Annotated in this window: 45 protein-coding genes and 1 pseudogene; 41 read left to right on the forward strand and 5 right to left on the reverse strand. The window is 37.0% G+C overall.

Going from position 1 to position 50,615, the window contains the following annotated elements; translation table 11 throughout:
* The first annotated feature begins 87 nt into the window (after positions 1-87).
* The 11 genes and pseudogenes from BLP77_RS13375 (at position 88) to BLP77_RS13420 (ending at position 13,071) form a co-directional block, all read left to right on the forward strand.
* Positions 88-612, forward strand: coding sequence for a TVP38/TMEM64 family protein (locus tag BLP77_RS13375; protein ID WP_245686890.1), 525 nt, complete (start codon positions 88-90; stop codon positions 610-612).
* A gap of 32 nt (positions 613-644) precedes the next feature.
* Positions 645-2,342 carry an ABC-ATPase domain-containing protein gene (locus BLP77_RS13380; RefSeq protein ID WP_093857630.1) on the forward strand — a complete coding sequence of 566 codons (1,698 nt, stop codon included), beginning with the start codon at positions 645-647 and terminating at the stop codon, positions 2,340-2,342.
* 19 nt (positions 2,343-2,361) lie between these two features.
* Positions 2,362-3,501: a tRNA epoxyqueuosine(34) reductase QueG gene (queG, locus tag BLP77_RS13385; RefSeq protein WP_093857631.1), complete on the forward strand. Its 1,140-nt coding sequence runs from the start codon at positions 2,362-2,364 to the stop codon at positions 3,499-3,501.
* Entirely contained in the window at positions 3,458-3,637 is a 180-nt protein-coding gene (locus tag BLP77_RS15680) for a hypothetical protein (RefSeq protein WP_143001446.1), read from the forward strand. The genes queG and BLP77_RS15680 overlap by 44 nt, the downstream gene beginning before the upstream one ends.
* A complete protein-coding gene (locus BLP77_RS13390; protein ID WP_093857632.1) occupies positions 3,634-4,155 on the forward strand; it encodes a methylated-DNA--[protein]-cysteine S-methyltransferase in 522 nt (173 codons plus the stop codon). The genes BLP77_RS15680 and BLP77_RS13390 overlap by 4 nt, the downstream gene beginning before the upstream one ends.
* A 50-nt stretch (positions 4,156-4,205) precedes the next feature.
* On the forward strand, positions 4,206-4,679 hold the full coding sequence (trmL, locus tag BLP77_RS13395) for a tRNA (uridine(34)/cytosine(34)/5-carboxymethylaminomethyluridine(34)-2'-O)-methyltransferase TrmL (protein ID WP_093857633.1): 474 nt from the start codon (positions 4,206-4,208) through the stop codon (positions 4,677-4,679).
* A 281-nt stretch (positions 4,680-4,960) separates the two neighbouring features.
* Positions 4,961-6,628: a hypothetical protein gene (locus tag BLP77_RS13400; protein ID WP_093857634.1), complete on the forward strand. Its 1,668-nt coding sequence runs from the start codon at positions 4,961-4,963 to the stop codon at positions 6,626-6,628.
* Between the two features lie 218 nt (positions 6,629-6,846).
* Positions 6,847-9,703, forward strand: a pseudogene (locus BLP77_RS13405) (2-oxoglutarate dehydrogenase E1 component).
* On the forward strand, positions 9,681-10,937 hold the full coding sequence (gene odhB, locus BLP77_RS13410) for a 2-oxoglutarate dehydrogenase complex dihydrolipoyllysine-residue succinyltransferase (RefSeq protein ID WP_093857635.1): 1,257 nt from the start codon (positions 9,681-9,683) through the stop codon (positions 10,935-10,937). The pseudogene BLP77_RS13405 and the gene odhB overlap by 23 nt, the downstream one beginning before the upstream one ends.
* Before the next feature lie 120 nt (positions 10,938-11,057).
* Positions 11,058-11,696: a hypothetical protein gene (locus BLP77_RS13415; RefSeq protein ID WP_093857636.1), complete on the forward strand. Its 639-nt coding sequence runs from the start codon at positions 11,058-11,060 to the stop codon at positions 11,694-11,696.
* Between the two features lie 175 nt (positions 11,697-11,871).
* On the forward strand, positions 11,872-13,071 hold the full coding sequence (locus BLP77_RS13420) for a NupC/NupG family nucleoside CNT transporter (protein WP_093857674.1): 1,200 nt from the start codon (positions 11,872-11,874) through the stop codon (positions 13,069-13,071).
* Between the two features lie 89 nt (positions 13,072-13,160).
* On the opposite strand, the gene BLP77_RS13425 is transcribed toward BLP77_RS13420, so the two are convergent.
* The gene (locus tag BLP77_RS13425) at positions 13,161-14,540 is read right to left on the reverse strand and encodes an MATE family efflux transporter (protein WP_093857637.1); all 1,380 of its coding nucleotides are present in this window, start codon (positions 14,538-14,540) and stop codon (positions 13,161-13,163) included.
* Positions 14,541-14,637: 97 nt separating this feature from the next.
* Between BLP77_RS13425 and BLP77_RS13430 the strand changes: the two genes are divergently transcribed.
* Positions 14,638-15,711, forward strand: a complete 1,074-nt coding sequence (locus BLP77_RS13430; RefSeq protein ID WP_093857675.1) for an undecaprenyldiphospho-muramoylpentapeptide beta-N-acetylglucosaminyltransferase — start codon at positions 14,638-14,640, stop codon at positions 15,709-15,711.
* Positions 15,712-15,750: 39 nt separating this feature from the next.
* Here the strand turns inward: BLP77_RS13430 and BLP77_RS13435 are convergent, their stop codons facing one another.
* From BLP77_RS13435 to BLP77_RS13445, 3 genes are read right to left on the reverse strand one after another with little or no spacing between them, the layout of a single operon-like run.
* Positions 15,751-16,893, reverse strand: coding sequence for a Ger(x)C family spore germination protein (locus BLP77_RS13435; protein ID WP_093857638.1), 1,143 nt, complete (start codon positions 16,891-16,893; stop codon positions 15,751-15,753).
* Positions 16,880-17,989: a GerAB/ArcD/ProY family transporter gene (locus BLP77_RS13440; RefSeq protein WP_093857639.1), complete on the reverse strand. Its 1,110-nt coding sequence runs from the start codon at positions 17,987-17,989 to the stop codon at positions 16,880-16,882. Before BLP77_RS13440 ends, BLP77_RS13435 begins: the two co-directional genes overlap by 14 nt.
* Before the next feature lie 10 nt (positions 17,990-17,999).
* Positions 18,000-19,502, reverse strand: coding sequence for a spore germination protein (locus BLP77_RS13445; RefSeq protein WP_093857640.1), 1,503 nt, complete (start codon positions 19,500-19,502; stop codon positions 18,000-18,002).
* 100 nt (positions 19,503-19,602) lie between these two features.
* Between BLP77_RS13445 and BLP77_RS13450 the strand changes: the two genes are divergently transcribed.
* The 29 genes from BLP77_RS13450 (at position 19,603) to BLP77_RS13590 (ending at position 50,174) form a co-directional block, all read left to right on the forward strand.
* Positions 19,603-20,631 carry a TIGR00341 family protein gene (locus tag BLP77_RS13450; protein ID WP_093857641.1) on the forward strand — a complete coding sequence of 343 codons (1,029 nt, stop codon included), beginning with the start codon at positions 19,603-19,605 and terminating at the stop codon, positions 20,629-20,631.
* Positions 20,632-21,128: 497 nt separating this feature from the next.
* Positions 21,129-22,871, forward strand: a complete 1,743-nt coding sequence (locus BLP77_RS13455) for an ABC transporter ATP-binding protein (RefSeq protein ID WP_093857642.1) — start codon at positions 21,129-21,131, stop codon at positions 22,869-22,871.
* Between the two features lie 4 nt (positions 22,872-22,875).
* Positions 22,876-24,897, forward strand: a complete 2,022-nt coding sequence (locus tag BLP77_RS13460) for an ABC transporter ATP-binding protein (protein WP_093857643.1) — start codon at positions 22,876-22,878, stop codon at positions 24,895-24,897.
* Between the two features lie 17 nt (positions 24,898-24,914).
* Positions 24,915-25,724 carry a S1C family serine protease gene (locus tag BLP77_RS13465; RefSeq protein WP_093857644.1) on the forward strand — a complete coding sequence of 270 codons (810 nt, stop codon included), beginning with the start codon at positions 24,915-24,917 and terminating at the stop codon, positions 25,722-25,724.
* A gap of 76 nt (positions 25,725-25,800) precedes the next feature.
* A complete protein-coding gene (gene sigI, locus BLP77_RS13470; RefSeq protein WP_093857645.1) occupies positions 25,801-26,538 on the forward strand; it encodes an RNA polymerase sigma-I factor in 738 nt (245 codons plus the stop codon).
* A gap of 3 nt (positions 26,539-26,541) precedes the next feature.
* Complete coding sequence (locus BLP77_RS13475) at positions 26,542-27,843, forward strand: anti-sigma factor domain-containing protein (protein WP_093857646.1); 1,302 nt, start codon at positions 26,542-26,544, stop codon at positions 27,841-27,843.
* 772 nt (positions 27,844-28,615) lie between these two features.
* Entirely contained in the window at positions 28,616-30,037 is a 1,422-nt protein-coding gene (locus BLP77_RS13480; RefSeq protein WP_093857647.1) for a hypothetical protein, read from the forward strand.
* Positions 30,038-30,077: 40 nt separating this feature from the next.
* Positions 30,078-31,259, forward strand: a complete 1,182-nt coding sequence (locus BLP77_RS13485) for an ABC transporter permease (RefSeq protein ID WP_093857648.1) — start codon at positions 30,078-30,080, stop codon at positions 31,257-31,259.
* Entirely contained in the window at positions 31,253-32,263 is a 1,011-nt protein-coding gene (locus tag BLP77_RS13490) for an ABC transporter permease (RefSeq protein ID WP_093857649.1), read from the forward strand. The genes BLP77_RS13485 and BLP77_RS13490 overlap by 7 nt, the downstream gene beginning before the upstream one ends.
* A gap of 15 nt (positions 32,264-32,278) precedes the next feature.
* The gene (locus BLP77_RS13495; protein WP_176753085.1) at positions 32,279-32,971 is read left to right on the forward strand and encodes an ABC transporter ATP-binding protein; all 693 of its coding nucleotides are present in this window, start codon (positions 32,279-32,281) and stop codon (positions 32,969-32,971) included.
* 4 nt (positions 32,972-32,975) lie between these two features.
* Complete coding sequence (locus tag BLP77_RS13500; protein ID WP_176753086.1) at positions 32,976-34,415, forward strand: GAF domain-containing sensor histidine kinase; 1,440 nt, start codon at positions 32,976-32,978, stop codon at positions 34,413-34,415.
* A 6-nt stretch (positions 34,416-34,421) separates the two neighbouring features.
* Positions 34,422-35,069, forward strand: coding sequence for a response regulator transcription factor (locus tag BLP77_RS13505; protein ID WP_093857652.1), 648 nt, complete (start codon positions 34,422-34,424; stop codon positions 35,067-35,069).
* Positions 35,070-35,145: 76 nt separating this feature from the next.
* A complete protein-coding gene (locus BLP77_RS13510) occupies positions 35,146-35,841 on the forward strand; it encodes a YhcN/YlaJ family sporulation lipoprotein (RefSeq protein ID WP_093857653.1) in 696 nt (231 codons plus the stop codon).
* Between the two features lie 81 nt (positions 35,842-35,922).
* On the forward strand, positions 35,923-36,975 hold the full coding sequence (locus BLP77_RS13515; protein ID WP_176753087.1) for a SpoVR family protein: 1,053 nt from the start codon (positions 35,923-35,925) through the stop codon (positions 36,973-36,975).
* A 203-nt stretch (positions 36,976-37,178) separates the two neighbouring features.
* Positions 37,179-37,796: an NAD(P)H:quinone oxidoreductase type IV gene (gene wrbA / locus BLP77_RS13520; protein WP_093857655.1), complete on the forward strand. Its 618-nt coding sequence runs from the start codon at positions 37,179-37,181 to the stop codon at positions 37,794-37,796.
* Positions 37,797-38,195: 399 nt separating this feature from the next.
* Positions 38,196-38,501, forward strand: a complete 306-nt coding sequence (locus BLP77_RS13525; protein ID WP_093857656.1) for a PadR family transcriptional regulator — start codon at positions 38,196-38,198, stop codon at positions 38,499-38,501.
* A gap of 14 nt (positions 38,502-38,515) precedes the next feature.
* Positions 38,516-39,706, forward strand: coding sequence for a chromate efflux transporter (chrA, locus tag BLP77_RS13530; RefSeq protein WP_093857657.1), 1,191 nt, complete (start codon positions 38,516-38,518; stop codon positions 39,704-39,706).
* Positions 39,707-39,847: 141 nt separating this feature from the next.
* Positions 39,848-40,441 (forward strand): STAS domain-containing protein, encoded by a 594-nt coding sequence (locus tag BLP77_RS13535; protein WP_245686891.1) that lies wholly within the window; start codon positions 39,848-39,850, stop codon positions 40,439-40,441.
* Between the two features lie 152 nt (positions 40,442-40,593).
* Positions 40,594-42,351, forward strand: a complete 1,758-nt coding sequence (locus BLP77_RS13540; RefSeq protein WP_093857659.1) for a methyl-accepting chemotaxis protein — start codon at positions 40,594-40,596, stop codon at positions 42,349-42,351.
* A gap of 79 nt (positions 42,352-42,430) precedes the next feature.
* Complete coding sequence (locus BLP77_RS13545) at positions 42,431-43,225, forward strand: cobalamin-binding protein (protein ID WP_093857660.1); 795 nt, start codon at positions 42,431-42,433, stop codon at positions 43,223-43,225.
* 17 nt (positions 43,226-43,242) lie between these two features.
* Positions 43,243-43,989, forward strand: coding sequence for an AzlC family ABC transporter permease (locus tag BLP77_RS13550; RefSeq protein ID WP_093857661.1), 747 nt, complete (start codon positions 43,243-43,245; stop codon positions 43,987-43,989).
* The gene (locus BLP77_RS13555; protein ID WP_093857662.1) at positions 43,986-44,279 is read left to right on the forward strand and encodes an AzlD domain-containing protein; all 294 of its coding nucleotides are present in this window, start codon (positions 43,986-43,988) and stop codon (positions 44,277-44,279) included. The genes BLP77_RS13550 and BLP77_RS13555 overlap by 4 nt, the downstream gene beginning before the upstream one ends.
* Before the next feature lie 18 nt (positions 44,280-44,297).
* On the forward strand, positions 44,298-44,846 hold the full coding sequence (locus tag BLP77_RS13560; protein WP_093857663.1) for a GNAT family N-acetyltransferase: 549 nt from the start codon (positions 44,298-44,300) through the stop codon (positions 44,844-44,846).
* Positions 44,847-45,259: 413 nt separating this feature from the next.
* On the forward strand, positions 45,260-45,691 hold the full coding sequence (locus tag BLP77_RS13565; RefSeq protein ID WP_093857664.1) for a hypothetical protein: 432 nt from the start codon (positions 45,260-45,262) through the stop codon (positions 45,689-45,691).
* Positions 45,692-45,868: 177 nt separating this feature from the next.
* A complete protein-coding gene (locus tag BLP77_RS13570; protein WP_093857665.1) occupies positions 45,869-46,882 on the forward strand; it encodes a hypothetical protein in 1,014 nt (337 codons plus the stop codon).
* A gap of 179 nt (positions 46,883-47,061) precedes the next feature.
* Entirely contained in the window at positions 47,062-47,301 is a 240-nt protein-coding gene (locus BLP77_RS13575; protein ID WP_093857666.1) for an IDEAL domain-containing protein, read from the forward strand.
* Positions 47,302-47,452: 151 nt separating this feature from the next.
* Complete coding sequence (locus BLP77_RS13580) at positions 47,453-48,271, forward strand: M15 family metallopeptidase (protein ID WP_176753088.1); 819 nt, start codon at positions 47,453-47,455, stop codon at positions 48,269-48,271.
* A 228-nt stretch (positions 48,272-48,499) separates the two neighbouring features.
* Entirely contained in the window at positions 48,500-49,891 is a 1,392-nt protein-coding gene (gene fumC, locus BLP77_RS13585; protein ID WP_093857668.1) for a class II fumarate hydratase, read from the forward strand.
* Positions 49,892-49,967: 76 nt separating this feature from the next.
* Positions 49,968-50,174, forward strand: a complete 207-nt coding sequence (locus tag BLP77_RS13590; protein ID WP_093857669.1) for an alpha/beta-type small acid-soluble spore protein — start codon at positions 49,968-49,970, stop codon at positions 50,172-50,174.
* A 124-nt stretch (positions 50,175-50,298) separates the two neighbouring features.
* On the opposite strand, the gene BLP77_RS13595 is transcribed toward BLP77_RS13590, so the two are convergent.
* Positions 50,299-50,615 (reverse strand): IS3 family transposase (locus BLP77_RS13595; RefSeq protein WP_143001447.1); only part of this gene is annotated, 317 nt, incomplete at its 5' end.

A 50,615-nucleotide genomic window follows, 5' to 3' on the forward strand; every position in this document is an offset into this window, starting at 1 on the left:
AAAATTGTGAGCATCATCGCTTTTGTGATTGTCCTTTTTTCATTTCATCAGAGGTTATTTGATATTTCCCCGGAAGACATTCGAACATTGATTTATACAGCCGGTTGGTTTGCGCCGCTTTTTTATATCTTCTTATATTTGTTACGTCCACTAGTCCTTTTTCCAGCATCTATATTTTCAATTGTTGGCGGGTTAGCTTTTGGAGCTATAATGGGATCGGTTTTGGCGTTGATTGGGGCAACTGGTGGGGCAATAGTTGCCTTTTTAATATCTCGTCGTTTTGGGGAAGATAATTTTAAACATAAAAAGGTTCTAGAGTTGATGAACAAATTCGAAACGAAAGGATTTTATTACGTTTTACTCTTAAGGTTTTTACCCGTCGTGAACTTCGATTTAATCAGTTATGGTGCGGGGTTGTCAAAAGTAAGCCTCAAAGATTTTGTTAAAGCAACAGTAATTGGAATTATTCCGGGAACATTGATATATAACTTAATGGGTGCTAGTTTAGTAGAGAGTGATAAAAGTACTATGATATGGGTAGGTGTTTTATATTTAATTGTGGTCGTAGGACCAATAATTTGGAAATCAAATATTATGAAACGAATCGAATAAGTCGATACTGAAAATAACAACGGAGGGATAACATGAAAAAATTACAGCAACAATTACAGCAAATCGATCGTAAGGGTTATAAGGGATATAAAAGTTTACAAGGTAAATTTACTTTCCCGATTTTTGATTTATTCATGGATTATGTACAAGGTGACCCGTTTGCATCGCCTTCAAAGATTCGTTTAGTGATATATAAGCGTTCACAAGATATTGCTCCAGAATGGTTAACTACAAAGAGGCGCCAAACCTATATAGAAGATCACATTGCGCGCAGTGTGCACAAAGCCGTTTTAAACGAGAAAACTAAAATTGGTGGCAGCGGAAAAAGTGGTTTGATTGCCATTGATGCGCCTGATCAAGCGATATTAAAACGTTCTGCAGTTTCTGTGACTCATGAAAAGGTTACGATTTGTTTATCCATTGGTTTACCTGCCAATGGTCGTCGAATAAATGGGAAAGAAGCAGAGAAATTATTGATGCAAGCTCTTCCTTCAATATTAAAGAACTCCATTTTTTCTTTAAAAGTGGATCAATTAAAGCAAGTGTTGCATTTGGCAGACCAACATGATGCGATACGCCAAAAAATGAATGAGGAAAATTGGATTGCTTTTATTGCTAATGGGTCCATTTTGCCACGTCAGAGTGGTATAAGCACAAAGCCACTTTCTAATGCCATTCCTTTTCAGAGCCCTGAAGAAAATGAAGTGTCATTCGACATTCCACATCGCGATCAACCGATTACAGGGATGGCGATTAAGCAAGGTATTTCACTTATAGTTGGTGGTGGATTTCACGGAAAGAGTACGTTGCTTGAAGCTCTAGAACAAGGCGTTTATGAACATATTGCTGGAGATGGGCGGGAATATGTTTTAACTAATCCGTCTGCGGTAAAAGTTCGCGCTGAGGACGGACGAAGTATTGCAAAGGTTAATATTTCACCATTTATTAATGATCTTCCAAATGGATCTGATACGAATCAGTTTACAACGGAGAATGCTAGTGGCAGTACATCACAGGCAGCCAATGTTATGGAAGCGTTAGAAGCAGGTGCCACTACTTTATTGATTGACGAGGATACGAGTGCGACCAATTTTATGATACGTGATGAGCGGATGCAGCAGTTGGTCAAGAAGGAAAAAGAGCCAATCACTCCGTTTGTTCAGAAGGTTAAACAATTACGTGATGAATTTGATGTTTCAACGGTTCTAGTCATGGGTGGTTCTGGAGATTACTTTGACATTGCCGATCAGGTGATTATGATGGACCAATATGTGCCGATCAATGTCACCGATCGGGCTCGACAAATTGCACAAGGTAATCCGGTTGAATGGCCAGAGTCATCCACAAGCTTTGGGGAATGGACTAATCGTACAGTCATTCGTCAGTCTATCAAGCAAAAGCTAGGGCAAAAGGCGAAGGTTCAAGCAAAAGGTAGGCATTCAATTATGATTGGTCGTGATACCATTGACTTATCATTAGTTGAACAAATTGTCGATACTTCCCAAACAAGAATGATTGCAAATATGTTAAAATATATGGCGATGCATGCACCATTTAAGTATGATTTATCCATCACGGAATGGTTAAATCATTTTGAGAAAGAAATTGACGAAAATGGTTTAGGCTTTACTCAAAAAAATAATGAACAACATCCAGGTGATTTAGCGAAGCCACGTCGATATGAGGTGGCGGCAGCCATCAATCGCCTGCGTCAAATAAAAATAGACTAACTAGAAAGGAGGGGCGTGCATGAATGTCCAGCAACTAAAGGAAGAATTAATCGCATACAGCAAAGAAATCGGCATTCAAAAAATCGGTTTTGCATCAACAGATACATTTGAAACGTTAAAGCAACGTCTAGTTGTTCAACAGTCACTAAAGTTTCAATCTGGTTTTGAAAAGGGATCGATTGATGAACGCACGACCCCAACACAATTAATGCCTAAAGCACAGTCAATTATTTCGATTGCATTAGCCTATCCGTCACGAATGAAGGACGCGCCTAAAAGTAAAAAAAGTGACCGTCGAGGTATTTTTGCAAGGGCATCATGGGGTAAAGACTATCACGATGTTCTACGTGAAAAACTCAATTTGCTCGGTGAATTTTTACAAGAAAAGATGGATGGCGTAGCTTATAAAGCCATGGTTGATACGGGGGAATTGTCAGATCGAGCTGTTGCTGAACGTGCGGGTGTAGGTTTTGTCGGTAAAAACTGTGCATTAATCACAGAGGAGTATGGATCCTGGGTGTATCTAGGCGAGCTGGTCACGAACCTTCCATTCGAACCCGATGAGCCGATTGAAGAAGGTTGCGGTGATTGTAATATTTGTGTGGATGCCTGTCCTACAGGAGCCCTAGTTCAAGGTGGTCAGTTGAATGCTCAGCGCTGTATCGCCTATCAATCGATTACGAAAAGTTTTTTACCCGATGAATTCCGTACAAAATTAGGGAATCGACTATACGGCTGTGATACGTGTCAGCTCGTTTGTCCAAAAAATAAAGGAATGGACTTTCATTTACATCCTGAAATGGAACCAGATCCAGAGCTGGCTAAGCCTAAGCTCGTTCCGTTATTAACAATCTCTAACCGTGAATTTAAAGAGAGATTCGGATACATGGCGGGTTCGTGGCGCGGTAAGAAACCGATTCAACGCAATACGATTGTAGCATTAGCCCATTATAAAGATGAGACTGCCGTTGATACGTTAGCTGATTTGATGGTGAATGATCCTCGCACTGTCATTCGTGGAACAGCAGCTTGGGCCATCGGAAAAATCGGGCGAGAAGACGCTCACGAAATGATTGGGCAAGCAAAAGAACATGAAGAAGACGAAGATGTGCTGTATGAAATGGAAAAAGGGTTGGAGTTTCTCAGTCAGCATATATAGTGAACGAAAAGGCTTGATTGCCGAGCGAAAAATGGTGATTGGCGAGCGAATTCCGCAAGCTGCCGAGCGAAAAATGATGATTGCCGAGCGAATTATTCTGCCAATTATTAATTATTATAAGGAGAATATTTTATGAAACCTTTAATGTTAACGAGCTATAACTCCCCAATAGGTGACATCATGATAGGCGGACAGGATGAAAAGGTATTTTTTATTAAATTTGGTTCACGGGATGAGTGGGTAGAAAAGTGGATGTCTAAACACAAAATAGATAAGACAGTTCATGACCCGAGTGCCTTTCAACAAGCAAAGGATGAGCTTCAAGCTTATTTTAATGATGAGTTATCACAATTCTCGTTTCAAACTGAGCTGTTAGGAACAGATTTTCAAAAGCGTGTTTGGCAGGAGTTAATCAACATACCATATGGTGAAACATGGACATATAAAGATATTGCTGAAGCGATCAAACAACCGAAAGCGATTCGTGCTGTTGGTGGTGCCATTAACAAAAACCCGATTTCAATCGCAATCCCTTGTCACCGTGTAATAGGTAGTGACGGTACTTTAACAGGCTATGCAAGCGGACTCAATAATAAACGCTTTTTACTCCATCATGAAACAAAATCCAAGGATTGGTTACACTTAACGAGCTGATTTGTGATATAATACATCTCGTTTATTAACGTCTTAAAGAGGTGTAGAAATTGGGTATACATGTTGTGTTATATCAACCAGAAATCCCAGCGAATACCGGGAATATTGCCCGTACCGTTTTAGGAACTAATACGACGTTACATTTAATTCGTCCATTAGGATTTTCAACGGATGATAAAATGTTACGTCGCGCTGGCTTAGATTATTGGCATAATGTCAATATTATATATTATGATTCAATTCAAGAACTGTACGATAAATACCCAGGCGGCAGTTTTTATTATATTGAAAACTTCGGTACTAAGTATTATACCGATTATGATTATAGTAATCGTAACGAAGATATTTTCTTTGTTTTTGGTCGGGAAACAGATGGAATACCGGAGGAGCTATTAAAGGGAAAAGAAGATCGTTGTTTACGGATTCATATGACAGATCAGATCAGGTCCTTAAATTTATCGAATACAGCGGCAATTGTTGTGTATGAAGCCCTGAGGCAACAAGGCTTTCCAAACGTAAAATAAAAAGTGGCAGGTAAATGAGAACCTGCCACTTTTTTTAATCGTTATTTTTTAGGTTGTCCTGGTTTCACATCGTAGCCAGCTGTAAACATGGATACTAAAAATGTTACACATACGCCTAAAATAATAGCTAATTTCATGTCAATCCACCCCTATTCACAGTCATTAGTTTATATTATAACCAAAAATTCCATTCATGTGAACTCATGTCATAATCTGTTCAAAGAAAATTTAACTCAATGTTGTCATAAATATGAATACACATAAGAGCAGGGGGCCTGCTCATGAAACAAAGAATGTCGTTAGAGGAATATGTTAATGCGATTAAAACGGGTGAATTTTATCCCTTATCTGCTCATAAGCGAATGTATCATGCCATTTTATATGCAAAAAAACAAAACCTTTTGGATCATTTGATTGATCAACAGACTATGACCAAACTCATACACCAATATTTTTTACCAGCTAGCCAAGGATATGACATCAAAAAACGAATGTTAATTTTAGTCGGACCGCCAGGAAGTGGGAAGTCAAGTATTGTACGTTCTTTAAAGTTGGCATTAGAAGCATATTCTAAGACTGATCAAGGTGCTATATATCGCATTCAATCTTGTCCGATGCAAGAGGACCCACTTTTAGCTCTGCCCAATAATGAACGGTCTAAATTATCGTTTGAAATTGAAGGTGAACTATCGCCTTTAAATCGATTAAGATTAGAACAGGAATGGAATCATGATTGGCGCCAAATACCGGTTGAACGTATTTATATGTCTGAAGCTAAACGAACTGGTATCGGGAGTTTTTTTCCATCAGATCCATATTCACAGGATATTTCTGATTTAATTGGCACCGTGGATTATGCGAAGATTACGACTTATGGTACTCAAGCTGACCCAAGAGCTTATCGCTACGATGGGGAACTTCAAGCTGCCAACCGCGGGCTTCTTGAACTACAGGAAGTGTTTAAGTGTGATCGACGCCTGCTACTCCCATTTTTATCTTTGGCTGAGGAAAAGGTTTATAAAGTGTCACGGCAAGCTCTAATATCGGCAGATGAGGTTATCATTGGCCATACAAATGAAGAGGATTTACAGAACGTCATTCAATCTAAGAACCAACAAGCTTTGTTAAATCGAATGGTGTTTATTCGAACGCCTTACAATTTAGACTTGAATCGTGAAGTCTCGATGTATCATCAAAAAATTTTAGATAAAGATAAGGAGCGTCTCGGCTATCAAACTTTAGAAACCTTAGCTGCAGCTATGATTCTTACTCGATTAAAACGCTCTAATCAGTCCATCACCCTATTGGAAAAACTTGAATGCTATCAAGAGGAAAAACGTCAACGTGAGTTTTTAGATGAAGGGATGTTTGGGTTAGATCCGAGATATGCGTTTCAAGTTTTATCGATTGTCTGTGCTGAACCTTTGAAATCAATCGAAGCAGATGATTTAATAGACGAGTTGGACCAATTAATAAACGAGGATTTTAGACTGATTCGTCCTCAAATCGATCAATATAGACACGCCATACAACTAGCAAGAAGCAAGTATCAAAAACAATGGATGAAACAGATTAGAGCCATTTTAAAAGATACCCAAATACATCAACTTAATCAATGGGTAGAACGATACGAAAAAGGCACTGATTCAACGCTTTCAAACCAAGTACATCATTTACTAGGGATTGATGAAACCAATATTGATCATTATCAAAACATGCGGAACTTACTGCTTAAAAAGGAAGAAAGTATTTCATTTTCTGAGTTACCTGAAAGATATCAAGATGCATTTATCGATTTATTTTTTTTAAAACATCAAGATCATTTAGAAAGCTGGTTTATAACAGATGTTAAACCAGTGCTGTTAAAGCAAAACTATGTTATAACAGAAAGGCTTAAACAAAGGGTTTTGGGTATCATACAAAACTATTTAGAGACTATAATGCTTTAATCCGACAATTTTTGTTGTGTTTGCCTTTTCTATATGCATTTTTTCATATATACTAATTTTGAAGATGAATCGAGTGTTTCAGTTTATTTTTTTTGAGTTGTTTGAGAATACTTTATAGAGGGTAAAAACAACTTGGTAGAAATTACTCGAATAACTGTTATACACTAATAGCATAAGATGAACTTATGTGATAATTGATGGGGGTAGTAAAAGTGGCAATGAAAGGGTCTAACGACAATGTTTGGGATGCTTTTCATGGTCCGAACATGGGCTACATTGAAGAGCAGTATGAATTATATCTAGATGACCCTGATGCAGTTGACGAATCACTGCGTCATATGTTTGAGGAGCACGGAGCACCGACATGGATGTCGACGACTGGCGAAACTGATTCCAGTCAAGGAACAGCATCCACAGCAGATTTACAAAAAATAACGTCTGCGATGAAATTAGTCGATGCCATCCGTCGACACGGACATTTAGAAGCGGATATTTTTCCGGTTGGAGAACAGGACGAACGGTATTCACCGTCAGTCGATCCGAAAAAATATGGTTTATCAGAAGGTGATTTAAAACAACTTGATGCAACGTTATTAACACCTGATGTACCGAAAAATGTACGAAATGCTTGGGAGTTCGTACAGCATCTAAAACAGAAATATTCAGGGAGTATTTCATTTGAATTCAATCACATTCCCGACGATGACGAACGCGAGTGGCTCTACAGTAAAGTAGAAACTGGCGCTTTTGATGTTTCATTAAATAATGAAGATAAAAAGAAAGTCTTGAAACGTTTGGCGGATGTAGAAGGCTTTGAACAGTTTTTAGCTAAAACCTTCGTTGCACAAAAACGTTTTTCAATAGAAGGTCTTGATGTGATGGTTCCAATGCTTGATCACATGGTTACAAATGCGCATCAGGACGAGGTTGAGCATATCATGATGGGCATGGCTCACCGTGGTCGATTAAATGTATTGGCACACGTACTAGGTAAACCATACGATTTAATTTTCTCTGAGTTTGCTCATGCACCTGATAAAACGCTAGTTCCTTCAGAGGGATCAACAGGCATTAATTACGGTTGGACAGGTGATGTTAAATATCACTTTGGTGCAGATCATGAATTTACAACCGATAAAAGTAAAACTAAGATTACGTTAGCACATAACCCTTCGCATCTTGAATTTGTTAACCCAATTGTTGAAGGTTATACACGTGCCGTTCAAGATAATCGAAATGAAAAAGGTTATGCCGAAAATGATGTGAGTAAGGCATTTAATATTCAAATCCATGGTGATGCAGCGTTTATCGGAGAAGGAATCATTGCCGAGACCTTAAACTTATCACAATTACGTGGATATGAAACAGGTGGTGCTGTTCATATCATTGCGAATAACCTTGTAGGTTTTACAACAAATCATGAAGACGGACGTTCGACACAATATGCAAGTGACTTAGCCAAAGGATTTGAAATACCAGTCATTCACGTCAATGCTGATGATCCAATAGCTTGCTTAACAGCTGTTGAGTTTGCATACCAATACCGCAAGCAATTCAAAAAAGATGTGTTAATCGACCTGGTTGGCTACAGAAGATATGGACACAATGAAATGGATGAACCTCGTGGAACGCAGCCAATCTTGTATCAAGATATCGATAATCATGGGACAGCATACGACGTCTTTGCCGACCGTTTAGTTTCTGAAAATGCGGTAACAGAAGAAGAAGCTAAAGAGTGGAAAGACGATGTGAAGAAAAATCTTCGTGACATATACGACAATATGAAAGAAAGCGAAACAAAAGACCCTTCAGTACCGGACTTACCTAAGGAAGTCGTGAATGGTCTGGATAAAATTGAAACAGCTGTTGCAGAGGAAACTTTACAGAAGCTTAATGAGGATATGCTTAAACGGCCAGAGGGATTTACCGGATTTAAAAAGCTTGAAAAAATCCTAAAACGTCGTGAGAAAGCCTTTGATGAGGGCGAAAAAATTGATTGGGCTTTAGGTGAAGCACTAGCCTTTGCCTCAATCTTAAAAGATGGTACACCAATCCGTATGTCTGGTCAGGATACGGAACGTGGTACATTTGCACACCGCCATGCGGTATTACATGATGTCAACGAACCAGGGTCATATAGCCCTTTCCATGGTATAGAAGGTGTTGAGTCATCATTTAGTATTTATAATAGTCCTTTATCTGAAGCTGGCGTATTAGGTTTTGAATATGGTTATAGTGTTCAATCGACTGATACGTTGGTACTATGGGAAGCACAGTATGGTGATTTTGCCAATACAGCACAAGTGATTTTCGATCAGTTTATTGCTGCTGGTCGTGCAAAATGGGGGCAAATCGCTAGTATGGTTATGCTTTTACCTCATGGTTATGAAGGCCAAGGACCGGAGCATTCAAGTGCACGTCTAGAACGTTTCTTACAGCTATCGGCTGAAAACAACTGGACAGTAGCTAATGTAACAACAGCTGGTCAGTACTTCCATTTATTAAGACGCCAAGCAGCTATTGTTGGTACAGTTGCCGCTCGTCCATTAGTTCTTATGACACCGAAGAGCTTAATCCGTAACCAACACGTCGCGGTCGATCATAAACAATTATCTACTGGTAAGTTTAACACGGTGTTAGAACAAGAAGGATTAGGGGAAAATCCTGACAGTGTTAAACGTTTAGTTATCGGAAGCGGTAAAGTAATGGTCGATATTGAAGAGGAACTAGAGGACCGCGAGCCGAATGATAACGTTCATGTGGTCCGTTTAGAACAGATATACCCATTCCCTGAAAAAGAGCTACAACGCATCTTGAAAAAATATAAAAATATTGAAGAGATTGTTTGGGTACAAGAAGAGCCTAAGAACATGGGTAGTTGGGACTTTGTAAAAGAACGAATTCAGTCTATTAAGAAGGTTAAACAAAAACTTAACTATGTTGGACGCCCTTATCGTTCATCACCTGCTGTTGGTGATCCTAACATTCATAAATCAGAGCAAAATCGTATTGTCAATGAAGCATTAACGCTTGATTAAAGGAGGAAATCAAAGTGAAGGAAATCGTAGTTCCTGAATTGGCCGAATCCATTACAGAAGGTACGGTCGCTGAATGGTTAGTACAAAAAGGAGACAAAGTCGAAAAAGGTGATCCAGTCGTCGAATTAGAAACAGATAAAGTTAACGTTGAGGTTAACTCAGACTTCTCGGGTGTTATCGCTGAAATCTTAGTCGGAGAAGAAGACGACGTAGAAGTAGGTGATGTCATTGCTAAGGTAGATGAAAGTGGAGAAGCAGCAGGATCAGCTGACTCAGGTGATGCAGCACCTAAAGAAGAACCAAAAGAAGAGCCTAAACAAGAAGAAAAACCAGAGGCTAAGGAAGAGCAACCACAAACACAGGATGACAATAAAGCCGATCAGCCAGTTGCTTCACCAGCTACGCGCAAACGTGCACGTGAACTTGGTATTGATTTAAACGAAATTAAACCTAAAGATCCAGTTGGTCGTATTTCTAAAGAAGATGTAGAAGCTGCTGCTAAAACAAAAGTAGACGCTGCTAAAAATTCTAAGAAAGATGATCAATCAGCAGAAAAAACGGAATTTGATAAACCAGTTGAGCGCGTGAAAATGTCACGTCGTCGTCAAACAATTGCTAATAAATTAGTTGAAGCACAACATAATGCAGCAATGCTTACAACATTTAACGAAGTAGATATGACGAACGTTATGGAACTTCGTAAACAGCGAAAAGAGGAGTTTGAAAAGAAACATGGCGTCAAACTTGGCTTCATGTCATTCTTTACAAAAGCCGTAATTGGTGCTCTTAAGGAATTCCCATTAGTTAATGCTGAAATTCAAGGCAAAGAAATTGTCATGAAGAAATTCTATGATATCGGTGTTGCGGTATCAACAGAAGAAGGCCTTGTTGTACCAGTTGTTCGTGATGCGGATCGTTTAAGCTTCGCAGGCGTTGAAGATGAAATCGGTCAGTTAGCTAAAAAAGCTCGTGACGGAAAACTAGGATTAAATGATCTTCAAGGTGGATCGTTCACGATTACAAATGGTGGTATTTTCGGATCACTACTATCAACACCAATTATCAATGCACCACAAGTTGGTATTTTAGGTATGCACAAGATTGAAAAACGTCCGAAAGTTATGCCAGACGACAGTATTCAAGTTCGTCCAATGATGTACATTGCCATGTCATATGACCACCGTATCATTGATGGTCGTGAAGCGGTACAGTTCTTAGATCGTGTTAAACAAATGATTGAAGATCCTTATGATTTATTATTAGAAGGTTAATTCAATCTAAGAAACCCCGTTCATTAAGTTGAACGGGGTTTCTTATGTTTTACTAGTGCTTATTCAATTACCCTGGGCATATACATTTAAAATGAATAATTCTGTTTGAGGTGATGCGACTTGGATTTCTTTTCTTTACCGAAGTTTTTTCATGGACGCAAACCAAAGATAGAACGTAACAATCATGAAACAGAAGTATTAGCTCATCACATAAAAAGTCCGAAATCCCCGTTAAATGAGCGTATTTTGTGGAGCATTTTTCGTGAATTGTCAACCAAGGAACCAAATTTACCTTACAAAAAGCTGAACCTTAAACAATCATTATTAAAGCACGTCTCTTACGGGCTGAATTTTGAGGAGTCTTTAACCTACCGAGAATTAGATATTTTTCCCCAGAAGCCGTTCATCAAGGTGTTGCTTATTGATTCATCATTTTCTATGAAAGCCGCATTAGACGATATATTAAATATTATCGAAAAAAGCACATACCATATTATGTTTTATCATGATGTTGATCTTCATGATTATAGCTTCAAAAAGCCTTCTAAAATCAAATTTATTGGCGGTACCTCCCACGCTAAGCCACTAAAGAGGATACATCAAGTTAGTGAGGACCTAGGTGTTGTTCTACAGATAGAGCATATTTCTGATGCGGAAATATCTAACCGTGACCAACTTGAGACATATCAAATAATAAAAAAAATTGACCACGGCAGCTCAGAATATGAGTTAATTATGCCAGCGTATTTTAAAACATAAAAACCACACTTTCGGAAAGGATAATAAACAACAGAGGACGTTAGTTTATGGAAGAAAAGTTTGAATTCATGCAGTTTTCTTAATATATGATTATACAAGAATTTTTTCGGGTAAAAATCGAAAATTGTGGTCAGTTTTTTTATTTGATTTAAGGGAGGACAGCATCTTGGGAATTATACTCGATATTATATTAGCAATTGCAGCGATCGCGATTATCTTTTCGATCGCCTGGTTTATGTCAAATGATAGGCAAAATATACCATATAAAGGAATCGCTTTCATGTTGATTGCCCAACTCATCATCACTTGGTTTATGTTTAATACAGAAATAGGTAAGCTTATTATTGAAGGCATATCAGCTGCGTTTAATAAGCTGATTGAATTCGGACGTTCAGGTGTAGACTTCGTCGTAGGTGGACTAGCCTTCTTGGACCCTGATGATCCAAGTGTATTCTTTTTTGATGTACTCTTAATTATTATATTCTTTGCAACCATTTTATCTGTTTTAACATATTTAAAAATACTGCCAATCATCATTAAATATTTAGGTGGGTTTATTTCAAAAATTACAGGTTTACCGAAAATTGAATCATTTAACGCGGTTAACAGTATGTTTTTCGGACAATCTGAAGCTCTCTTGGCAATCAAATCTCAGTTCCATCGTGTAACTGAAAACCGTCTTTATATCGTTAGCGCATCAGCAATGGGATCGGTATCAGCCTCAATTGTGGGTGCCTATTTGCAGATGATCCCTGAACAATACGTTTTAGTAGCTATTCCGCTAAATATGTTTAGTGGTCTAATCTTAGCTTCAATCATTGCGCCAGTAAGTGTGGAAGATGAAGATGATGACGTCGATATAGATGAGGTGACGGATTCAAAAAGTGTTTTTGAAGCGATGGCCAATGGTGCCCTTGACGGTGGTAAAATTGCCTTAATCGTGGCAACCATGTTAATTGCCTTTTTAGCTTCACTTGAATTAATAAACTTTATTATTGGAGCTGTAATCCCCGGAGTAACTCTAGAAGGTATTTTAGGTTGGATTTTCTCCCCACTTGCTTTCTTAATGGGCGTTCCAGCGGGTGAAATTTCGGACGCGGGTTCCATTATGGGCTTAAAGGTCATTACAAATGAATTCGTAGCCATGGGACAATTAAACGAAGCAATGGCTGGCCTATCCGAAAAAACAATTGGTGTTATATCTGTATTCTTAACGAGCTTCGCTAACTTTTCATCCATTGGTATTATCGCTGGTACGGTAGCAGGTATCAACAACGAAAAAGGTAAAATAGTGTCACGCTTCGGGATGAAATTATTAGTTGGTACAACCATGGCATCACTACTTTCAGCAACCATTGCGGGATTGTTTATTTAATGTAAATAAAAGAACTCGCCGTACTGGGCGAGTTCTTTTATTATAATTCGCTCGGCAGGGAGGATAATTCGCTCGGCAAGGCGCATAAATCACTCGCCAATCGACGAAATATGCTCAGCACCCGCTCGATGCGTGCGTTTCGTAATCATTTTTAATCTAATCGACAAGGCTATAGCACCAAAGCCTAGCCCGGAAATCAGTCCAACCCAATAGCCATATGGTCCAAGTGCTGTAAAATTAGCCGTTATATAACCTGTTGGCAGGCCAATGACCCAAAAGGAAACAAGTGCAATGAACGATGTAGCATTCACATCCTTGTATCCTCTCAGTACCCCTTGAATTGGCGTTCCGATGCCATCTGACAGCTGGTAAAAGATCGCATAAATTAAAAAGTGCTGCATGAGGCTATTCACCTTAGGGTCATTACTATATAGTGAGGCGACATTCTCTCGAAATAAAAAAATTAAAATCCCGCTAAACAATGCAAGCAAAATTCCTGAACTAATTCCAATCTTTGTATACGTCGTCGCTTCTCGAAAACGCTTGGCTCCGACCTCAAATCCAACTGCGATAGTCAACGCCATGGCAATAGCTAATGGCAGCATATAAAACAGAGTAGCAAAGTTAATAGCCGATTGGTGTGCAGCGATGGTTTCCGTATCATATACACTGATTAATAGGGTGACAGCGGCAAAAATACTCGTTTCAAAAAAGATCGTAAAGCCAATGGGAATCCCAATTTTAAGTTGTTCTTTCCAAGCCTTAAAGTCAGTTTTTTCCCACTGATTAAATATTATATAACCTTTAAAAGGTGCAAGCTTTTGAATCAAAACAATCGTAATTAAACTCAAGATGAAATAGGTAACCGCTGAAGCGATTCCTGCTCCAATACCGCCATAGCTCGGCACGCCGAAGTTTCCGAATATAAAGATATAATTAAAGAAAACATTTAAGGGTAAGGCGAGTAATATAATAAGCATAGAGATTTTCGTTTGACCTAGGGCGTCAATAAAAGAACGCAAAAGGTTAAAAACAAATAAGGGAACCATCCCTACACCGAGGCTAACTAAATAATATTTAGCAATACGGCGTACTTCGGGTTCTAATGATAATGCTTCGAGTATTGGAGTGAGCACCACTATTCCAATGATAAAAATAACAATCGCGATAGCAATCGATAAATAAACGCCTTGTCGCACAACATGTGTGATTTTATCTTGTGCATTAGCTCCAAGTAGCTGTGATACGATAGGCGGTATGGCCATCAAGATTCCCGTTACACCAGTTAAAACAGGAACCCATATAGATGAACCAATCGCAACACCAGCTAAGTCGTCTGCACCAGCACGGCCAGCCATAACTGTATCAAAAAAGTTCATCATATATAAACCAACTTGCGTAACCAGTATCGGAAGCAAGATTTTGATAAATAAAATTACCTTTTCATAGATGGACTGTGTTTCGTACATAAAGCGGATTTTCTCTCCTATCCAAACCTTACGACATTTGCTAATATGTCATTATACTTGATTTTTTCTGAAATGAATAGAAAGGGCGACTATGAAAATGAAGCGGAAATCAATCGTATTTACGGGTGGAGGTACAGCAGGACATGTTGTCGTTAATTTAGCGCTTATACCTGAATTTTTAAAAGAAAACTATGATGTTCATTATATTGGTTCATATCAAGGAATTGAGAAGGATCTTATCGAGCAGCTAGATGGGGTGACGTATCACGGTATCACAACTGGCAAGCTTAGAAGATACATATCCTTAGAAAATTTGAAAGATCCTTTTCGTGTATTAAAAGGTATTTTCCAAGCGAGACAACTGTTAAAAAAGATTAATCCAGATGTGGTATTTTCAAAAGGTGGTTTTGTGTCAGTACCAGTCGTTATGGCATCGAAAATGGTTGGCATTCCGTCCATCATCCATGAGTCGGATTTTACTCCTGGACTGGCAAATAAAATAGCAACGAAGTTTAGTCCATTCATACTAACGACGTTTCCGGAAACAACTAAACACTTACCAAAAGAGAAGGCAAAACATATCGGAGCGATTATTCGTGAGGAGCTTTTTCAAGGAGATGCTGAAAAAGCCTATCAATTTACAGGCTTAAATCCTGACAAACCAACCGTATTAGTGATGGGTGGAAGTGCAGGAGCGCAAAAGATAAATGAAAATATTAGAAACGCACTACCTGTATTACTAAAAGACTTTCAAGTAATCCATTTATGTGGTAAAGGAAAAATTGACCCAAGTAAAAAACAATCAGGCTATGTTCAATATGAATACATATCTGATGAATTAAAGGATCTATTAACCATTACAGATGTGGTGGTCTCACGCGCTGGCTCAAACGCCATTTTTGAATTTTTGGCCTTAAGAATTCCAATGCTTCTTATTCCTTTATCAAAACAGTCAAGCCGAGGTGACCAAATTTTAAATGCTCAATCATTTGAAAAACAAGGCTTTGCTGAGGTAATAGAAGAGGAAGAACTAACACGTGAACAACTGTTTTCTAAGGTTAGGAATTTATATAATAAACGTGTTGACTACCACAAAAAGATGAGTACTTATCAACCAGAGGAAGTAAAAGATGAGGTCATACAGTTGATTAAAAATACGATGAATCCATAAAAGGCTCAAAAGGGTATACACCCTCTTTGAGCCATCTTTTTACTCAACCGTTCCATAGCTTCTGATTTTCATGTTAACACTGACATCCACATCAATATTAGGATACATATCGCGCCACTTTTCGTGAGATAGCGTTTCATCTTTGATATTTGAATTATAAATTTTTCCGAATCCGTATACATCTGCTTGTAGTTCCTGTGTTTTATTAATGACGTTTTGAATATTTTCTTTAATACTTTTTTGGATGTTTTCTTCCATCAGTTTTACAACATCTTTGTTTTGCAGGTTTAAACGTTCGGTTAGTTCAACAATTCTACCGGCCATGTCAACAGTCACCTTGAATTTTAAAGCATCGGGGTCGACTAACTTAATTTTTGTATTACTATAAATCTTATCCATCACGACATATAGTTCATCTCTATTGATGACCTCGTAGTCTTCTAAATAATCCTTAAACACTTCTATTGGAAGTTCTAGTTGGAATTCAGCAGCTTTAAAATCTTTTAGGAATAACCTAACATAAAAGATTTCATCAAGAGAAAGGGTACCGACTTGTTGATCTGACTTCATAATAGCGATACTGTCAATCGCAACTTTATTATTCTTTTTTGACAGAATGGGTACCAATGGTTCTTGACCCACGATGAAATAGTTTCGAATGAATTCGTGTAGTGTACTACTGACGATTCTTTCGCTTCTAACAGCAGCACCCAATAATTCTTGTATATAGGTACCGACATTAGGTGCTTGTTCGTAATTTTGAGCTGATAATACTTCTGCTGCCGGTTCATTGGCAATAGCTACAAAAATTAAATCAGACAAAGCAGCATCGCGATCTAATGGATCAAGATATGGAAAAATACCGTCCTTGGCAACCTCTGGGCCAAACAAAATGGATCTCAATTGACCAGAAACAATTTTGTAGGCTGACTTTTTATTCGCATTTTTTTTCATTTCTCTAAACGTTTGACCTTGACTGCTAATAATCTGTGAAGCGTCTGTAATATCAGGGTTAAATTGAAAAATGACAGTTGTACCTTTAATGGAGCCTACATCTTCCCCCTGATCAACACCGTAAACGGTCACAATCCCTAAATCTTCAATGATATTTTGTTCTAAACAACCAGCTAGTAAGGTTAACGACATCATCAAACCTATTAAAAGCTTTTTATTTTTTATCATTTTGTTTCTTCCCTTTCATCCGGTGTATTATAGCAAAAGGAAGTAATAAAAAAGGAAACCCGAAACCAAAAAACATGCCTAGATATCCCGTGAAGTCTGTGAATCGATTGACAAATTGTCGATCATCGAATATAGATGCCAATAATAGCGCTATAATGATGAGAACCACTAGACAATGCTTTTGCTTTAAGCCATGTGCGCGCTTACAGCTATAGGAGACCATCCAACCCAATAATATAGCATTTGGAAGTATAACGAGTAGCCATAAGGCGACCGCTAAGATATCAAATCTCTCAAAGGCTGGGATTGATATAATTTTGAACATCGATAGTAATGGCCATACCTTTTCCTCGAGTTGCCTTGGACTAAAATAACCAATGCTAATGAGCGTTAGACCTAATACCATAAATATAGTGAATCCCATACTAATTTGACTATGAAGCCCAACTTTTTTCTTATCATAAATAAAAGGAAATACAACCCACAGTAATTCAAAACCTAACAATGAGTATGATGAAATTAAGACACCCGAGAATATTTCCTTCATATCAGACTCAAATATAGGTAAATAATTCATGGGCTCAATCATCGTTAACGGTTTGGATAAAAGTAACACCATCCAAACAGAAGAAAAGAAAAATAAAAAACTAACCCCGATCGCAACCCGAATACCACCATATACGGCATACCACACTAACATTAAAATAAGAATTGCAACAAAAAAAGACGACATTTTGGGAAAGATAAAGACTTGGACAAATTCAATATAGTTTACTAGGACGCTAAAGAACATAACAGCAAAATATAAAACGAAAAGCGTGCTAAAAAACTTACCGATCACTTTCCCAAATGCCATGTTTAAAATGCCATGTAAATCAGTTTCATAGCTTCTTAACACAAAAACAATACAAGCTACGGTTAAATGTAAAATGACACCAGCAATAAGAATAGAAATCCAAGCATCGTGCTTAGCTTCCATATATACTAAGCGAGGAAACCCCGCAATCCCAACCCCGATTTGTAATGTGTGAAGAGCTAGTATTAGATAAGCAGCTTTGAATTTTTTATCTTCTGAAATAGATAGTTGATTTTTCATAAGCTACCCTCTATTCTTCAATATCTGTTTTGTTGGTTTTAGGGGGTTCCTTAAACCTCTTTGTATCCTTAGGTGAATTGGAGTAAGCTCGAAAATTACTTTGTAAGAACGGCAAACGGATGATTGAGTTATCTAAATCTCTAGGTCGAAACGGGAAAATCGGTGTCAAATAAGGGCGTTTCATTGATTGCTGCTTTAATAGGTGTATGAGCAGAAAAGCATAGCAAAAGAATAGTCCCATAAATCCCCATAATCCCGACATAATGATTAAAGGAAAACGTAAAATCCGTACTGCAGAACTCATGAGATAACTTGGAATCGTAAAGGAAGCTAAGGCACTGAGTGCAGCGATAATAATAAGAATATTACTCGTAAAACCAGCTTGTACAATGGCCTGTCCGACTACGATACCGCCAACAATACCCATTGTCTGACCGACTTTAGTCGGCAACCTGGCCCCTGCCTCACGTATCAATTCCAGAAAGAACTCTAAAATAAGGGCCTCTAATACAGGAGGAAATGGAACCCGAGACCGGGAATGTCCTAATGAAACGAGTAATGCCGTCGGAATAATTTCGTAATGAAACGTTAATGCCGCTACATAAAATGGTGTTAACGTAATCGATAAAAACATGCCGATTAGTCGCATGAGGCGAATAAAGGTCCCCATATTCCATCTGGTATACAAATCTTCAGTTGATTCAAAAAAACTTAAAAAAGTTGTAGGTGCAATTACCCCACTCGGACTCTTATCAATAAGTAAACCAACTTTCCCCTCTTTAAGTTCATAACAGAAACGGTCCGGGAGTTCTGTTACGTGTAGCTGAGGAAAAAGGGAATAAGAATTGTCTTCAATATATTGTGTTAAGACAGAGCTTTCCAAAACATCGTCCGTTTCTAATTTATTTAGTCTCCGACGCATTTCTTTAACAATATCTGGCTCGGCAATGTCCGATAAGTAGATTAACCGAATTTCTGAAGGCAATTCATTACCAATAATGAATTTTTCCGATTTCAAATTAGAGTTGTCCATACGCCAATGGACAATATTTAAATTAGTCGTCAACGATTCAGAAAAAGCGATTTTAGGTCCGAAGATCAAGGACTCTGTCTCGGCTTTTTCAGGTGGTCTTTTAATTAGCTTTGGTACTGGATATGTAACACAAGAATCTTCCCCATCGATATATATTGCAACGGAGCCTTGAAGAATATCATTCCCGATATCTTTTATATTTGTTCTCTTTTCACCATCTTTTAAAGATATTTCATTTATGAGCGTATTTGTATCCCATTTCTTTTGTGAACGTTGAATATTGTCGATGACATATTTATAAATTTGCTCTTCTTCAACCATGTAACTAATATACATGACGATATATTTTTGGCTGTCTTGTTTAAACTTCTTTGCTACAAAATTGGGTAAAGAATTAAAAAAACCATCTTTAAGATCAGTCTCTAATTGATCGATTTTACATGGAAAGTAGCTCGCATTTCTCCTAAATCTTCTTCTCATATTAATCTCCTCTTAATGGTTTACGCATAGTATGTGATTGTTGCTAAAAAATATGTAAATACTACTCATGAAATCTAGTGTGATTGTAGGTGTCGGCATAATGAATTTGCAATTAGTCGAAGTGTATATACCAAATGAGAATTATCATTTCGTCGTAGAAAAACTACGAAGTTTCTCACGTGAGGGAACATGGAAGGAAGAGCAGCAAGAAGAACGAATGTTGGTCCGAATGATTATATCTTCAGATTATGTTGAAGAGGTACTTAATTATTTAGAAACCATTTCCCGTGCAACTGAAGGATTTGAAACGATTCTATATCCTGTTCATACTTATTTTTCGCATCAATCGATTGAAGAGGAGGAGCAGAATATAGATGAAAAAGAATTCTCTGAAGAAGATCAAGATGACGAAGAAGACAAAAGGAAATTTCTAAGAGCAAGTCGTCACGAATTAACAAACACCATAGAAGAAAAAAGTGAATTTAGCATTAACTATATGTTATTGATCATTTTTTCAGCTATTGTTGCAACGGCGGGCTTTATAAAAGATGATACAGCGGTCGTTATTGGAGCTATGGCGATTGCACCTTTAATAGGACCTGCTATATCAATTGCCTTTGCCACCGTATTAGGTGATTTGCGACATCTTGGGAAGGCTGTTGCTACCTTATTTACAGGTGTTTTCATCATTGTGCTTATCGCAAGTGTGTTCAGTTATTTTTTTGATGAAGGGATGGAATCTTCTCAATATGTATCTCGTACATCAGTCACAATAGCTGATTTCTTTTTAGCTTTAGCAGCAGGCGCAGCTGGAGCATTATCGATTCTCAATCGTATGTCAAGCAACTTAGTCGGTGTCATGGTTGCCGTTGCACTACTCCCGCCTGTTATTGCTTTTGGGATGTCGATTGGTCAAACGTTATGGCATGATACGTATTGGTCATTCCTTTTAGTGATGACGAATATTTCGTGTATTGTTATTAGTGCCGTCATTATATTTTTTGTAAGTGGAATTCGACCAGAAAAGTGGAAAGACGAAACGATGATTAGTGTGTCTAGGATTTTTTCATTAATTTTTATCATATTCATTACATTAATTTTGTTTGTGATTGTTTTAGTAGGTATTTAAATCGAATTTGAACAAATTTTATAAATAGTGTTGCATTTTTAAAAATTACAGTATATAATCTGATAAGTAATTAGAAAAAATAGGTAAAGGAGGTCACGTCAAATGAATAACTTAATTTTTATTTCTCATCAACAAGTGCAAGATCCTAAGCAAATTAATAACTCAAATATCGTGACCATGCCTATGTATACCTGCAGTGGCTTTATTATCACTGTATAGTTGTCTTTATTTTTATTGTTAAAAACAGGAGAGCAACGTCGCGATTATAGATTGATTTAATCGCGGCGTTTTTTTATTTTATGCACATTTGGCATACGCTGGATGTGCTTTTTATTTCGTTAAAAGGGGAGTTGACAAACATGTTTAAGATTTCATTTGAATTTGTAACACATGGAATCCGTAAAAGAATTAACATTGAATTTCATTTATTTAATCGAAAGAATCGGCTAGATGACGGTTAGCTAAAACAAAAAGTCAATCAAGAGGGGGAATCGTAAATGATTAGTGTATTTAGGAAATTATCTTGGTATTTTAAAGAACAGTGGGTGCGCTATACGTTAGCGGTAACAGCTCTCATTATCGCAAATGTCTTAGTCGTTATCCCACCCATGGTTATAGGTGAAGTTATAGACGCCATTCAATATAATACGTTAACCGCTGATCGCTTTAAGGATTTAATTGTATTCCTTATCGGATTGGTTATTTTATATTATTTCATTTCGTTTTTCTGGGATTATACATTATTTGGTCGAGCTATTTTATTAGAAAGAAAAATGCGCTCGAAGCTAATGAATCATTTTATGTTTATGACTCCATCGTTTTTTAGTCGCTATCGTACGGGAGATCTTATGGCACGAGCAACCAATGATTTAAAGGCGATTATGGTGACAGCTGGATTTGGAATTTTAACACTTGTTGATGCCACTGTCTTTATGTTTTTTATTGTTGCGATTATGTTTGTGACAATTAATTGGAAGCTCACATTGGCAGCCTTAATTCCACTTCCGATTATGGCGATTACGATGCAGAAATATGGTCGGGCGATTCATGAACGTTTTATGAAGGCTCAGTCATCATTTAGTGATTTAAATAATGATACGTTGGAATCGATTCAAGGGGTACGGGTTATCAGGGCATTTGTTCAAGAAAATCAGGATGAAGCCCGATTTAATGATAAAACAGAGGTTGTGTTTCAAAAAAATATCGCTGTAGCGAAATTAGATGCATTATTCGAACCAACGATTAAAACACTTGTTGGGCTAGCTTATACGATTGGTCTTGGGTATGGTTCTTACTTAGTCATACGCGGTGAGATTACGATTGGTCAACTCGTCTCGTTTAACGTTTACTTAGGGATGTTAATCTGGCCGATGTTTGCGGTTGGTGAGCTGATTAATGTCATGCAGCGGGGAAATGCTTCGTTAGATAGAACCGATGAAATTTTATCACATCAATCGGACGTTAAAGATCCTAAACAGCCAAAAGATATTAAGCAGCCTACTCATATTCAGTTCGATCAATTGTCGTTTAAATATCCAAGCGTCGATCAATATGATTTAAAGGCTATTGATTTAGACATTAAGTCTGGAGAGACAATTGGTGTTGTTGGTATGACAGGATCAGGTAAAACAACGCTATTTAGGCAATTATTACGTGAATATCCACCTGCTGAAAAAGGCCGATTGCTCATTAATGGTGTACCGATTCAAGAATTAGCATTAGAGCGAACACGAAACTGGATTGGTTATGTGCCTCAGGATCATATTTTGTTTTCTAAAACTGTTCGCGAAAACATATTGTTTGGTCATGTTAAGGCTTCATATCAAACGATTTATCGTATTTTAGAGACGGCCTCATTACTTGAGGATATTGAAAATTTACCTGATGGCCTTGATACACTCGTTGGCGAAAGCGGGGTAACTCTATCAGGCGGACAAAAACAACGTGTATCCTTAGCAAGAGCTTTAATTAAGGATCCTGAGATATTGATATTAGATGATTCGTTATCGGCTGTTGATGGTCAAACAGAATCCAAAATTATTGAACACTTAAAACGAGAACGTGCTAATAAAACGACTTTTATTGCAGCACATCGTTTATCTGCGGTGAAGCATGCTGATCAAATTATAGTTTTAGACAATGGTGACGTCGTTGAACACGGATCTCATGAAGATCTCATGCGACTTCGTGGCTGGTATTACAGTCAATTTAATATTCAACAGATGGAAGGAGGAGAATAGCGTCATGAAGAAACGTTCAACAGAAAAACGTTTATTCCGGTACGCTTGGCATTTCAAGCGAACGATTATCATCGGTATTATTTGTTTAATGTTCGCTGTTGCTTTAGAGCTTACCGGTCCATTTATCGCGAAAAACTTAATCGATCAACACATTGTTGGTGTCGCAAATCATTATGTAGTGAGTGAAAATAGCGATGGCGTATATTTCAATGGCGAAACGTATCAACGAATAGATCGGACTAACTCAGATTCAGATCAAATCGTAACGTTATATCAGGACGGATTATCCTTCTATCTGTTTAACGAACAAGTACCATTAAATGCAACCTTAGTTAGTGAAGGTGAAAACAGCTTTGTTTTAGAATCACAAGATGAAACGTTAACGGTTGAAGGAAGTCAAATATCAACGAGCGAGGTATTCGTCTTTTTTGAAGGTGAAATCGGCTCGATTATTCGTCTATTAGCCTTATATATAGGGTTAATTCTGATCGCTTCCTTTTTCTCTTATTACAAAACCTATCTATTACAATTTGCATCAAACCGAATTATTCAAAAGATGCGTCGCGACGTCTTTGGACATATTCAACGATTGCCGATTAAATATTTCGTTGATCAGCCAGCAGGTAAAATCGTTGCGCGTGTCACTAATGATACGGAAGCGATTCGCGAACTATATGTGAAAGTATTAGAGGTATTTGCATCTGGTATTGTTTATATGATTGGTATTTTTATCGCTTTATTTATACTTGATGCTAAATTAGCAACCATTTGTCTAGTCCTATTACCGTTATTGGTCGTTTGGATGAAGGTTTATAAAAAGGTCGGTGGAAAATATAATCGTACCATCCGTGAGACAAATAGTAACATTAATGCGAATATTAATGAGTCGATTCAAGGTATGTCTATTATTCAGGCTTATGGTCAAACCGAACGCATGACAAAAGAATTTGAGACATTAAATGAAAAACATTATGCATATCAAATCAAAATGAATACTTTTACGGCTTTAACATCGTTTAATTTAGTTGATGTATTACGAAATGTAGGGTTCGTTGTGTTTCTTATGTATTTTGGTGGTGCTGCTTTAAATGGTTCATCCATTGTGACAGCGGGATTATTATATGCCTTCGTTGACTTATTAACACGCTTATTTGAACCGATTGAACAAATTATCAGTCAACTCGCTCAACTCGAGCAGTCTAGAGTAGCGGGAGGGCGTGTATTTGAATTAATGGATGAAGAAGTTGAAGATCGTGATCATACCCCTTTACAGCGTTATCACGGCCATGTCATGTTTGATGATGTGTCATTTGCTTATGAAAAGGATGGTTATGTCTTAAATCATATTTCATTTGATGTTAAACCAGGTGAAACGGCAGCATTTGTCGGTCATACAGGTTCAGGGAAAAGCACGATTATGAACCTATTATTCAGATTCTACGACCCAACGCACGGTAGAATTTTAATCGATGGAAAGGACACCAAAGGCTTGGCCAAGCAACAGGTTAGACAGCATATCGGAATTGTACTACAGGACCCATTTATTTTTACCGGGACAATTATATCGAATATTACCATGAATGATCCTTCTATTAGTCGTGATAAAGCGGTTGAAGCATTAAAGGCCGTTGGGGCTGATCGTTTTATCGAAAAACTTTCGAATCAATATGATGAACCCGTAAAAGAGAAAGGGAATGAATTTTCGACTGGTCAACGTCAGTTGCTCTCATTTGCGCGAGCACTTGCGTTTGATCCAGCCATTTTAATCTTAGATGAGGCAACGGCAAATATTGATACTGAGACAGAGGGATACATCCAAGAGGCGCTACAAGTTTTGAAAAAAGGACGAACAACACTTGTGATAGCTCACCGTCTATCAACGATTAAGCAAGCTGACCAAATTTTTGTCTTAAAACATGGTAAAATGATAGAGAATGGAACCCACGAAAGTCTCTTGAAAGACCGCGGAGAATATTTTAAGATGTATGAAATGCAGCTTGGTCGAAAACAAGTGAATGTCTCATAATTTTAAGGGTGAGCGAAATGACTGACGATAAGCGTCCTGAAACTATGGATGAAGATTTATATGAAAATCTAGATGAAGAAGAAATGTATGACATTTTACAAGAAAAAAAGAAAGAATTAAAAGAATCGAAAAAATCAGACAGGAGTAAGCCAAAACGCCCGTTTCCGAAATGGGTATTTTGGCTTATTGCCTTGTTTATGGTGATAAATATTGGAGCTGCCATCCCAAGTATTTTTTCACTCCCTGCAATTGATTTTGTTAAAACGTCAGCACAACTCATGATGAATGACGACATTCAAGAATATAAAAAATCTGTTGTACTCGTTGATACAGGGTCAGGCAAAGGAACAGGTTTTTCTATTTCGCCAGATGGGTATATTTTAACGAATGAACACGTCATCGATGAACGTGAACGACTCTGGATCTATTTTCCGGATGATGGGCCGTATGAAGCTGAGGTTGAACAAACCTATCCCGAGATCGATTTAGCGTTACTCAAGATTGAAGGTGAAGATTTTCCTTACTTAGACTTAGCTAGTCAAACTACCTTTGATACTGATGAACATTTTTATTTCATTGGGAATCCCTTAAGGTTTAGTGGTATCGCGAATGAAGGAACCATTATTGGTCGTACGGAGTCTTCTAATATTGAAAGTGATGTCTTAATGCTACAGGCTCCTGTTTATAAAGGTAATAGTGGTAGTCCAGTCATTAATCAAGATGGACAAGTCATAGGTATAATATATGCCACACGTCAAACGGATGACTTTGGGAAAGTCGGTTTAGCCATTCCGAGTGATGCATTTTATGATAAATATCAACAATAATTGATTTGTTGGGCAACAACACCCATAAAGTGTGCTTCGTTTACGAACAATATTAATGAGTTGGGGGTGATGAGGGGTGTTAAAACGTCCTAAGATAGAAGAAGACGTATCCCTCGAAGAACACGTACTCACTGTTCAATCAGGGGATGAGGAGACCCGTCATCATCTACTGAAAGATTATCAGCCATTTATTGCAACCTGCGTGTCAAAGGTTTGCAAAAGATATATCAATCCAGAAAAAGATGATGAATTCAGTATCGGATTACTTGCTTTTAATGAGGCGATTGATGCTTATTCAACTAAAAAAGGTAGTACATTTCTATCTTTTGCGCGTTTAGTGATTACACGAAAAGTCATTGACTACATACGTTCTGAACATAAAGACGTGATGTTTGTTTCATTAGATCAAAACGATGAAGATGAAAAAGGTCAAAGTTTCTCGAATTGGCAATTATCGAATGCTGCAAAGGAGAATTTTCGTGAAAACGAGCTCGCCTGGTACCGGCAAGTTGAGATTGAGGAATTTAATCAAAAACTAAAAGAATATAAATTATCTTTCACAGAACTAGCAAGGGTATCTCCTAAGCATCAGGACGCTAAGAAAACGTCTCAAGAAATCGCTCATATGATTTTTAATCATGAGGAAATCAAGGACTATATATTGAATAAAAAAAGATTACCTATTAAAAAAATATTACCTCTAGTGGATGTTAGCAAAAAGACAATTGAGCGTAACCGAAAATATATTTTAGCTGTTTTTATTCTATTGAATGAGGATTTTATTTACTTAAAGGACTATATAAAGGGGGTGTAGGCGTTGCAGAAAGGGATCATCGTCGAGCAGAAACGAAAACATACCATCATGATGACCTCAGATGGCTCTTTTTATAAAACAAGTAAAATGGATGGGACTATAGGTGAAGAGACATCCTTTGAGCCGATAAAGAACCGAGGTTTTTCACTTGAAAGCTTACTTCAATGGATGAAACGACCACAAGGAAGAACAGCCATTGCTACCCTTATGGTATTATTACTTATCTTACCGTTTTATTCATGGTTAGGTGAGGATGATGTTCATGCTTACGTCAATATAGATATAAACCCAAGTGTCGAACTCTCACTTAATAACGATTATAAAGTATTAGATATTCAAGGCTTGAACGATGATGGGCGTCTACTCGTTGAACAATTATCGGATTGGAAGAATCAACCGTTTCAGACCGTTTCTTCCAATATTTTAACCCTAAGTGACAGCTTAGGATATATCCAAGATGACCACCAGATTTTATTAGGATTCAGCTTTGTTGATCAAGTGGGAACCAACGATCATTCATTTGTTCAAAGTATACCAACCGAGATGGAGTCAGAGTTTCAATCGATTAGTGTAGCCTCCTTTGAAGTTCCATTAAATGTTCGAGAGGAAGCAAAGGAACAAAATACATCGGTTAATTTAATGTATGCTTCTGAGGTTCTTGAAGAGGAAGAGGCTAAGAATGAAAGTGAGAGTAACGTACAGTCTGTAGCTAATCAAGATCAAGATGAGGAAGAGAACCAGGTAGAACAACAAGACTCAGAAACGCAAAATAAAAATATCCAAGTGATTGAAAAATTTATTCAAAGACAAGATAAAGATCAGATTCCTCCAGGTCTTAAGAAAAAGCTTGACAAATACAAAAGTCAAGAAGATGACGAACCCGTTCAAAAAGATTCTGGGAATCATATTGGAAAAGATAAAGATGATGATCACCCTTCCAATAACAGAGGAAATGAAAGAGGTCATGGTAAGGATAAGAATGACGACCATCCGTCTAAAGGTAAGGGACCTAAGCATAATCCTGGTAAAGGTAATGGAAATAACCAAGGAGGTGGTCCATCAGATAAGAAAGGTGAAGATTGGACGCCTCCTGGTTTGGGTAAAAAGGACGGACGAGACCATGAGATTCATGAATACGATGAAGAAAATGATGACGATTGGTTTAAACATGACAGATGGGAAAGAGATGATGAAGACGAAGAAGAGGAAGATTCTCAAAGAGCAGATGAAACCTCTCTACCTCCAGGGTTAGATAATAAAGAAGACGATCATCCCGGTAGACAAAATCATAACAATAAAAATTAATGACTTACATATGGACTGTGTTGCTAGTACAAATCTTCAGGTATCAGTTGAATGTTTCCAGTTTAAGCTGGAAACATTTTTTATTGTTTAGGAAAGTATAAAATTTAGGATTGTGGAAAACTTTATTAATTTTCTATAGCCACGTCCAGCGAGGTATAGGACGTGCTAGTGTCAATGGCTCCACAGGACGTGGCGTTGCCATTGACCTCCGAGCGCCAAAAACTAGGCGGCTTCACGAATCGCCCTACGATAAGTCATCATCGGTTCGAAAGCTCACCGTGATTCCTTTATCTCAGTTGATTCGCTTCAGTCGCTACGTTTTTAACCGGCGCTCTGCGCTTTTGTTCTGGCAGGGAATGCATAAATATTTTCACGTAAAATACATTTCTGTTCGGAGTAAAAAAAGCTTTTTGCAATTATTTTGATAGCTGGGGATTTAAAGATTGGGCAATCGCATGTCTTGATAGGGGAATTATTGCGTGTCATGGGGCACTCATCGTGTATCATTGGGGAATTATCTCTGTTTATTGGGCAATTATTGAGGTTGATTGGGGATTCAGAGTGGTTCACTGGGGAATCAGGTTAGTTCATTGGGGACTCAAAGACCTTATTGGGTAATTAATAGATTAATGGGGGGTTAAGAGTAGGTGATTCAGTAATCGAATTAGCTAATAAGCAATCCATTACTGAATAATAATATATTTTATTCTTCTTAACGCACTGGCTGTTAAATAGTATAATACCATCAGGTCAAAAGTGGTGAGGAATAAAAATGAAGGAATTTTTTATGCGATTATGGCAACAAAAAATTATTATGTTTATACTGATATTTGTTATGATAGGGGTAGTGGTATATCGAATTTTTATTTATCATCCAATCGTACAGTATGTTGATGTGGAAAGAAATACAATTGAACGTATTGTCGGTCAAACCGAAGCATACCAACAGGATGATGAGGAATTACATAAACGATTAGCTCAAGAACCGCATACCCAAGAGATCATTGTGTCGGGTAATGTCGATTTAAATGAATTTAGTCAAACAGCAATGCTGGCTCGAGGTATTTTAGCCAATTCGAGACTGATCATTCATTCACAATCTAACCCTGCAACGATGGAAACATCAGCGCAAGTCAACGTTCAACTACAGCGGACAAGCTTGTTAAAGGCGAATTACTATCAAAATCATACATATACAGCTTTAAAGCTACCTTTCTACCATCAAGCTATCGGGATCAAAAATGACCGGTTAGGACAATGGTTAAATCGAAATGGATATGAAACTGTTATGTCGGATGTCCCTCAAACAGTTGATTTACAACAGAAAATGTCATTTAGTCTTGAAGATTATATTGATTTGTTAGGAGATGTCGTTCAATACGAAACAAAAGTTGAAGAAAACGTTGACTATAAAGGTGAAACATTTCAACGTTTTTCATTAAAAATGTCTGAAAATCAAGTAAACGAATTTATTCAAAATCTCATAAGCTTTGTGAGTGAAAATGAACAGGAATCATCAATGACGTATAAATATTTAAGTAAACTAGACGAATTAAGCTTCCCTAACGGTTTAATCTATAAAGCTTACTATACTGATGAATCGGTAGCTTACCGTGAATTGTCAGGTCAGGTTAAACATAACAACTCTAGAAATGACTTTGTACTTAATGTTGAAACACAGTTAGATGAAGATGTTTATAGTTTAAATGCTGAATTATTAGTAAAAGGTAAGCAACCGTTAGAACTTATTTATCAATCACGGGGCCAGCCAGCGCAGGAAAATTACTCCGTTAATCGGTCTGTTTTAATTAATCAAAAGAATCTTGAACAAATTCGGTTACAGTGGGATACGCTTTATCAAGATCAAGAAGAAAAAATTAATTTTCAGCTTCATTGGCCGAGCTTATTACCAACAATTGAAGGAGAATTAGTACGAGAGACGAATATTAATAGTAATCAAGGTCAACAAAGCTATGATTGGTCAATTAACGTTAATCAATGGCAAGTCGCATGGGGTATTGAAAGATCAATTGATTTTAAGGAATCGGTTGAACTAAACAAAATATCAGCCCAAGATGTCTTATATCTTCACAAGTTGACAGAAGGTGAAAATCGTCAATTAATACAAAACATTAAAAAATCAGCTCAAGATTATATAGAACAACTCATAAAACAATTCAATCCGTTTAATTGATAGTCATTAACATTTAAGTTGATATAAGGAGGTCAGGTTTGTGATTTTTCATCTATGGTTATACGAATGGAAACGAATGTTCAAGCATCCTGGCCTTTTTTTATTTGTACTCATTTTCCCAATCGCTGTACTCGGTATCATTGGTTTACTCATCTATTCATTGGCACAAGACGAATTAGAATCAGTCAATATCGTCGTTTTAGATCAGGATCAGACCTTTGAGACCAACGCATTAGTAGAACAATTACAAAGTGATGAAACCATTGAAGGAGATATCAACTTTATACAAGGTGACCATGCGTTACCTTACTACCTTGAAAATCCTGATCAATATGCCGCAATTGTCGAGGTTCCAGAAGGGTTTACAGAACAACTTCGAAGTGGCGTGAATGAAAAAATAAATGTCTATCTAAATGACAGCTTACCCTTTGCATCCAATTTAGCTTACTTATTATTAGAAAGTGGACAAGACTATATATCGGCTGCTCAAACGGGGGTTAATACGGTCCATCATTTTCATATTCAAAATTTAGAACAAGCCGATGAACGTCAAACATGGATTCAGCAAATGACCTTACATTTTACATATTACGCTTTAAATCGAAATAGTTTTTTCGCCGAAGATGACAGTACAGAACAAGGGTTATTAAGCTGGACAACTCATTTATATCTCATGACCGTTGTGATTTTATTTTTCATGACTTATTTATTAATGACGCTAATTTTTCAACCAAAACATCAACACATTACTCAACAGCGTTTAAGCTTAATTTCGGTTAAACGTGTCCATCAAACATTGGCGATATTCTTCCATCAAGTCTCGTTTACAGCATTTTATCTGTTAGCTCTACTGTGGTTATTACATCAGTTTGTGTATCCATCCGTCACGTTTAATGTTCTTATTTTCATACAGTGGCTATTAGTCGGAATTGTCATATGTTTAATTAGTTTTGTAATGAGAAGTATTTTTGCGCAAAAAACAATCAGCAACCTATTATCGTTAATACTTAGTGGAGTCTTGTTGCTGGCAAGCGGGCTATTGATTCCGCCAACTTATTTGCCAGGATCCTTTCAACTCTTGAATCAGGCCTATGAAGGATTCGCTGAAATTTGGATTGACCATCAAATGCCTTTGGTTAATTGGTTACAGGTCACATTGTTAATTTTAGTGGTCCTCAGTGTGGTGTTCTTCAGTATGCGAAGGGTGGGATCATCGTGGTAATCGTTTTAAAATCAATGATGAAGAAGTGGACATCCTTTGTTATGGTATTAATTTTGCCTTTATTATTGATTTTTTCTTTAATTAATTTTTTTGATTCGACTGTCGATAAGGTTGAAGTTCCGATTGTATTAGTCGACGCTTATGAACAAACGATTACCGATAAACTGTTAAGTGATATGAAAGAAAGCGAATCCTTTGATATTATTCGGACAACATCGATTCCAAAATACGCGCTCGAACGAGGGGAAGTCGAGGCTGTTTTTGTCTTGCCTAACAACTTGAAGGAAAAAATTAAACAGGCAGATTTAGAAAACGCGATACAATGGTATCGAAATGATCGCAGTTTATTTGATGGGTTATTTAAAGAACAATTAGCATCAGCCATTATGACACGAGCGATTCGAGGGGAAGCTGCCAATGTCGTTCAACATTATCAAAGTGAGGCGGATTGGGAAGAGATTTATTCCTATGGTTTAAAATATTTAGAACCCGAGCCGATTTTTCAAATGCAGTTTGAGACTATTGGTGAAAAGTTTTCGGCTACAGCTGAAAGTGATTCTTTTCACTTATTTAGATGGATGATATGGATCTATATTTGGATTGTCCTTGCTTATTTAACTAAAATACTTTTAAAGTGGAAGGAGCTTGAGATTTTTAATCGATTAAATGCGATTTCAAGTTCAATGCCACTACGATTATCATGGTTAGGTATAACTAGTTTCATTACTATGGGGATTGGGGTTTTATTGACCATCTGTGCTTATATCATTTTACAGCCGGTAGGTTTTGACTTAGAGGCAAGCGTTTCAGATTTACTCATGACGTTATGTTCTATTATGATTTTCTTTATTTTATCCTTTGTCCTGAAAAAGAAGGAAACAATGTGGGCCATTACGTTTAGCTATGGCTTTTTATCGTCATTAATATTTTTTCTAATACAGTTTAATATCATTAATATAAGTTGGTGGACTTTTTTATTCATACCAAGCTGGATTCTGGTCTAAATAGGGGGATTTTTTGTGCTGACGCTAAAAGAGGTTGATTATCGAAAGAATCGAAAAACGCTACTGTCTAATGTAAGTGGAACAATTGAGCAAGGTGATTGTATCACGTTATTTGGCCCGAACGGAGCTGGTAAATCAACTTTAATTAAAATTATGGCTGGTTTAAGTCGTCCAACATCCGGACAACGTATTTTAGAGGCTAAGGCTAAAAATCCCATAGGTTATGTTCCTCAGCAAATCGCGATAATGGAAGGACTGATTGTTCGTGATCAATTAACCTATTATCAAAAGCTAACTAAACAGAAATCAAGTGAATTTGTAGATGAAATGATTCAATATTTAGGCCTTCAAAATATATTAGGAAAGCGTGTCGAGCGGCTTAGTGGTGGCATGAAACGTAAAGTTAATTTAGCAGTCGGGTTAATTCATCAGCCTGAGATACTCCTATTAGACGAGGCATTTGTTGGGGTTGATTTGGCTGCTAAATATGACATGTTGGCATGGCTGAAAAGGTTAAATAGCCAGGGAATGACGATTGTCTTTATTACGCATGACTGGGATGTTGTTCATCATTTAGACCCAATTCTGTGGATCTTGGATGAGGGAAGGTTATTAGCTAAAACAGATCTTCTTTCGTTATCTAGACAGTCACTAACTAATGGATCTAGATCATTACAAAAAATGTTGGACGTTAATTTACAAAGGTGAGCTTATGGAACAAGATTTAAATAAAATGAAAACATTAAAGACAATTACAGAGGTTTTAAATCAATCGTACGAACGTCAATCCATGCTACAACAAGTTTTAGAATCATTTTTAGCTATCACTCATTTTGAAGCGGGATGGATTTTCTTAGGCGACCAAAAGCTATCACTGGTTGCGGATGCTGGCTTACCAGAGGCTTTAACAGTAGACGATAAGCGACCGATGTGTGGGAGTAAGTCGTGCCATTGTTTATCACGTTATGAAAATCATCGTCTGAACGATGCCATTAATATTATTACGTGTAAACGGTTAGAGGATGCCATAGCCAGTGGAACCTATGATACGGGTGGGTTTACCCATCATGCAACCGTGCCATTACAAAATGAACATAAACGCTTTGGTGTTTTTAACGTAACGGCACCACAGCGTAATGAATTTCATTCGGAGGAATTAGAGCTACTGCAATCGATTGCTGATCAAATAACCCACGCCCTTGTACGTGTTGAGCTGTTTGAACAGGAAGAAAAGCGAGGCCAGTATCTCCAAATGCTACATACTTTTTCAGCACAGCTTCGAACTATGGATCACATCGATGATTTTTGCAATGTTATTAATCATAAACTCATTGATGGTTTTCCCATTAATGGCTGTCAAATTGAGTCTGAATGGAAAGATCTTCGTATTGGTGAAGAGACAGAAAATTTATATAAAATCCCATTAAATCAGGTATCTGGTCACGTTATTTATTTTACAGAACACCCGTTGTCGGCCGTTGATCAAGAAATCCTATCCCTGGCTAGTCAGCATATTGGATTAACAATAAGAGAAATGTTAATCAGACGACGTGAAAAGGAAATGATTCAGCTACAGGAAAGAGAAACATTGGCTCAAGACTTACATGACACGGTTAATCAATTGTTGTACTCAATGACGGCTACTTCGAGTGCATTAGAGGCAATGAATGAGGATCCAAAATTGTCTGATCCACTCCTTGACCTTAAGCAATTATCTAATCAAGCACTACAAGAAATGCGGGAGATTATTGAAAATAAAAAATCACATATGTTGACACACGGTCTTTTATCAGCTCTTCGACAGTATGCCGAGAGCTTGAATATTAGGTTAGATATTGAATCTACTGGCACGACATCAATCCCTCCCTATATCGAAGAAGCGCTTTATAAAATTGGTCGTGAAGCGATTCATAACGTTTATAAACATGCATTTGTAAATGAAGCTAACATTAGGCTTGAAGGACAAGAGAATCAATTAGTCTTTATCATTTCAGATCAAGGTGTGGGCATGAATCAATCTATTCAGCCAAAACAATTTGGTTTAAAAGGGATTGAAGAGCGTATCCAATATTTAAATGGGATATTAAACATTGATTCCAACAAAGGTGAAGGTGTTCGATTAACGATAATCCTTCCGATTGAAAGAGGTTGATATAGCATGAATATAAAGGTGTTATTAGTTGACGATCATGAGGTCGTTCGAAAAGGGTTAATTTACTTTTTAAATACAAAGGAACATATAGAAGTCGTTGGTGAAGCCTCAAATGGTGAAGAAGCACTTAAATTTCTTGAATCAAATGAGGTTGATGTTTGTGTTTTAGATATCCAAATGCCTCATTTAAATGGTATTGACACCACTAAAATTTTGAAACGTGATTATCCTCATATTCATGTTTTAGTCTTGACGAGCTTTTTAAATGATGAATATGTCGTACAAGCCATACAAAACGGGGCAAGTGGTTATTTATTAAAGGATTCGGATCCAGAAAAATTATGCCAAGCTATTGAAAATGTTTATCTCAATCAAGAGATGATTGATGAAAAAGCAGCCGTTCATTTATTTAAGCATATTAAGAAAAATAATGCTAAATCAGAAGAAGAAAAACGACTTGATGAACTGACAAACCGTGAATTAGATGTTTTACAAGAAATTATGAACGGTAAGTCCAATAAAGCAATTGCTCAATCCTTATTTGTAACTGAGAAAACAGTAAAGACACATATTTCGAATATTTTATCTAAATTAGAGGTCCAAGATCGAACGCAAGCTGCATTATTTGGAGTTAAGTTCTTAGATACTAAGTAGCAATCTTTTCCATTGCATATTCGTAGCCTTCTTATTTCATACTATGACTAAATTCTAAAGAAAGGAGGAAACGAGTATGCGCTTTTCGGTTTGGATAAGCTTTGCCGCTATTTTAATGATTATGACTGCTTGTCAAGGAGCAGATGAGGGATTAAACGATAATGGAAACGATAATGGTTTAAACCAGGTTAGGTACGATGACAATAACAATGGCGGTACGTTAAATAATAATGGAAACAATGGTAGAAACAATAATGGTTTTGACATGATGGAAAACGATCGTGATCAAAACCAGCAGCAATACCGTAACAATGTCAATGATAATAATGGAAATAACGGTATGAATGGTAACAACAATAATTATGACGTAGCAGAAGAAGCGGCAGATAAGGTAGCAAATCAAATTAATGAAATTGAAGATGCATATGTGATAGCGGGAGATAATAATGCATATGTCGCAGTTGTTATGGCCAACAACAATAACAATGGCAACAACAACGGGAATAACAATGGTAACAACAATAACACAAACAATGGCGCCAATAATGATAATACAAACGGTGAAGTAGACGATCGTATTAAAGAACGCGTATCTGAGGTTATACGCTCTGGAAACAACGACATTGAAAATGTTTATGTCTCAGCGAACCCTCAGTTCTTCGATATGATTGAAAATTATGCTAACGACGCTCAAAACGGAGATCCAGTAGAAGGTTTCTTTGAAGAATTTAATAACATGGTAGACCGTATCTTCCCTAATTTAGAACGGTAATCGAATATAAACTCAGATGAAGTTAGCGCTCTTCATCTGAGTTTTTCTTTTGCATAATATATGAAGAAGGGGGAGATGAATATGCTTACGAATGACGTTTTTAAAATAGCTTCGAGTTTGGGATTGTCTATGAGTCCATATGAAATTGTTTGTGCCACTCCAGAAGAAATTGCAATGTTATATGCAAAAGGCTACCATAAGCGGTACATGCCTCAAAATGTAAAGATGGAAAAACATGTCCCTGAACAAATTGAAGTAGGGAGCCCTCATATCATTTATTTAAATAGGGGTAATAAACCAATTGAGAATTTGTACATACTAGCACATAGCGCGGGGCACCTGGATTTTGTTTATCACAATTTGTTTTTAATAAATTTAAGAAAACCCCGATTGACCCATCAACTTATTGAACCTTTATTAGACTATACTGAACAGACATTTCTTGATCAGTTTTTAGGTATCATGCGAAAACTTTCTATGGCTACGACATTAAAAAACAGATATATTGCCCCAATAACTTACTTTTTGAAACAACGTAATTGGTTTGATCCGTGGCAGTTCAAATTGCTAAAAGAAATTCAATACGAAGCGGATTATTTTAATGCCATTCAAAAGACGAAGTTAATGAATGAAGGCTGGGCAGTTTATAACCAAGACAAAGTGTTACAAGAATTGGGTTTGACTGTGGTAGAAAAACTCGAGATCGCTCAGTTAGAGGCGCGGTTGCATTTTAAACCTGAAGAAGGACTGAATTACTACTCATTAGGTAAAGCATTGTGGGAAGAAGTGTCTGAGGAAGATCAAATGAAAGTCATAAGAGAGTTTGAAGACACATCTTTCATTAAAAAGTATTATACAGAAGCGGTGCATAAGAAAGAGAATATTTCTGTTGTGGAAAATCATAACGTTTTTAAAGATTACAAGGAAGTTAAAGAACAACTACTTCTTTATTTCAAATTTCAGACGCTGAAAATATATATTGATCAAGATGTTACCGATGAAACCGGTTATTTGACACTCCGTTATCAAAACTCCCCATATCAAGTTGATGTCCAGCAAATAAAAAAAATGAAAATGGAATTAGAACAGATTCTAAAACAGGCCATTTACATAAAGCCATTCAAATCTGAGTAATGTAAGTTTATTAGAAGCTAAGATATTATATAATATTTTCATTCATAACTGGGTATAAGAAGAACAGTAAAACATAAGAAATATGTTTAATGGAGGTGGGTACTTATAAAGATTTATATAAGAAGGGAGATTAGTTAAAGGGACTATTATACAAATTATTTGGTAAACCAGGCAAACAATCTTATTCAAAGGAGATGGAAAACATGGCCAACATTAATTTAGCGATTATCTTTTACAGTATGGGTGGCACGAATTATCAACTATCTAAATGGGCTAAAGAAAGTGCAGAGGAAGCGGGTGCTGAGGTTAAAATACTTAAAGTGGAAGAATTAGCACCTGAATCAGCTATACAAGAGAATGAAGTGTGGAAAGCAACAGTGGATGCAACAAAAGACGTTCCGGTGGTTACTTCGGATGATGTAGAGTGGGCGGATGCACTTATTTTCAGTACTCCAACACGTTTTGGTGTGATGTCATCTCAAATGAAACAATTCCTTGATACTCAAGGTGGACTCTGGGCTAATGGTAAGACGATAAATAAAGTAGTAAGTGCGATGACTTCTGCTCAAAACCCACATGGTGGTCAGGAAGCAACCATATTATCCTTATATACCTCTATGATGCATTGGGGTGCAATTATAGCAGCCCCCGGTTACACGGATCCAGTTTTATTTGGTGCAGGTGGGAACCCATATGGAACAAGTGTATCAGTCGATCAAGACGGTAAAATGATTGAGGATGTTGAAGGTGCCGTTAAGCATCAAGCGAAACGTACTGTTGAGGTTGCTGAATGGGTTAAAAAAGGTTCTAATAATATCTAATAATAAACTGCCATGCTATGGACAGTTTTTTTATCATGCGTAAAGTCCGAAACCTAATCGAGATTATGGTTTCGGGCTTATTTAATGCATTGCTGGATCCATACAATCAGAAATATCCACTGCACTGACACTACCGCTAACTGACACTACCGCTAACTGATAATACCAATGCAACTCCAATTGTGCTGATTACTAGTAGCTTTCTCATCATTTATCTCCTCCTTCCCATCCTATTGACCAAATATTACCATAAATTGTCTGATAAATAAACAGAAATTTTCGAAAACTATTATGAGGCTAATACTAATTTCCAAGAACTTCATTGCAATATTTTCCGGTGACATGTACAATTAATATCGAAATTCGATATTGGATTTCGATTTAGAAGGGGGTGGTTACTTGGACAATAAGGTATTACGAAAATTGTTTTTAGGCTTTATTCACATCCATATTTTATATCACGCAAAAGAACATGCCATTTACGGGTCCTGGATGCTAGAAGAATTACAGGAACACGGTTACGAAATCAGTGCCGGTACACTTTATCCAATTCTTCATAGTATGGAAAATGATGGACTATTGGATAAACATGAAGTGAATGTAAATGGCAAAATTAGAAAGTATTATCGGATCACAAGTAAAGGCAAAGAGGTTCTCATTGAAGCGAGGGCTAAAGCTTATGAATTGTTTAAAGAAATAAAATAGAAGGAGGAGAAACCGTGTCAAAGCAGAAAAAATTTCAAAATCTTTTGGAAATATTGTTGACGTCTACAAAATTAGGTTTGACTTCATTTGGAGGTCCAGTGGCGCATTTAGCTTATTTTAAGGATGAATATATCGATCGCCGTAAATGGCTCGATGACAAAACGTACGCCGACATTATTGCGCTTTGTCAGTTTTTACCGGGTCCAGCAAGTAGTCAGGTAGGCATATCGATTGGGATGATGCGAGGCGGATTGTTGGGTGGACTAATATCGTGGTTCGGGTTCACGGTACCATCAATTATTGTATTAATCGTGTTTGCGATGATGTATCAAACCTTTAGCTTGGAAGATGCAGGTTTTATACACAGTTTAAAGATTGTAGCTGCAGCTGTAGTTTTACATGCTTTAATCGGATTAGGTAAAAAGCTAACTCCAGATAAACCACGATTAGCAATGGCATTGGCTGCTGCTACGATTATGTTATTGTATCCGTCCGCATGGATGCAGATTTTAATGATTATAGGGGCAGGTTTAATCGGGTTAAAATTATTTAAAGATAAAGCGGAATCCAAGGTTCAGCCATTTTCCATTAATATTTCAAAAAAGCTTGGTATTACTTCCTTAGGTATTTTGATTAGTTTACTCATTTTACTACCAATCTTAAATAAAGTATCTGATCATCCTCTACTAAATATATTTGATATCTTTTTTAGAGTTGGGTCTCTAGTCTTTGGTGGGGGACATGTCGTACTACCCATGATTGAGCGGGAAGTTGTTCCAAATGGCTTATTATCTGCTAATGATTTTTTAGCTGGATATGGCATGGCACAGGCCGTCCCAGGACCTTTATTTACGTTTTCTAGTTACCTCGGCACAATGATGGAAGGTATTATGGGAGCTATTGTCGCAACAATTGCAATATTTTTACCTTCATTCTTACTCATCATAGCGGCTTTACCATTTCTAAATGAATTACGGAAAAGAGCAACATTTCAGGGTGTCTTAATGGGGGTCAATGCAAGTGTAGTAGGTATTTTATTAGCAGCATTTTACGATCCTGTTCTTAATAGCTCTATCTTTAGTACAGCAGACTTTGCCTTAGGTGTCATATTATTCGGTTTGCTAAATATTTGGAAATTCCCTGTGTGGCTAATTGTTATATTAGGTGTTGTAGGAGGCTATGTTATACAGTTTATAGTAATTTAATGAGAAGGATTTGTTTTAACAAATCTGTTCTATAAAAACCCTTCTATATTTATAGGTTCAAATTTAAAATCAAATATTCCTCCTAACAAAATTACATTATTTACGTTAAATTTTATATACATTACTCTGGCGATAGATTATTTGCTAGATACGCAGTTAAATAGCCAGACGTTTAAATTAGAATGGATTCAAGCCATTCGTCGAACATTATGGATATTTATTAAAAGTTATTATGAACATAGGAATGTAGATCAGTCAGATGACTTTTTTCTAATGGAGCAAAAGATAAATAGTCGGGTTGATGTGTTTCTAGATGAGTACTTTATAAGTTATTCCAAATACAAGGATTCACTGCTAAAACAACAAAAAGAGTTAGTTGATAAGCTTTCCGTTCCTATTATTCCGATCAACGAATCGATTAGTATATTGCCGATTATTGGCTCAGTTGACTCGTATCGTGCGGAGATCATTGAAGAAAGAGTCCTTTCAGAAGTAGGTATCTCACGAATCGAGACATTGATTATGGATTTATCAGGAATGGCAAATATGGAGTCCAATGTTGTTATTGAAATCATGAAAATTATAGATAGCATCTCTTTAATGGGATGTAAGACTGTTATTACTGGAATTAGAAAAGAAATTGTCCAAGATATAGCAAAATCAGGCATTACCTTTGATCAAGCTAAGACTCTAGCGACATTAAAACAGGCTCTTCATGAGTACATCATTCAGTAATGACATAATGTCATGACCTCGATTATCATTCGAGGTCTTTTTATTTTCTACAAAATATATTAAAATGTGACAAAATTTAAATAACTTGTGTTGCGAATTGTCAAAATTAATGGTACTTTTTATCTATATATACATAAAAGGTGGGGGAAAACTTGAAGAAGCTTTTTCGCAACAAAAAGAAAGAGAAAATCGTTAAAACAAAAAAAGAGAAACAGTCATGGTGGCACAATATTAGTATTGGGAAAAAGTATGGACTAGTATCGGTTATTACGATTTTATTATTTTTGATGGTTTCAGGAGCTATTTATTGGAGTTTACAAATAGCTAATGATCAGGTTGACGCGCAGGATCGCCGTAGCGAACGAGCAATTATGGTTGATGAAATGAATGCGTTGTTTTTACAAAAGGACTTAGTTGTTATTGACTATGTGAACTATAAGTCCAACGATTATCGAAATCAATATGAGACACTCGAACAGGAGTTTTCGGATTTAGTGAATCAGGTCAAACCGCGTTTAGATGGTGGACAGGTTGATCTAATGAATCAGATTTCAGCCAATAACGACGAGGTTAATCAAATCTTTACTGAGGAAGTTGTCCCAGCTGTATCAGCAAGAGATGATAATGCTGCATTGTCTGCACGTTCTCAATTTGCAGTTGTTCGATCTGATACTCAGGAATTATTAAGTACATTACGTCAAACGATTGTTGATGATTATAATGAAGCCTATAATAATACGAAGCAAACCTTCGTGCAGGTTACAATTGCGCTTGGTAGTGGAATATTAGTCGCGGCTATTATATCCATTATTTTATTATGGTTCATTAGTCGTAATGTTAGAAGGAACATTAAGCAAGCCGTGTCAATGGCTGATGAAATAGCGCAAGGTCATTTGGCTGTCAAAACTTTAGATTACAAAGGTAAAGATGAAATCGGGCAATTATCTCAATCCTTAAACGCTATGAAAGAGAACTTAACCCATATTATTAATGATGTGACGGAGGCTTCAGAATCAGTCTCTAGTCAAAGTTATCAGTTAACCCAATCTTCAACTGAAGTACGAGAGGGTAGCGAACAAATCGCTTCAACCATGCAGGAGCTTTCATCTGGTTCAGATAATCAGGCACAGAGTGCTTCGAATATTTCTGAAATGATGGAAAGCTTTTTACAAAAGGTAGAGCGTTCATATAAAAATGGTGATCACGTGGCGCAAGAGTCTGATTCTGTTTTAGCTTTAACAGAAGAAGGTCGCGACAAAATGATGGCCTCAACGGAACAAATGAAGCGAATCCATGCCATTGTTGAAGATGCCGTGTCGAAGGTTAAAGGCTTAGATGAGCAATCACAAGAAATTTCTAAACTAGTGGAAGTTATTCAAGATATCGCGGAACAAACGAACCTATTAGCCTTAAACGCAGCTATTGAAGCGGCTCGAGCGGGTGAGCATGGAAAAGGCTTTGCAGTAGTTGCAGATGAAGTAAGGAAACTTGCTGAACAAGTAGCGGATTCAGTTGGAGATATTACCAAGATTGTGAGAAACATTCAATCCGAGTCAGCTCAGGTAACCAACTCATTAGAATCTGGTTATGAAGAAGTCGAACAAGGTGCAGATCAATTGGAGAGTACTCAGTCTACATTTGACCAAATTAATGAATCCGTTAATCAGGTAACAAGTAAAGTACAGGAGATTTCCGCTAACATGAAGGACGTACTTGATGACAGTGTTAGGACGAATCAATCAGTTGAAGAGATTGCCTCTATTTCTGAAGAATCAGCTGCAGGTATTGAAGAGACAGCAGCAACGGTTGAAGAGGCCAATAGCTCAATGGAGGAAGTATCCAAAGCTGCAGAAGAATTATCTCAACTAGCTGAAAAATTGAATGGGCAAGTCAAACAATTCAAAATATAATTATGGTAAAATAAAAAGGACTGCTTGATTTGGGCAGTCCTTTTTAAAATAATAGAAATAATAGGGGTGATCAGATCATATGAGAATTGTTTCTTTATGCCCAAGTAATACCGAAATTTTAGCCTATTTAGATTTAATGGATCAGGTTGTAGGTGTCGATAATGATTCAGACTGGCCTGATGCTGTTAAAGATATTCCAAAGGTTGGGCGAGATTTGAATATTGATATCGAAAAGGTCATAGAACTAGAGCCTGATTTGATTTTAGCCTCCTTAAGTGTTCCGGGCATGGAGAAGAATATTGAAAAATTAGACGCTCATCAATTGCCATATATTATTTTAAATCCAAATTCATTAGATGAAATTGCAGATGATATATTAACGGTTGGAAAGTATACCCACCAAGAAAATCATGCCAAGACGGTTTATGATAAGTATTACCAGACATTAAATTCATATAAAAAACTGGCTGAACAGATTCCGAAGAAAAAACGAATATATTGGGAATGGTGGCCCAAGCCCATTTTTACACCCGGAGGTCAAAATTGGTTGACTTACATTAGTGAATTAGCAGGTGCTGAAAACATTTTTTCGGATATCAATCAAGCTAGTGTTCAAACGGAGTGGAAAGAAGTCATTGATCGTAATCCAGATGAAATTTGTATGGTCTGGGTTGGTGTACAAGAAAAGAAAATGAATCCAGAACTAATACGAAAACGCGAGGATTCAGAAAAAATTAAAGCGATCCAGTATGATGATGTTCATGTTTTAGAAGAGTACTTGTATTGTCGGCCGTCACCAAGACTTTTAGAAGGGTTAAAAAAATTGGCCTATCTGTTACATCCGACATATTTTCCAAATCATAATTCAAGCTAGAGAGAAGGTCATACAAGATGGAGCATGTTCAAACGTTAACAGAAGAAGAATTCAGTAAACAGACAGCGATTAAAAAAGGATTAGTCGCAGGATTTCCGATCTTTTTAGGTTATTTACCAATTGCTATAGCATACGGTGTTTTAGCAAAAGAATCGGGCTTATCGACTATGGAAACCACGATGATGAGTGTGCTCGTATTTGCTGGAGCCTCTCAATTAATGGCCGCTGGATTATTTGCAAGTGGTGCCATGTTTGTCGAAATCGTCATAGCTACGTTTGTTTTGAATTTTAGACATTTTATTATGAGCATGTCATTTATGAATAAGGCTAAGGACTTTCCTGTTCGGTGGAAATTCCTTTTATCACTCGGCTTAACCGATGAGACATTTGCCGTGTCATCTTTGCATGGAGGTAAAGCCAAACATAAATATGGGACCTTATTTTACTTAGCTTTAATTTTATTCGCATATATTGGCTGGATCCTCGGAAGTTTAGCAGGAGCGTTATTAGGTGACATTATCCCTACGGCTATAAGTCAAAGTATGGGGATAGCCTTATATGCGATGTTTATTGGGCTACTTGCTCCTTCAGTAAAAAAGGAATGGCGAATAGGGATCATTGCAGCTTTTAGCATGTTGATTAATTATATATTATACGAGCCTCTAGGTTTTAAGGATCAACAGGAAGGCTGGGCTATTGTTATTTCGACCATTATCGGAAGTTTATTAGGTATTTTCTTACTGAAGGAGGATGATGAATCATGATTATCGCAACCATTATTGGTATGGCTATTGTCACCATGGTTCCTCGTTTTCTCCCAGCTTTTATCATGAATGGCTTAACACTTAAACCATGGGTGAATAGATGGCTAAATGCTATTCCTTTTGCTGCTTTAGGCGCTTTAATCTTCCCAGGAATTATGTATGTCATTGATGACAGACCATTAATTGGTATTTTGGGAGGAGTCGTGGCAGCAGTTATTGCACTATTTAATGTGAATGTTATTTTTGCTGTGATTGGTTCAATCTTGACCGTTTATTTATTGACAATGTAAAAGAAAGTGGGATATGTGATGCTTTTTATTAGAGAGGCTACAAGAGATGATGCAGAACAAATTGCCAACATTCACGACCAGACGTGGCGACTAACATATGAATCACTTATAGATGATGAGGATTTGAAGCAAGTCATGACATTGGATCATCGAAGGGTTATGTGGGAAACGATGTTGTCTTCTAACAAGGTTAATCAATATGTTTTTGTAGCAGAAGAAGATGATGGTAAGTTGGTTGGCTTTATTTCTGGTGGCTTAGAGCGAACAAAAAACTTTGATTATGAAGTGGAGATATATGATATTTATGTTTTAAAGGAATATCAGAAACAAAGCGTTGGTCAAAGGCTACTAGAAGAGTTTGTTAGACAATGTTTAAAGGATGGTTATAAGTCCTTATTAGTTTGGATTTTGACTAACAATCCATACGGTCAGTTTTACGTTCGATTCGGTGCTCAAAAAGTAGAGGCTGAAAATGTTACGATTGGACACGGCACTTATGAAGAAACGGCCTATGGTTGGTCGAACATACAAACATTAGCGGACCAATTAATGGAGTTGCCTAAATAAAAATTTTAGGGGGTCATTAATGTTGGTTGGGAACCTTGAGTCTTGAGGTTAGGTGACCTAAACAATATGTTGAACTTGAACCCGACATAAATTAGGATATTATCTTGGAAAAAGGGTTACTGCCTACTGGTTAAAGACGTTGTTAAATCCCTTACCTTAACCAAAAGGTCCGATCCATCTTCGGAACGGCTGACGTATCAAGTGAATTTTTTAAAAAAGTCAATAGAAAAAGGAACGCATGTTTGGTATAATAAAAACAATAGCAATTATATACAGCAAGGTTGCTTACCACACTGCCTTTATGACCATAAGTGGCTATTCACTAGAAAAATCCAAACATATGAATTGACACTCGGCTATTATATGGTAATCATCATCGAATTGCTATATAATACTCATAGGAGAGTGGGCCCATGGAACAACAAATTCTAAAGGTTCTCAAGGAAATTCAGACTGAACAGAAACAATTTAGGGATGAACAAAAGCAGTTCAGGGAAGAATTGACGGGAATTCGGGATGAACAAAAGCAGTTCAGGGAAGAATTGACGGGAATTCGGGATGAACAAAAGCAGTTCAGAGAAGAATTGACGGGAATTCGGAATGAACAAAAGCAGTTCAGAGAAGAATTGACGGAACTTCGAACTGACCAAAAACAATTCAGAGAAGAAGTAAGGTCAGAATTTAGGGAAGTTAAACATGATATTAAACGAATTGATGAGAAGCTTGATTTACTGACTAAACAAACTAGTAATGCAATCATTGAGCATCATAGCAATCAAATAACATTTCTAAAAGATAAAGTTTTTGAATTAGAAGAAGAAATGTATAAAATCAAGAAAAGGTAAAAACACTGGCACTGGAATAACCAGTGCATTTTTTTATGTTGATTAAAGCTGAAGCCCCTATAACAAGAGGTTCTGATCGTAAATTTAGACAAAATTTTTATTTTTTTAAAATAACCCCCAAAAATGATATCCTCTTGCTCGTAGTTTATGAGTGAATTTAGTAAAAGAGGTGATTAGGTGAAGCGCAATAAATTTTTTCATTTATTGACAGCAGGTACATTAACAACATCATTGGTATTAGCCCCACTAAGTATTACTGCTGATGAACATGAAGACGAAGAAGATCAACAACAAGATGTAGAAGTTGAAGAGGAAACGACCTTAGAAGCAAAATTATTTTCTTATTACGTTAAAGTTTCTGACCAGTTGTCATTAGCTTTAGAGGAAGAAGACTCGGAGCGTTTGGAATTATTGTTAGATTGGTCACTACAACAAATTGAAGAAGCTCAAGCTCTTTATGATGAAGGTCATGTAGAGCAAGCTGATGAGATTCTAGAAGAAGCTTTAACAGTTATGGAGGAAGCTGAATCTTCTGATGGAACGGACGAAGAGGATTCAGAGGAAGAAGAAAACGAGGAATCGTCTGACGAAGAGGAAAATAATGAAGATGAGTCTTCCGTTGACGAAGAAAATTCAGATGAGGAAGAATCTGACGACGAGGAACAAGAAGAAAGAGATGAAGCTGAAGAAGAAACAAAGGTCGTCGGTCAAAATGTCATTTCACTTGCTATAAATATGGAAAAAGTGAAAAACCCAGTTGCTAAAGCAGCATTAAAACGAAATATTGAGCGTTCATTAGCTCGATTAGAAGTAAAATATGACGATTTATCCGCATTATATGAAAGATTAAATGAAATTACGGATGAATTTACTGTTGAAGAAGATGAAGATTCAGAAGAAAATTCTGATGAAAATACTGAAGAAGATACAACCGAAGAAGAGTCTTCTGATGACGAAAGTTCAGATGAAGATTCTGATGAAGAAGAATCAACTGAAGATGAAAATGCAGATAAAGATGAAGAAGTTCGCGTAGAAATTGATCGCGAAGAGAACTTTAATGTTCATCCTTCTCAAAATGGAAAATCTAAACCATCTTTCGGTAAAAACAAAGCGAAAGATAAAGGAAACAACGGAAAAGGCAACAATGGAAAAGCTAAGGGCAAAGGTCATGGAAAAGGCCCTAATCACTAATTATGTTGAACTCTTCGCTTCTTAGCGAAGTTCATATACACCTCTCTCCCAACAAGAGGCTTATCCCTGACATGTAAAAGCATGTCGGGGAATTTTTTTAGTAAAAATTTCTGAATATTATTGCAATTATGTTGGTTTTTTTATTATAATAGAAAAAAGGGAGTAAGGGGGAAGAAAAGATGAAAAAACAAGTAACCTCTTATGTGCTCATTAAATATCAATTTCCAAAACGGGTAGCCATTAAAGCTAAAAGGGAAATACCATATGAAATTAAACTTGCTGCACGCTTAGTGTTAGATGAATTAGTTTTCAAATGGAATAAAAATACTTTGGAAAAGAAAATAAATAAAGCAATAGATGAAGAAGATTATCAAGCATTTGACAAATTAAGTAAAGAATACACAAAATATCTAAAATAATTGAGCCGATAAAGCTGCCTCTTTAAGAGGTAGCTTTTTCTGTAAGATTAAAAGAAAAAAGTCATAAAAACAGGAAAAATGTCTTTGGTCAGTATTTTATATCCGTGTTACCATAATGATAGAACTAAGAGATGAATGGGGATACAGAGACATGAAACGATTAATCATCATAGCATCAAGTGTATTAATTATGACTGGTTGTAACCAAGATACAGCTGAAACATTAAAAAGTGATTTTTTAACTCAAGCTGATCTTGTGGTAGAGGGTAAAGAAACACTTCAGACTAATCAGCTTGAGGATAATGAAACAGATATGAATGAAGAGGAGCAAGAAAACAATCCGACTGATGAATCAAGTGAAAGAAACGAACCAGAAGACAACGCTATTATTGTTGAGGATCCACATGCCTTAGATGTTGTCGTTAATAAAGTACGGCGTTTGCCAAAGGGTTTTGTTCCAAAAAATTTAGTTGAACCACAAGTGCCTTTTAATGCTAGTGAAGGTAACCCTAAACGTCTGTTACGAGAAGAAGCTGCCAATGCTTTAGAAGAGTTATTTGCAGCAGCTAAAGAAGAAGGCTTTGATCTAGTGGCGCAATCTGGATATCGATCCATTGAGCGTCAGATTGAATTATATAATTGGTATGTCGAAAATTATGGTCAAGATTGGGTCGATCAATATTCTGCAGTTCCGGGTCATAGTGAACATCATACCGGTTTAACAATGGATATTACCTCTGATGTTGTTGCGATGGAATTAGTTGAAGCGTTTGGAGAGACAGAGCCAGGTCAATGGGTGGAAGAGCACGCTCATGAGTATGGTTTTGTTATCCGTTATCCAAAAGGTAAAAGCGATATAACTGGTTACAGTTATGAGCCTTGGCACTTAAGATATTTTGGTGTCGAAACAGCTACTGACATCTATGAATCAGGTGTAACAGTTGAAGAGTATTATGGGTTTGTTGAGTAATTAGGTTGGAGGTCAAATGATGGGCCTCCAATTTTTTATGCCACAGATGTGGGTGTTTCAGCAGGGGATTGGGGATTCATTTTTTGGGCATTTAAATTAGACATTAGTTATTCTTTTAAGGAAAATTCATGATCAGTTTATCTTTTTACATGCGTTGATATTCGTGTTTGAGCGCATTTTTTGATATGATGATAAATGATGATTATACATGCTTAAGGAGGAATTCTGATGGATTATCGTATTGAAAGAGATACACTTGGTGAAATCAAAGTCCCAAGTGATAAATATTGGGCAGCACAAACACAACGTAGTAAACAAAACTTCCCGATTGGGAATGAGAAAATGCCTAAAGAAATTATCGAAGGTTTTGCAATCCTTAAGAAAAGTGCTGCTAGAGCAAATGAATCGTTAGGTTTATTAGAAACAGATAAAGCGGATGCCATTGGACATGCAGCTGATGAAATTCTAGCAGGAAAGCTATTTGACCATTTTCCGCTAGTCGTTTGGCAAACGGGTAGTGGAACTCAATCCAACATGAATGTGAATGAAGTGATTGCTTATGTTGGAAATGAATGGCTTGAAGAACAAGGAAAAGAAGTGCGTTTACATCCAAACGATGATGTCAACAAATCACAAAGTTCAAACGATACGTTCCCAACAGCATTACATATTGCATCTGTGAAAAAAGTAGAAGAGCACGTCTTACCTGCTTTAAACAAAATGAAACAAACATTAAAAGAAAAATCCGAAGCTTATATGGATATCGTGAAAATTGGACGCACCCATTTACAAGATGCTACACCATTAACACTTGGACAAGAAATTAGTGGTTGGCAGCGAATGCTTGAAAAAACGGAATCCATGATCAAGGACTCTTTAAAATACGTGCGTGAAATTGCGTTAGGTGGTACAGCAGTTGGCACTGGAATTAATGCTCACCCTGATTTTGCCGAAACAGTAGCCAAGACGATTAACGAAGAAACGAATGGCTCATTCGTCTCTGCACCGAATAAATTTCATGCCTTAACAAGTCATGACGAATTAGTGCATACACATGGTGCGTTAAAAGGCCTAGCTGCTGATGTTATGAAAATTGCGAATGATGTTCGTTGGTTAGCAAGTGGCCCGCGTTGCGGTATTGGTGAAATTACAATTCCAGCAAATGAACCTGGAAGCTCAATTATGCCAGGTAAAGTTAATCCAACTCAAAGTGAAGCTATTACAATGGTCGCGGCTCATGTCATGGGTAATGATGCGGCGATTGGATTTGCAGCGAGCCAAGGTAACTTTGAATTAAACGTGTTTAAACCAATGATTGCTTATAACTTCTTACAAACGTGTCAATTACTTGGTGACAGTATGAAATCATTTACAGACCGTAGTTTAGCTGGGTTAGAACCAGACGAAGAAAAAATCGAAAAATTCCTTAACGACTCACTTATGTTAGTTACAGCATTAAATCCACACATCGGTTATGAAAATGCAGCCAAAATTGCGAAATATGCGCATGAGCATAATTTAACATTACGTGAAGCTAGTGAAGCAACTGGTATTCTTTCAGGTGAGGAATTTGATAAACTTGTTGATCCAAAAGAAATGACAAAACCAAATGCCAAATAAAAATATATGAAAAAATTACCGTTAATAACTTTCTCACTCCTGTAGAAAATATGGATACACAGGAGGTGAGATACAAATGGCACAACAAAACAACAACAACTCAAACCAATTAGTAGTACCTGGTGTTGCTCAAGCTTTAGACCAAATGAAAACTGAAATCGCACAAGAATTTGGTGTTCAGCTTGGACCAGACACACCTTCACGCGCCAACGGTTCTGTTGGTGGTGAAATCACTAAACGCCTAGTACAATTGGCAGAACAACAACTAGGTGGAACTCAGTAACCAACTAATCAATAACCTCATAGTTAATTTTGAAGCATGCAGGTAAGAGAAATTCAAATCTTTCTCTTACCTGTCATTAAATAAGGGGGCTTTTGGTAGTGAACCCCAAAAGTTAGAGTTTTGATTATGCAACTGTGTGGCTGGTTTGAGTTCGGTATTCCACTGGACTTAAACCAGCCAATTTTTCTTTTATGCGTTCGTGATTGTAATAATCGATGTACCTCTCGATATCCTTCTTTAATTCAGTATAAGAAACCAAGGGTTCCCCGTAATACATTTCTTGCTTCATAAGGCCAAAGAAGTTCTCCATCACGGCATTATCTGCACAGGTCGCTTTCCTAGACATACTTTGAAAAATTTTGTTCTTCTTCAAGGTTTTTACCCATTTACGATGTTGATAATGCCACCCTTGATCTGAATGGATGGTGGTTCTATACTCAG

The organism is Tenuibacillus multivorans (assembly GCF_900103915.1).
Taxonomy (GTDB): domain Bacteria; phylum Bacillota; class Bacilli; order Bacillales; family Alkalibacillaceae; genus Tenuibacillus; species Tenuibacillus multivorans.

What these genes read in the sequence shown, in the direction of transcription:
- BLP77_RS13380 (WP_093857630.1), top strand. Translation starts at nt 645, where the DNA reads ATGAAAAAATTACAGCAACAATTACAGCAAATCGATCGTAAGGGTTAT.
- queG (WP_093857631.1), top strand. Translation starts at nt 2,362, where the DNA reads ATGAATGTCCAGCAACTAAAGGAAGAATTAATCGCATACAGCAAAGAA.
- BLP77_RS15680 (WP_143001446.1), top strand. Translation starts at nt 3,458, where the DNA reads ATGAAATGGAAAAAGGGTTGGAGTTTCTCAGTCAGCATATATAGTGAA.
- BLP77_RS13390 (WP_093857632.1), top strand. Translation starts at nt 3,634, where the DNA reads ATGAAACCTTTAATGTTAACGAGCTATAACTCCCCAATAGGTGACATC.
- BLP77_RS13400 (WP_093857634.1), top strand. Translation starts at nt 4,961, where the DNA reads ATGAAACAAAGAATGTCGTTAGAGGAATATGTTAATGCGATTAAAACG.
- BLP77_RS13425 (WP_093857637.1), bottom strand. Translation starts at nt 14,540, where the DNA reads ATGTACGAAACACAGTCCATCTATGAAAAGGTAATTTTATTTATCAAA.
- BLP77_RS13430 (WP_093857675.1), top strand. Translation starts at nt 14,638, where the DNA reads ATGAAGCGGAAATCAATCGTATTTACGGGTGGAGGTACAGCAGGACAT.
- BLP77_RS13435 (WP_093857638.1), bottom strand. Translation starts at nt 16,893, where the DNA reads ATGATAAAAAATAAAAAGCTTTTAATAGGTTTGATGATGTCGTTAACC.
- BLP77_RS13440 (WP_093857639.1), bottom strand. Translation starts at nt 17,989, where the DNA reads ATGAAAAATCAACTATCTATTTCAGAAGATAAAAAATTCAAAGCTGCT.
- BLP77_RS13445 (WP_093857640.1), bottom strand. Translation starts at nt 19,502, where the DNA reads ATGAGAAGAAGATTTAGGAGAAATGCGAGCTACTTTCCATGTAAAATC.
- BLP77_RS13450 (WP_093857641.1), top strand. Translation starts at nt 19,603, where the DNA reads ATGAATTTGCAATTAGTCGAAGTGTATATACCAAATGAGAATTATCAT.
- BLP77_RS13455 (WP_093857642.1), top strand. Translation starts at nt 21,129, where the DNA reads ATGATTAGTGTATTTAGGAAATTATCTTGGTATTTTAAAGAACAGTGG.
- BLP77_RS13460 (WP_093857643.1), top strand. Translation starts at nt 22,876, where the DNA reads ATGAAGAAACGTTCAACAGAAAAACGTTTATTCCGGTACGCTTGGCAT.
- BLP77_RS13465 (WP_093857644.1), top strand. Translation starts at nt 24,915, where the DNA reads ATGACTGACGATAAGCGTCCTGAAACTATGGATGAAGATTTATATGAA.
- BLP77_RS13480 (WP_093857647.1), top strand. Translation starts at nt 28,616, where the DNA reads ATGAAGGAATTTTTTATGCGATTATGGCAACAAAAAATTATTATGTTT.
- BLP77_RS13500 (WP_176753086.1), top strand. Translation starts at nt 32,976, where the DNA reads ATGGAACAAGATTTAAATAAAATGAAAACATTAAAGACAATTACAGAG.
- BLP77_RS13505 (WP_093857652.1), top strand. Translation starts at nt 34,422, where the DNA reads ATGAATATAAAGGTGTTATTAGTTGACGATCATGAGGTCGTTCGAAAA.
- BLP77_RS13510 (WP_093857653.1), top strand. Translation starts at nt 35,146, where the DNA reads ATGCGCTTTTCGGTTTGGATAAGCTTTGCCGCTATTTTAATGATTATG.
- BLP77_RS13515 (WP_176753087.1), top strand. Translation starts at nt 35,923, where the DNA reads ATGCTTACGAATGACGTTTTTAAAATAGCTTCGAGTTTGGGATTGTCT.
- wrbA (WP_093857655.1), top strand. Translation starts at nt 37,179, where the DNA reads ATGGCCAACATTAATTTAGCGATTATCTTTTACAGTATGGGTGGCACG.
- BLP77_RS13545 (WP_093857660.1), top strand. Translation starts at nt 42,431, where the DNA reads ATGAGAATTGTTTCTTTATGCCCAAGTAATACCGAAATTTTAGCCTAT.
- BLP77_RS13550 (WP_093857661.1), top strand. Translation starts at nt 43,243, where the DNA reads ATGGAGCATGTTCAAACGTTAACAGAAGAAGAATTCAGTAAACAGACA.
- BLP77_RS13555 (WP_093857662.1), top strand. Translation starts at nt 43,986, where the DNA reads ATGATTATCGCAACCATTATTGGTATGGCTATTGTCACCATGGTTCCT.
- BLP77_RS13560 (WP_093857663.1), top strand. Translation starts at nt 44,298, where the DNA reads ATGCTTTTTATTAGAGAGGCTACAAGAGATGATGCAGAACAAATTGCC.
- BLP77_RS13565 (WP_093857664.1), top strand. Translation starts at nt 45,260, where the DNA reads ATGGAACAACAAATTCTAAAGGTTCTCAAGGAAATTCAGACTGAACAG.
- BLP77_RS13575 (WP_093857666.1), top strand. Translation starts at nt 47,062, where the DNA reads ATGAAAAAACAAGTAACCTCTTATGTGCTCATTAAATATCAATTTCCA.
- BLP77_RS13580 (WP_176753088.1), top strand. Translation starts at nt 47,453, where the DNA reads ATGAAACGATTAATCATCATAGCATCAAGTGTATTAATTATGACTGGT.
- fumC (WP_093857668.1), top strand. Translation starts at nt 48,500, where the DNA reads ATGGATTATCGTATTGAAAGAGATACACTTGGTGAAATCAAAGTCCCA.
- BLP77_RS13590 (WP_093857669.1), top strand. Translation starts at nt 49,968, where the DNA reads ATGGCACAACAAAACAACAACAACTCAAACCAATTAGTAGTACCTGGT.